Origin of the sequence: Mesorhizobium sp. LNHC232B00, from assembly GCF_000502435.1 — a bacterium.
Lineage (GTDB): Bacteria > Pseudomonadota > Alphaproteobacteria > Rhizobiales > Rhizobiaceae > Mesorhizobium > Mesorhizobium opportunistum.
The window spans coordinates 171897-227780 of record NZ_AYWP01000007.1; the positions used below are offsets into that span (position 1 = coordinate 171897).

The following is a 55884-nucleotide window of genomic DNA, read 5'->3' on the forward strand; positions in this document are numbered from 1 at the left end:
CGAAAGCTGGTACGGCATGGTCGTCGATCATGCCGTCACCCGCTCGGTGCGCGATTGCGCGCTGCTGCTCGACCTCACCCACGGTCCCGACTCGCTGTCGCCTTACGCCGCGCTGCCGCCGAAGGGCACATTCGCCGCTGCCGCCGCGCGCGATCCCGGCAAGCTCAGCCTGGCGGTCTACCGCAAGTCGCCGCTTGGCCTGCCGATTTCGGCCGAGACGGTGAAAGCGCTGGACATCGCGGTGGCGCTCGCCCGCGAGGGCGGCCACACCGTCGAGGACATCGATCTGCCCTTCATCGGGCGCGATTTCTTCGCCGACTTCTGCAGGACGGTTGCCTCCGCCGTTGCCGGCACGCTGCAGGCGGAAGCGCTGCGCGTCGGCCGTCCCGTTACCGGCGACGTGGAGCGCGCCACGCGGGTGCTTGGCCGGCTGGGCGAGATGGTTTCGGCCGGCGAGACCTATGCCGCCCTGCAGCGGCTCCACGCTGCCTCGCGACAGCTAATCACGGAGACCGCGCGCTACGATGCCGTGCTGCTGCCCATTATCGCCCACCCGCCGCTCGCCTGTGGCGCCATGGATCCGAAAGGCGCCGACGAGCTGATCGAGAACCTGCTCGACAAGCTTCACCTCACGCCCTTGCTGAAGGTCGAGTCCGTGTTCGGCCAGCTGATGGACAAGAGCCTGTGGTTCACCCACTGGCCGGCGATCCACAATGTCAGCGGCCAGCCGTCGATTGCGCTGCCCGTCCATGTCACCGATGCCGGCCTGCCGCTCGGCATCCAGGCGGCCGGCCGCCCTGGCGATGAAGAAACGCTTTTGTCCTTCGCCGCGCAGATGGAGAAGATTTCGGGCTGGCTGAAGCGGCGGGCGCCGCTGATGATACCGGCACAATGACGAGGCCGTGAACCCGGCGAATATGACAACAATGACATTTGCGGGCAGAGCCAATTCCCGCTAAGACGCCGCCGGTCTTAACGGTGCACGTGCCCAGCGGTTTGGGGCAACGACATGCATGAATCAAAGCCAGGGAAACCATGCCGATGACGGAGATAACCGCCACCGCCGAAATGCAGGCAGCCCTGCTGTCGCGGGCGCTGCCTTACATGCAGCGCTATGAGCACAAGACGGTCGTGGTGAAATATGGCGGCCACGCCATGGGCGATATCGAGCTCGGCAAGGCTTTCGCGCGCGACATCGCGCTGCTCAAGCAGTCCGGGGTCAACCCGATCGTCGTCCACGGCGGCGGGCCGCAGATCGGCGCCATGCTGGCCAAGATGGGCATCGAATCCAAGTTCGAGGGCGGCCTGCGGGTCACCGACCAGAAGACCGTCGAGATCGTCGAAATGGTGCTCGCCGGCTCGATCAACAAGGAGATCGTCGCCCTGATCAATGCCGAGGGCGAATGGGCGATCGGCCTGTGCGGCAAGGACGGCAACATGGTCTTCGCCGAAAAGGCGCGCAAGACCATGATCGACCCGGACTCCAACATCGAGCGCGTGCTCGATCTCGGCTTCGTCGGCGAGCCGGTCGAAGTCGACCGCACGCTGCTCGATCTTCTGGCGCGCTCGGAAATGATCCCGGTGCTGGCGCCGGTGGCGCCCGGCCGCGACGGCCACACCTACAACATCAACGCCGATACCTTCGCCGGCGCCATTGCCGGCGCCTGCAAGGCCACGCGCCTGCTGTTCCTGACCGACGTGCCCGGCGTGCTCGACAAGAACAAGAAGCTGATCGACGAATTGACGGTCGCCGAGGCAAAGTCGCTGATCAAGGACGGCACGGTCTCGGGCGGCATGATCCCCAAGGTCGAGACCTGCATCGAGGCGATCGAACGCGGCGTCGAGGGCGTCGTCATCCTTAACGGCAAGACGCCGCATTCGGTGCTGCTCGAGCTGTTCACGGAACACGGCGCCGGCACGCTGATCGTGCCCTGACGGTCCGCGGCTGTGCCGCCTGGGCGGCAGGCGGTTGGGCGGCACGCACTAGTCAGGCAGGGCCGCCACCGCCACGATCTCGATGACCAGATCGGGATGGGCAAGTGCGATCACTCCGATCACCTCCGATGGCGGCGGATTGTTGTAGCTGCAATGCTTTGGGCAATGCTCGGCAAAGAATTCATCCATCACGTCCAACCGGAAATTTGGCGAACTCAAGGCCCCTCCGTCCGGAAACGGTCCCTTGACGTACTGTGTGATCTTGACGAGATGCTCGAGCGAACTGCCGAGTTCCTCCAAATCCGATTTGATGTTCGTCAGGATGGAGCGCCACTGCGTCGCCGCGTCACCGACGGCGCCTCCCTTGCCGCTCGACGGATCGTAGTTTTCGGCTGTGCCGGTATTTCCGGCAAGGAAGACGAACCCCTTGGCTCCCGTCACGACAGTGCCTTTCCCCCAGGGCATCAGCCGGTCACCTTTCATCTTCTTATGCGTGACAAGGTTCATCGCTTCCTCCTGCCGGTAACCAACGGTTCGCAGAAAATTAGCGCACTGCCCGCCGGCCGCCAGTGCAAGCCTGGCGACGGACACGTGGAGGAAGTGCCGCTCAGGCGGTGCGCGATTGCGCGACGACGGACGCGGCCGGTTTTCGGGCTTGGCGCGCAAACACCATCGATTCCTCTTCGGCATCCTGCGGCGCGCCCCAGAATTCGGCGAGCGTCGGCCCGTCTTTCACCCTGATGTCGCGCGCCAGAAAACCCCAGACTTCGCGGAACCAGACGCGGCGGCCCATCCGCGTATACCAGCGCATCGAATGCCGCTGCTCGGGATCGGGGTGGAACAGGATGCGCGCCAGCGCCTTTGGCCGCGACTGCACGGCGAGTTCGATCAGTTTGACCGAGAAGAACAGCATCCACGGCTTCAGCCGGGTCATGTGCAGCACCTGGTGCTTGTAATCCCACAGCCGGGCGTCCTGCTGGATCACCTTGCGGTCGCGGGCAATCCTGAAGAACGGCGTCCAGCGATGCGGCGTCACATAGAGTGCCTGGATCTGGTCGGGATCGTAGGCGATGAGCTGGCGAAAGCCGCGCCAGAGGTCGCGAAACCCCTCATCCTCGAAACCGGCCACCCAGGTCGCCATCGACAAGATGCCATGTTTTCGCAGCAGCCGGATCGCCTCGCGGTCGGATGAGGTGCTGCCGCCCTTGCGGATCAATTGAAGCGTCTGCTCGTCGGTGTTCTCCATGCCGAGCAGCCAGCGGATGACACCGGCCTTGCGGTAGAGATGCAGGATATCGGCGTCGCGCACGATGTCGTCGGCCCGCGTCGAGCCGACGATCAGCACCGGCACGCTCTCGGCGATCAGAGCGTCGAGAAAGGCGCGCCAGGCCTTTTTCGAGACGGTCGGGTTCTCGTCGGCGAGATTGATCAGCTCGACACCGTGCTCGCGGTGCAGCCAGGCGATTTCCCGCGCGAACTTTTTGGGATCGCGGTGCCGCCAGCGGGTCCAGAAACCGCGCTGGCCGCAATAGTTGCACAGATGCGGGCAGCCGCGCGAAAACTGCATGACCACGGCGCGCTTGCCGCCCCAGTAGCTGTAGCGGCTGTGGTCGATCAGCTCCCAGCCGACGCGGTAGGCGTCGATCTCGGCGATGGTCATCGCCGGTTGCGTGGCGAAGGGACGGCGCAAATCGTCGCGAAAGGCGATACCGGCGACGCTTGCCGGCGGCTGGTGCATTTCCAGCGCCTCGACCAGCGCCACGACGGTCGCCTCGCCCTCGCCGCGCACGCGCTGGTCGATCAGGATCGCCAGCAGCAGCCCCNGCCGCCATAGATGACGATGGTCGCCGGTTCGCGCGCCTTGATCATCCCGGCGATCAAAAGGGCGGTCGGATGCGCCGAGGTCGAGCCGGAATGGCCGATCAGGACGAAGTCCGGCCGATCGTCGAGTGTGCGGCGCACCACAATGTCGAGCGGCATCGGCTCGAATTCGGCATCGACCAGCCGCACCTCATGGCCGGCGTCAATCAGCGGGCCGCCGATCGCCAGCAGGCCAAGCGGCGGCAGATGATCGTCCGGCACGCGGCTGCCGATAGCGGTGTGCGGCGGATTGATCAGGACGATTTTCACGGCGGATCTCCTGGAGGGATGATCCGTGCATGCTGGTCCGCGATGTGGACCCCGGCTTGGCCTGTTTCAGCAGTTTGCGTGCAGCTTCTCCGCAGGAATGCGGAGGGCGGGCGATGTCATCGCTTCAGGTGCGCAAGCGGCACGTGTCCGGGCCCCTTGATGTTCTGCAGCACCAGCTGGGTGTGCACGTCGCGCACGCCGTCGAGCCGCATCAGCCGATGCATGACGAAGGCGTTGAGCTCGTCGACCGACGGCACCATGACATGCAGCAGGAAATCGTGGTCGCCGGTCATCGTCCAGCACGATGACACTTCGTCCATGCGCTGCACCGCGGCAATGAAGCTTTCGGGCGAGCCGTCGCTGTGGCTGACCAGGCGCACCTGGATGAAAACCTCGACCATCAAGCCGACCGCGCGGCGGCTGATCACCGCGGCAAAGCCCTTGATGATGCCGGCATCCTGCAGCGCTTCGAAGCGCCGCGCGCACGGCGTCGTCGACAGGCCGATCTCCTGCGCCAGCTCCGACACCGGCTTGCGGCCGTCGCGCTGCAGAACGTCGAGCATCTTGATCTCGAAATCATCGAACTGAGGCATTTTCACTCCTATGGCACGGATTGTGAGTGAATGTTATCCGCGATATGGCATTCGAGCCATCATAAAAGCCGATTTGCCCCGGCAAATCCGGTTAGCCTTTCGGCAGGTCACCATCATGATTGCAGGGAGAAAAGCCATGACGACGATGAGCGTTGCCGAATATGCCCGCGACTGCGCGGCGCAAGGGTTGCGTGGCGACTATTCGGTCTGCCGTGCCGATTTCACCGTGGCGCAGGGCTATGACTACAGCGCCGAGGAACAGGCGGTGTGGCGCACATTGTGCAACCGCCAGACCAAGCTGACGCGCAAGCTCGCCCATCACTCCTATCTCGACGGTGTCGAGAAGCTCGGCCTGCTCGACCGCATCCCCGATTTCGAGGACGTCAGCGCCAAGCTGCGCAAGCTGACCGGCTGGGAGATCGTCGCCGTGCCTGGGCTCATACCGGCCGCCCCCTTCTTCGATCATCTCGCCAATCGCCGCTTCCCGGTCACCAACTGGCTGCGCAGCAGGCAGGAGCTCGACTACATCGTCGAGCCGGACATGTTTCACGATTTTTTCGGCCACGTGCCGGTGCTGTCTCAGCCGGTGTTCGCCGACTTCATGCAGATGTATGGCAAGAAGGCCGGCGACATCATAGCGCTCGGCGGCGACGAGATGATCACCCGGCTCTACTGGTATACGGCCGAATACGGCTTGATGCAGGAGGCAGGCCAGCCGCTGAAGGCCTTTGGCGCCGGCCTGATGTCGTCCTTTACCGAATTGCAGTTCGCCGTCGAGAGCAAGGACGCCCATCACGTGCCCTTCGACCTCGAAACGGTGATGCGCACCGGCTACGAGATCGACAAGTTCCAGCGCGCCTATTTCGTGCTGTCGTCCTTCGACGCCCTACGCGATGCCTTCCGGACCGCGGATTTCGAGGCGATCGTGGCCCGCCGCAAGGGCCAGCCGGCGCTCGACCCGGCGACGGTCTAGTGATCCGGCGCCGGTGTTTGAGGCGCGTTGCGTGAATCCGTTTCGACGCAACGCGCTTCGGGCGCTTTGATCTCGCCAGGCTATTGCATGGCAGACGGGTTCATCCACATGAACTCCCAGACGTTTCCGTCTGGGTCTTCGATGTGACGGTTGAACATGAAACCGAGATCCTGCGCTGGATTGGGATCGGCGCGGCCGCCTGCCGCCACGCCCTTCTCGATTATGGCATTGACCTCGTCCCTGCTGTCGGTGGTGAGCGCGATCAGCATCTGGCTGTCACGCTTGGGATCGCCGATCTGCCGCGCTGTGAACTGGCTGTAATGCTGGTGCGTGAGCAACATGACACCGATGGAGTCCGAGAACATGATCGAGCTGGCCTGGTCGTTCGAGAACTGCGGATTAAGCGTGCCCCCGATCGCGAGATAAAAGTTTGTCGCTGCCTGCAGGTCGCGCACCGGCAGATTAAGGAAGATCATCTTGGTCATCGGTCTAGGCTCGCCTTCGTTGACAGGGTACTAGTCAGTCCAGTACCGTTTCAGAGCTATCATACGGGAACGGTACCGTCTAGTACTGGTCGAGGGGCGCCAATGGAAATCGAAGGTGAGACCAGATCGGCACGCAAGGATCGTGAAATCATCCAAGCGGCCACGGCGGCGTTCATCGGCAAGGGCTATGATGGAACCAGCATGGAGGAAATCGCCACAAGGGCGGGAGCTTCCAAGCAGACCATCTACAAGCATTTCACGGACAAAGAGACGCTTTTCGGCGAAGTCGTCCTATCAACCGCTACCCAGGTCAACGATGTCATAGAGTCCGTGACGACACTGCTTTCCGAGGCGAAATTCATGGAGGGCGGCCTGCAGCAGCTTGCTCGACGTTTGGTAACGATGCTCCTGGATGAAGAGTTGTTGAAGCTGCGGCGCCTGATTATCGCCAACGCGGATCGAATGCCGCAGCTTGGCCGCAGCTGGTACGAAAAAGGTTTTGAGCGCATGCTTGCCTCGATGGCGTCCTGCTTTCAAAAGCTCACCGATCGAGGGCTGATGCAAACCAGTGATCCCCGTCTGGCAGCGAGCCATTTGTTTGGAATGCTTCTTTGGATTCCCATGAATGAAGCTATGTTCACGGGAAGCGATCCGCGCTCCAAGGCCGAACTTGAACGGCACGCGGATGCCTCGGTAGAGGCGTTTCTTGTCGCCTATGGGGCCCAGCCGAAATAGTCCGGCTCCCTGCCGGCGTTCGCGGTAACGCCGGCGAACACATAGCCCCTATCGCCCGGCTTGCAATGGAATGGTATGGCTGGGGCTCTCCATCGGCCTCGGCATCCTGCTCGTGGCGCTTGCCGCCGCCGCCGTGCTGGTGCGCATCGCCGTCCACGGCCTTTGAGCCGATATCAAGCGTCTGCCGGCGCCATTATCGGCGCCGGCCGAGGGCCGTAGGAGCTCAGACGCTGACCACCTTGGTCAGATGTTCACCCAGCCGGCAGGCCAGCGCGGTGATCGTCGTTGTCGGGTTGGCTTGCCCCGACGTGCAGAACACCGAAGAGCCGCCGACATAGAGATTGTCCATGCCATGCACCTTGCAGTTGGCATCGACCACGCTCTTGGTGACGTCGGTGCCCATGCGCGTGCCGCCCATATGGTGGTGGCCTGCCGTCTCGTCGTTGGTCGGGTAGTCCTGGCCGTTGGCGATCCAGTCGGCGATGCGCACCCGGCCGAGATTCTTCTCGATCAGCGTCGTGCCGAACAGCCTGAGTCCTTCGAGAAGGGTACGGCGTTCCAGGTCCGATTTCTTCCAGTTCAGTTCGATGCGCGGCACGCCGGCGTGGTCGACATCGGTCTTCGACAGTTCGATCTGGTTGGAGGCCCGCGGCGCCTGTTCCCAGGCGACATAGAGCTGGGCCGCGCAGCGCAGATTCTGGCTCAGCTTGGAGGACATCCACTCGGCCATGTTGGGCGCCGTGCAGGCGAGATCGGCGATCAGGCTCTTGACCCCCGGATACGGCGTCTCAATCAGCCGGATACCGAAATTCATGATCTGCAGGCGCTCCATCGCGGCGAGCGTCGGCGAGAAGAAGGCCTCGTTGACGGCATCGACCTCGAACGCGCCGTAGTCGGCCAGGATGGCATTGCCGCCCTCGAAGGTCGGGTGCTCCATCCAGTAGCGGCCAAGCGCCGCCGCATTCGGCACCACGCCGCCGTTCGAGCGCCGGTTCGACCACAAAAGCAGCCGTGAATTCTCCAGCCCGCCGGTGCAGACGATGAAATAGTCGGCATTGAACGTTCCGGCATCCTGGCCGTCGGACCACAGTCTGGCGCCAGTCACGCGTTTGCCGTCGCCGGTGAGCTCGGTGGCATAAGTGTTGAGCACGACGGCGATGTTCCCGCTCTTGTCGAGTTCGTCGCCGAATTTCTCGGCGAAACGCACCGCCGGGCTCTTGATCAGCTGCACCCAGCGAATGTCGTCCGATATCGGCACATCCGGCCGGAAATCGGGTAGGTCGAGGATGTCATGCACCTCATTCAGGTAGGGCTCGATGTCGGCGCGCCGGATTGGCCAGCCGGTGTCGGGTGCCCAGGCCTTCGGCTCGAAATCCTGCTTGTCGAGCACGCGGCACCATCCGGCCCAGTGGTTGGAGCTGCCGCCCATGAACCGCAGCCGGGTGATGTCGAGATCGAAATAGAAATCGCCGACCGTGGTGCCGCGGTAGAAATCCTGGGATTCGTCGCTGAAATCCCGCGCGCCGGCTTCCAGCACCACGACTGGAATGCCGGCGGCACCGAGCTTGCGGGCAATGGTGGTGCCAGCCGGGCCGGAACCGAGGATGCAGACCTTGGGTCTGAAATTGGCGGCGCGATACGCCTCGTAACTGTCGAAGATCATGCCAGATCGCTCCGCTTCAGGATCCAGCCATTGACCTCGACGATTTCGCTCGGGTCGGCCAGTGCATCGACCCGGGATGCGCCGGTATGGGCGGCGTCGGCAGGCGATTTGCGGAACAGGGACAGGGCTGGCATTGCGATCAGCGCCTGCATCATCGTGCGGCGCGACATTTCTTTGAAGAAACTCATGACTGGTCTCTCGATGGGAGCCTCGGCTGCGCATGGCGTTCCCGGAACGGGACATGCATCGGGGAAGAAGCTTGTTTCGTGCCAAACCTAACCGTGAAGCCGTTTCAAGCCGGATAATGGCGCGGGCGGCTGCAAACAAAGTTAGAAATCTCTTGACGGCGGCGCTGGCTTGAGTGGCCCCGGTCTCCCGGCCATTCGCCGGCGGCTTAAGCGGCGGCAGAGATATCCGTATCGAGGACCGACAGGTTACGGCCCGCGTGCTTGGCTTGATAGAGGCGCCGGTCGGCGGCGCGCATCAGCTCCGATACATTGGCTTCCTCGCCGCAGACGGTGCCGCCGATGCTGACGGTCAGCGGAATGGTCCGCTCGTCGACGGGCCGGAAGCGGATCAGCTCGACCTCGCGGCGAATGCGCTCGGCGACACGCTTGGCCTCCTGCTCGGTGGCTCCGACCAGGAACGCGCCGAACTCCTCGCCGCCGATGCGGCCGAGCACGTCGCCGTGGCGCACGCCCCGTTCGATCGCGCTGGCGATCAGCAGCAGCGCATCGTCACCGGTCAAGTGACCGAAACTGTCGTTGATCTTCTTGAAATGGTCGGCGTCGATGATCAGCAGCGCGCCGCGATCGGACTTGCGTCGGGAACCATCCAGCGCGGCGAAGAAGCTCTCCCGGTTGAGCATGCCGGTCATGTCGTCGCGGCTTGCCTTTTCCGCCAGGCGGCGATGCGCGGCGGCCAGCTGGGCGTGCGCCCGGGCAAGTTCGCGATGCGCATTCTTCAGCCTGTCGCTCTGCCAGAAGGTGCTGGCACAAGCAACCCAGGCGAGTACCAGCGGACAAACAGTCGAGGTCAGCCAGATCGTCCGGCTCATCGGAAACCCCATGGCCGGGACGATGATCAGGGTTAGCAGGAGAGAGATGGCGACGGAGGCGAAAGCGATGGCGGCGGACTTCAGAATTATGGTGTTCATCGCTGGCTCCCACAGGACTGTCTCTGTGCCAGCAAGCCCTGAATGCCACCTTTCCCGGATGCCTAAAATTTGAATCGTGAGCCTGTTTTTGCTACTCGGGTCGCGCGGAAGTTGTGGATAAAGTGCATTTCGGAATCCGCGTTTCATGCCATAAGGGGCACATGACTACGCTCCCCGATCCCGCTCGCTTCGCTCATGTCACCGACTGGGTGTTCGATCTCGACAACACGCTCTATCCGCACCATTCGAATCTGTTCTCGCAGATCGACGTCAAGATGACCGCCTATATCGGCGAGTTGCTGGCGCTGCCGCGCGACGAGGCACGCAAGCTGCAGAAGGAGCTTTATCTCGAATATGGCACGACGCTGAACGGGCTGATGACGCGCCACGGCATCGACCCCGACGATTTCCTCGAGAAGGTCCACGACATCGACTATTCGTGGCTGGTGCCCGACCCCGTTCTCGGCACCGCCATCCGGCAGCTTCCCGGCCGCAAGTTCATCTTCACCAATGGCGACCGCAGGCACGCCGAGCGCACCGCGCGCCAGCTCGGCATCCTCGACCATTTCGACGACATCTTCGATATCATCGCCGCCGACCTCAATCCCAAGCCGGCGCGCCAGACCTACGAGAAGTTCGCCGAACTGCACGCCGTCACCGGCCACAATGCGGTGATGTTCGAAGATCTCGCCCGCAACCTTTCCGTGCCGAAATCTCTGGGCATGACCACCGTTCTGGTGGTGCCGCGCAATTTCGAGCCGACCTTCTCCGAAATATGGGAGCGCGACCCCGCGCAAGAGGACGACGTCGACTTCGTCACCGACGATCTGGCGACGTTTCTCACGGCGATTGTGGCAGGGGTAGAGGAATTGAAGAACTGAAGAACTGGGGAATTGGGGAACTAGGAACAGAGGAACGGTCCGGCTCCCTTTTTCCTCAGTTCCTCAGTTCCTCAGTTCCTCAGTTCCTCAGTTCTTCAGTTCTTCAATTCCCCAGTTCCCCTACCTACTCCCCCAGCTTGTAGAACCGGCTGATAATCCCCCACGCTTCGTCGGCGGTGTCGACGAAATCGATGATGTCCTGGTCGCCGGGGCTGATCGTGCCCTGTTCGGCGAGGAAGTCGAGATCGATCGCCCTTTTCCAGAACGACTTGCCGAACAGGATCACCGGCACGCGTTCCATGCGTCCGGTCTGGATCAGGGTCAGCGTTTCGAAGAATTCGTCCATCGTGCCGAAGCCGCCGGGAAACACCGCCACCGCCTTGGCGCGCATGACGAAGTGCATCTTGCGGATGGCGAAATAGTGGAAGTTGAAGCACAGCTCCGGCGTCACATAGGCGTTCGGCGCCTGCTCGTGCGGCAAGACGATGTTGAGCCCGATCGACGGCGCGCCGACATCGTCGGCGCCGCGGTTGCCGGCTTCCATCACGCCGGGTCCGCCGCCGGTCACCACGACATATTCGCGGTAGTATGACGTCGCCGACTGCTGCGAGCAGAGACGGGCGAATTTGCGCGCCTCCTCGTAATATTTGCTGTTTTCCTCGAGGTTCTTTTTCTGCGTCTCGTTCTTGGCCGCCCAGGCTTCGCCGCCGGGCTCGGGCAAACGCGCGCCGCCGAACAGGATCACCGTGGAATGGATACCGCGCTCGGCCAGGATCATTTCCGGCTTCAGGAGTTCGAGCTGCAGCCGGACCGCGCGCAATTCGCGCCGCGTCATGAACTCGGGATCGTTCCAGGCCAGCCGGTAGGTCTCGGCCCGCGTCTGCGGCGTGTCCGGTACGCTTCTCGACCGCTCCAGATCCTCGTCCGAATGCGGCAGCGGCGTCCATCCCGCCTTTTCCATGGGAGTCATCGAATCCACCGTCCAATTCCCTTAACTGCGCCGTCCCGTGACGCACACGCGATTGACCCTCATACAGCCTTAACATAAGCAGGTTCCGCAAAAGTGTCCTGCGGTTTTGCGACAAGAACCTGCCACATGCAAAGACCGAGGCAGGCAAAGCCTGCCAGAGGTCCGCGACTTTTAAACAGGTTAAGGCTCAGGCCCTTAACAGCTTGGTAATGGAGCGAAATCATGTCGAAGCCCGATCTGGCAAGCCTCGAAAAGACCATCGAGAAGGCCTTCGAGGAGCGCGATACGATTTCGACCGCGACCCGCGGCGAGACGCGCGATGCCATCCAGTCGGCACTCGATCTGCTCGATCGCGGCACGGTGCGCGTCGCCGAGCGGCAGGACGACGGCAAGTGGCACGTCAACCAGTGGCTGAAGAAGGCGGTGCTGCTCTCCTTCCGGCTCAACCCGATGGAGATCATCAAGGGCGGCCCGGGCCAGGCTGTGTGGTGGGACAAGGTGGCGTCCAAGTTCGACGGCTGGAGCGCCGTCGACTTCGAGAAGGCGGGTTTCCGCGCCGTGCCGGGATCGATCGTGCGCCGCTCCGCCTATGTCGCCCCGGGCGCGGTGCTGATGCCGTCGTTCGTCAATGTCGGCGCCTATATCGATACCGGCACCATGGTCGACACCTGGGTCGGGGTCGGCTCCTGCGCCCAGATCGGCAAGAACGTGCATCTTTCCGGCGGCGTCGGCATCGGCGGCGTGCTGGAGCCGATGCAGGCCGGTCCTACCATCATCGAGGACAATTGCTTTATCGGCGCGCGCTCGGAAGTCGTCGAGGGCTGCATCGTGCGCGAAGGCTCGGTGCTCGGCATGGGCGTCTTCATCGGCCAGTCGACCAAGATCGTCGACCGCGCCACCGGCGAGGTCTTCTATGGCGAGGTGCCGCCGAATTCCGTCGTCGTCGCCGGCTCGATGCCTGGCAAGCCGTTGCCGAACAACGAGCCCGGCCCCAGCCTCTACTGCGCCGTCATCGTCAAGCGTGTCGACGCCAAGACCAGGTCCAAGACCTCGATCAACGAGTTGCTGCGCGATTGATCTTTCCGCCGGGTGGGCGCACCTTCCGCCGGCGCGGCAATCGGTCGCGCTGGTTCAACATGGAGGGGTGACATGGACTGGAAATATCTGCTGACCAGCTATGAGGGTCGCATCAACCGCGCGAAGTTCTGGGCCAGCGTCGGCGTCATTTTCGTCGGCGCGGTAATCGCGATGATCCTCGACAACATACTGGGCACGACGTTCAACCAGATGCCTTACGGCTTTATCTATTTGCTCTACTCGCTTGCCATGCTCTATTCGGTCTTCGCCTTCTACGCCAAACGCTGGCACGATCGGGGCAAGTCGGGTTGGTGGAGCCTGATCATCCTGGTGCCGTTCATCGGCGCGATCTGGTTCCTGGTAGAGTGCGGCATTCTCGAAGGCACCAAGGGTGCCAATCAATACGGACCGGACCCGCTTGCCTGACAGTTCAAATCTCACCTGGCTTTTCTTCAAGACATCGGGCCGCGTCAGCCGCGCGGCCTATTTTCTGGGCGGACTGCTCGTCGCCATCATTCAGGCGTTTCCGCTGTACCGCTTCACGCTGGTGCCGGAAGGCTCGGCCGAGAGCAACATGTGGTCGTTCATCTTCTTCGTCGCCTTCATCGCCTCGCTGTGGTCGAACATCGTGCTGGCCGTGAAGCGGCTGCACGACCTCGACAAGCCGGGCATTGCCGCGCTGATCCTGTTCGTACCGGTCGTCTCGATCGTCGCCTTCCTTGTATTGTGCCTGTTTCCAGGGCAGCCTGGACCCAACCGCTATGGCCGGCGCACCAACGAGCCGGAACAACCCTGAGGATCGATCGGGCATGCGCTACCGTACGCTTGATCCGAAACTGATCGTCGAGACCGCCGAGCGGCTGGAGGGCCGCATCGCCGACCGTTTCCCCGAAGCGGGACTGCGCGGCGTCGCCGCCGAACTGGTGTCGCTGTCGCGCGACCTGGCCAAGGCGGCCAAGGGGCTCGAGGCACCGATCTGGTGGCTGCGCGGCATCATCGTCGCCGCCGTCGTCGCCGGCGCGCTGGTCTTCCTGTTCGTCGGCACCATCCTGCCGCTCATTCACATTTCCCAGGCCGACGACGCAGTGCAGTCGGTGCAAGGCATCGAAGCCACGATCAACATGATGATCCTCGCCGTGCTCGGCTTCCTGGCCCTGATCCGCACCGAGGAACGCATCAAGCGCAAGCAGGTGTTTCGCCAGCTGCACGGTCTGCGCTCGCTGATCCACGTCATCGACATGCATCAGCTGACCAAGGATCCAGCGGCGCTGTCGGCCAATTTCAAGCCGACCCTGCACTCGCCAGCCCGCATCACCAATGCCGCGGATCTGGCGCGTTATCTCGACTATTGCTCGGAAATGCTGTCGATCACCGGCAAGATCGCCGCCTTGTTCGCCCAGTCGGTCAATGACGCCGTGGTCATCGACGGCGTAAACGACATCGAGAATCTGAGCTCCAACCTGTCACGCAAGATCTGGCAGAAGATCACGCTGATCGAGGGCCACCCGGCGGCAGAACCTGTTCCGGCGTCAGGCCCGGCGGCCCAAGCCGCGCCGCTTCGGCCGCGCGCACCAAAGCGGTAACGCTTTTCAAGAGCGGCGCCGGCGTGCCCGTTCTTTCGGCGAGGCTGAGCACCGCCCCTTGCAATTCGACGATCTCCGTCGGCCGGCCGCGCCGCAGATCGTCCCACATCGACGAGCGGGCCTCAGGGTCGATCGCCAGCATGCGTCGCGCCAAAAGCCTGAACACCCAGTCCGGCAGCCTGAGCACCTTCGGCAGCAGCGCCGGCCGCAAGCCGGCGACACGGGCCGGCTCGATGCCTGAGGCTTTCATCGCCCGCAGCGCTTCGTCGATCTGGCCGGCCAGGATCAGCCGCCAGCGGCGATCGGCGAGTTCGCGCGCCAGCGTCAGGTCCGAAAGCGCCACCAGTGCGTTGTTCAGGTTCATCAGAAGCTTACCCCACAGCACCGCCTTCATGTCGCCATGGGTTTCGACCGCCAGCCCTTCGACATTCAAAAACCTGGCGACATCGAGGAGGCCGGCAAGACCGTCCTCGATCATCACCTTGCCGTCGCTGGCGCGATGCACGCGCAACGGCAATTCGCCGTCCGGCGATTGCACCACATTGAACGGCACCATGCCGGCCAGCACCGTTTGATGGCCAAGTCCTGTTGGTTGATCAAGCCCGGCACGCAGCCTGTCGGCATTGTCGACGCCGTTCTGCAGGCTGATCACGACGGCATCGGGGCGGGCATGGGCCTTGATTAGGGTGGCCATCTTCTGCGTCGCGCCGCTCTTGACCGTCACCAGGATAACGTCGGCTTGCCGCAAGGCGGTGGCCGGATCCATGGTGATCCCGAGCGCATCCGGCTTGACCAGGCGATCACGGCCTTCGAGGTCGCTGACGCGCAATCCGCCCTGGCGCAGCGCCGCCTCTATGCGCGGCCGGGCCAGCAGGATCACTTGGCGTCGGGCAAGAGCCAGGCAGCCGCCGGCGTAGCAGCCGATGCTGCCGGCACCGGCAATGACGATCTTCTTCCCGCCGTTTGTCATTCTGTCGTTCCGACGCGGCCGCGACTATACGACATGAAAACCATAATGTCGGCGCTTTGTCAGGCCATTGGGCTGCCCCCTATGTCTGGCCGTGACAGGCCCTCAGCTTTCGACTATCGGTTTTGCCATGACGCTGCCGACCGACCCCGCCGCGAACCTCGCCACCCTTATCCGTTGCGCTTCGGTGACACCAGCCGAAGGCGGCGCGCTCGGCGCGCTGGAAACGATGCTGAAACCGCTCGGCTTCCTGGTTGACCGGCCGGTGTTCTCCGAGGATGGCACGCCCGACATCGAGAACCTTTATGCAAGGCGCTCCGGCAACGGCCCGCATCTGATGTTTGCCGGTCATACCGATGTCGTGCCGGTCGGCGACGAAGCCGCCTGGACGCATCCGCCTTTCGCCGCCGAAATCGCCAATGGCGAGATGTATGGACGTGGCGCCGTCGACATGAAGGGCGGCATTGCCTGTTTCATCGCCGCCGTGGCGCGCCATGTCGAGGCAAATGGCGGCCCGAAAGGCTCGGTCTCGCTGCTGATCACCGGTGACGAGGAAGGACCCGCCATCAACGGCACGATCAAGCTGCTTGAATGGGCGGCGTCCAGGGGCGAGAAGTGGGATGCCTCGCTCGTCGGCGAGCCGACCAACCCGGATGCGCTCGGCGACATGGTCAAGATCGGCCGGCGCGGTTCGATGTCGGGTGCCGTCACCGTCAATGGCCGCCAGGGCCATGCCGCCTATCCGCAGCTTGCCGACAATCCGGTGCGTGGGCTGATGAGCCTGGTCGACGCCTTGCTGCATCCCGTCTTCGACAAGGGGACCAAGGATTTCCAGCCGACCAATCTGGAGATCACCTCAATCGATGTCGGCAACCCGGCCACCAATGTCATCCCGGCGAAGGCGGTCGCTGTCTTCAACATCCGCTTCAACGACACCTGGACGGCCGAAACCCTTCAGGCCGAAATCCACAACCGCCTCGACCAGGCGGCCGGCCGCAAGAAATATCGGCCGGGCAAGAAGACGCCGGTCGATTACGATCTCGTCTGGCGCGACCGACCGAGCCATGTCTTCCTGACCCGTGACGACCGGCTGGTCGAAACGCTTGCCGGCTCGATCAAGTCGGCTGTTGGCAAGGAGCCGACGCTATCGACCTCGGGCGGCACGTCGGACGCGCGCTTCATCAAGGATTATTGTCCGGTGGTCGAGTTCGGCCTGGTCGGCAAGACCATGCACATGGTCGATGAGCGCGTCGCCATTGCCGATCTCGAAACACTGACGCGAATCTACCAGCGCTTCATCGAAGACTGGTTCGGGCAGGGCTGAACGGCATGCTTTCCGCGGACGAAACCCAAGCTTCGCTGATCGGCGCCTGGCGGTTGATGCTCGGCAAGGTCGACGGCCTGCGCCTGCTCGACCTGTCGGCCGACGGGTTCTGGAATTCCTTCTTCGCCATCATCGTTGCCGCGCCGGCGCTGATCGTCGGCTGGGTCGGCATCGCCAACGAGATCGGCGATCCCGACGCCTTTGCGGGTCGCTTCAGCATGCTGCTGCGGCTGGCGACCGTCGATATCGGCTCCTGGGTGCTGCCGCTGGTCGCGCTCGCCCTGGTGGCGCCGCGCGCTGGTATCGGTGGCCGTTTCGTCCACTATGTCGTTGCCAGCAACTGGGCCTCGGCGATCACCGCCTGGCTGATGCTGCCATCGGCGCTGACCAGGCTCTTCCTGTCGTCGGCAAGCCAGGTCTCGAGCCTCGTATCGCTGCTGTTGTTTGCCCTGTCGATGGTGCTGACCTGGCGCATGACGAACGCCACGATCGGCAAGGGAGCGGCGGTCGGCACCGCCGTCTTCGTCGGCATGTTCATCGCGTCGCTGCTGGTGCTGTTCGGGCTGCAGATGCTGCTCGGCATCGCCGTGCCGGACGATGTCGGGGCTCAGAGCCTTTCCGGGCTCTATCCGGGATAGTCTACGCCAATGAGGAAAAGCCCGTCGGGCGGCGCCACCTGGCCGCAGGCGGCGCGGTCGCGCGCTTCGAGCGCCGCCTTGAGGTCACCGGCGCTCCAGCTGCCGTCGCCGACGCGCTTGAGCGAACCGACCATCGAGCGCACCTGGTTGTGCAGGAAGGAGCGTGCCGAAGCCCGCACCTCGATCATGTCGCCCTGTCTGCTCACGTCGAGCCGCTCCAGCGTCCGGACCGGGCTGTTGGCCTGGCACTGCGTCGAGCGGAAGGTGGTGAAGTCGTGCCGCCCGAGCAAGATCTTCGCCGCTTCGTGCATGGCGCCGGCATCGAGCTGCTTCGGCACCCACCACACCTTTCCCTTCTCCAGAGCCGAGGGCGCGCGCCGGTTGAGGATGCGGTAGAGATAGTGGCGGCCGGTGGCCGAGAAGCGGGCGTCGAAATCGTCGGGGGCGACGTCCGCCTTGAGGATGACAACGCGTGCGCCCGCCGCCTGCAGATGGGCGTTGACGGCATCGCGCACCTTGTCGCCAGGCCACGCCTTGACGAGGTCGACATGCGCCACCTGGGCGGTCGCATGCACGCCTGCATCGGTGCGGCCGGCGGCGCGCAGTCGCACCGCCTCGCCGCAGAACTTTTCGATCGCCTCTTCGATCGCCTGCTGCACCGAAGGCTGATCGGCCTGGTGCTGCCAGCCGGCGAAAAGGCTGCCGTCATATTCGATGTCGAGGCGAAATCGCGGCATGCCGGGCGGCTATACGCTTTCGCCTAGGCGGCGAGAGCGGTGAAGGCGGAAGCGTAGATCAGCCTGCCGGCTTCCGGAGCGTCGCCCCAGGCCAGCGCCTGCAGCGCTTCGCCCTGGTATTCGCTCTCGAACTTTTCGGCCCGCGCATGGCTGTAGCCGAAACGGCCGTAATAGGGTGGATCGCCCAGCACCACGGCCAGCGTCTCGCCGGCATCCTTGAGGCGGATATGCGCCTCGCGGATCAGCGCGCCGCCAATGCCGCTGCCATGGAAGGAGGGCTCCACCGCCAGCGGCGCGAGCGCCACTGCCGCGAAGCTCTTGCCGCCATTTTGGACGAACAGCCGGGAAAACAGGATGTGGCCGACCACTTGCCCATCTTCCTCCGCCACCAGTTCGACGATGGCATCGCCGCCCGTCACCAGCGCATCGACCAGCCCGGCTTCCGCCTGCTGGCCGAAAGCGTGTTCCTCGACGTCGCGAATGGCCTCGCGATCCCGCGGCGTCGCCGCGCGTATCGACATCATGCTCATGAGAACTTCATTCCTTTTTCGATCTTGGCCCCGCGCAGGAATTCCGACGCGGCAGCGGGCCTTCCGCCCGCGCGTTGAACTTCGACCAGCCTGACCGCGCCTGTTCCGCAGGCCACCGTCAGCCGCTCATCGAGAATGCCTCCCGACTCGCCCAGATCATCCGAAAGCGGCAGGCCTTCGGACAGCGTCGAGCGAAGCAGTTTCAGCCGCTCCGGGCGGCCGCCAATGTCAATCTCGGACCAGGCGCCGGGAAAGGGCGACAGGCCGCGAATGGTGTTGTGGACCTCGGCCGCTGGCCGCGTCCAGTCCACGTGCGTCTCGGATTTATCGATTTTTCTGGCGTAAGTCACCCCGTCCACGGCCTGTGCGGTAAATCTCAGGGTGTTCTCTTCCAGCCGCGCCAGCGCTTCCACCATCAGGGCAGCACCGACGCTCATCAACCGATCATGCAGATCGCCGGCAGTCATATCGGGTTCGATGCCGCATTTTTCAACCAGTCCCACCGGCCCGGTGTCCAGGCCCTCATCCATGCGCATCACCATCATGCCGGTTTCCAGGTCGCCCGCCATGATGGCGCGCTGGATGGGAGCCGCGCCCCGCCAGCGCGGCAACAGTGACGCATGGCCGTTGATGCAGCCGAGCCGGGGCGCGTCGAGGACCGCTTTGGGCAGCAGCAACCCATAGGCGACGACCACGGCGATATCGGCCTCCAGGGCATGCAAAGCGGCCTGCTCGGCTTCGCCTTTCAGCGATACGGGCGTCCGCACCTCGACGCCCAGCCGCTCCGCCTCGCGCTGTACCGGCGACGGCGTCAGTTCCAGCCCGCGCCGTCCGGCGGCGCGCGGCGGCTGGGTATAGACGGCTGCAATCTGGTGTCCCGCTTCGGCAATGGCGCGCAACGTCGGCACCGAAAACTCAGGCGTGCCCATGAAGATGACGCGAAGGGGCATTCCCTATCCCACCAGTTTGCCCGGCGCCTTGTCCTTGGCGAGCTTCTTGAACTTCTTCACCACCATGTCTCGCTTCAGCTTCGAGATGTGGTCGATGAACAGCACGCCGTTGAGATGATCGATCTCGTGCTGCAGGCAGGTCGCCATCAGCCCCTCGGCCTCCATCTCCTGCAGCTTGCCGTCGCGATCGAGATATTTCACACGCACCGAAGCGGGGCGTTCGACCTCGGCGTAATAGTCGGGGATGGACAGGCAGCCTTCCTCGTAGACGGAGCGCTGGTCGGCGCTTTCCAGGATCTCGGGATTGATGAAGACATGCGGCGCCGGCGTCTCGTCTTCCTTGGCGAGATCGATCACCAGCATGCGCAGGGGTTCGCCGATCTGGATCGCGGCCAGCCCGATGCCTGGCGCGTCATACATGGTCGCAAGCATGTCGTCGGCTAATCCGCGCAACGGCGCGTCGACGCGTTCCACCGGCTTGGAAACCTGGCGCAGGATGGGGTCGGGAAGGATGATGAGCGGCTTGATCGGCATGGCGTTCCACCTAAGACGTCCAGCGAAAAGCGTCAACCGGGGCGTCTGAGCCTCGTTCACGTTTTGATCTGTGTCGTCGGGCCGAATCGGCTATGCTGTCCACATGAATGACCTGAGCACCATCCTTTCGGAGCCCGTCGCACGGCTTGGCGCCTCCACGATCACGCTTGGCCACGCGCTGGCTTTCGGCGCATTGCTGTTTCTTGGCCTGGTCGTGGCGCTTGTCGTCGCGCTGTGGCGGTCGGCCAAGGCGCGCGCCGTGGCGGCTGCCGAAGCCGCCGACCACGCCCGCGACGCCGAGGCGCGGATGGCCGGCATTCTGCAATCCCAGGCGGAGATGCAGGGCCGCATGGGCGCTATCGCCGAAGTGTTCGGCGCGCGCCAGGCAGAGCTGACGCAATCGATCGGCCAGCGTCTCGACGCCATGACCGGCCGCATCGGCCAGACCATGACCGAACAGACCAAATCCACCCATGAAAGCCTGGCCAAGCTGCAGGAGCGGCTGGCGGTCATCGATACCGCGCAGGGCAACATCCAGTCGCTCGCCGGCCAGGTCGTGCAGTTGCAGGCGATCCTATCCAACAAGCAGACGCGCGGCGCCTTCGGCCAGTCGCGCATGGAGGCGATCGTCGCCGACGGTCTGCCGCATGGCGCTTACGAGTTCCAGGCGACGCTGTCGAACGGCAGCCGGCCCGATTGTCTGGTGAAAATGCCGAATGGCGCGCCGTCGCTGGCCATCGATGCCAAGTTCCCGCTGGAGGCATGGAACGCCATCCGTGCCGCCGATGGCGCCGACCTGCAGAAGGTCGCGGCCCAGGCCTTCCGCCGCGACATCGAGATCCATGTCCGCGACATCTCGGAAAAATACCTGATCCAGGGCGAGACCCAGGACACCGCCTTCATGTTCGTGCCGTCGGAATCGGTGTTCGCCGAAATCCACGAGAATTTCGAGGCGATCGTCCACAAGGCACATCGGGCGCGCGTCGTCATCGTTTCGCCGTCGCTGCTGATGCTGTCGATCCAGGTCATCCAGGCCATCCTCAAGGACGCCCGCATGCGCGAACAGGCGCATCTGATCCAGGGCGAGGTGATCCGGCTGATGGAGGATGTCGCGCGGGTCGACGAGCGGGTGCGCAAATTGCAGGTCCATTTCGGCCAGTCGGCCAAGGACATCGACGATATCCTGGTCTCGACATCGAAGGTCACCAAGCGCGGCCAGAAGATCGAGGCGCTGGAATTCGGCGCGCAGCCAGACGGCGATGCCGGCCCGGACGGCGCCTCACGTGCACCGGCCGCGAAGGCCGACGCCGGCCCCCGCGTCGCCGATTCGAAGACCGGTCAGCTCAGGCTGAGGGTCGTCGAAGGCGACGATTGAGGCGCGGCACCTGACCCGGCGCTACTGCTCCTCCACCGTGGTCATGCCCTGAAATTCAGGCAGCCAGTGCAGCGCCGAGCGGTGCCATTTCTGCAGTGTCGGAACCAGATCCTGACGTTGCCTTGCGGTCCCCACCCGAATTCCATAGACCTTCGGACCATCGCCGACCGACGTGGCGTAAAGGTGCGAGCCGCAGTCTGGGCAAAAGGCCTGGACGCGCTTGGCGCCGCTCGCCACGGTCTTGATGTAGATTTTCGGGGTGCCGCGCGTGATCCGGTAGTTGTTTTCCGGCGCCGGAACCGTCACGCGAAAGGCGGTGCCGGTCAGCTGCTGGCAATCCGTGCAATGGCAGATCGACGTCTTTTCCGGGTCGACCTCCGCTTCGTAGGTGATGGCGCCACAGTGGCATCCGCCGTCTATCTTCATCGTCGCTCCTCCTGCAATTCGGACCAATCTTAGCGGGGCAAGCCCGCGAGGCAACTTCGCTTTGCTAGTCCAGGCCCGGGCCGGACATGGCACCGATCAGCTTGCGCCGCTGCTCCCAGGTACCAGTGGTCTGCGGCTTGACGAACAGCCGCGTGATCTCCGGCATTTCTGCCTTCAGGCGCGCCTCGATGCGCTCGACACAGGCCTCGATCTCCGGCGCCGCCAGATGATCCTCGAACTCGATGCTCAGGGCGGCGACGATCTCTGCCGGTCCCATATGGACGGTCAGAACGCCGTTCGCCCGCTGTACGGCCGGATCCTGCTGGACGATCGCCAGCACCCTTTTCTGCACCTCGGGTGAAGCCGGCTCGCCGATGCGGTCGATGATCTCGGGCGGGAAGCCGGNCCAGGATGCCGGCAAAGGCGACGATCAGGCCGAGCAGGGCGGCGCTGTCCTCGAACAGAACGGTGTAGACGCTCGGATCCTTGCTCGATTGCACCGCTTGCAGCCAGCCTTCCCCCTTGCTCTTCTGCCGGCGAAATTCCTTCAGCGCCACCAGCCAGGAGCTGCCTTCGAACAGGAAGGACAGGCCAAGGACGATGTAGTTCACCCTGACGTTGGCAACCGGTTCCGGCGCCATGATGTGGATGATGCCCTCGTAGAACGACACGCCGGCACCCAGCGCGAAGACCAGGAGAGCGACGATGAAGCTCCAGAAATAGAGTTCGCGGCCGTGGCCCAGCGGATGCGTGCGGTCGGCCGGACGCGCGGCACGATGCATGCCATAGAGCAGCAGGCTGCCATTGCCGGTGTCGACCAGCGAGTGCACGCCCTCCGACAGCATCGCCGAACTGCCGGTGAAGAAGGCGGCGGCGAATTTGGTCAGCGCGATGGCGAGATTGCCCGCCAGCGCCGCATAGATAACCGTTTTCGAGCCGCCATGCCCGGCCATGCAATGCTGTCTCCTTCGGGATACCCATCGTAGCTGCCCCGCCGCCGAAGCTCCACAGGCAGCACAACGCGCGAACCGGCCCGGTCGTTCAGGTCATTGAAGGCTTGAGGTTGGAAAACCTTCTATTCGACGATCTCGTCGGTCCACACCCTGAAGCCGGCAAGCAAGCCCGGTCCGAAAATATGGGTCAGTGGCACGTCCGCCGCGTCGCGGCCGGAGGCGATCAGGATGCGGCCGATGCGCGGCGCGTTGTTGCGTGGATCGAAAGCGTGCCAGCGGCCGCCGAGATAGACCTCCATCCAGGCGCAGAAATCCATGCTCGCCCAAGGCTTCGGCATGCCGATGTCGCTGATATAGCCGGTGCAATAGCGCGTCGGGATGTTGAGCGCCCGGCAGAAGGTGACGGCAAGGTGCGCGAAGTCGCGGCATACGCCGCTCTGCTCGCGATAGGCTTCGGCGGCTGTGCGCGTCGGCCGTGCATTGCCATAGTTGAAGACGATGTGATTGTGGACGAAATCGCACACCGCCTGCACGCGCGGGATGCCTGATGGCGTATGGCCGAACAGCCGCCAGGCGTCATCAGCCAAAAGGTCGCTCTCGCAAAACCGGCTGGGCAGCAGGAACAGCAGCGTCTCCGCCGGCAGGTCGCGCACCTCGTGCTGCCAGGCCATCAGCTCGCTCATCTCGAATGTACCGGGATCGCGGATCACCGCATCGGTACCGAAGGTAAAACGCCCGGGCGGCGCGACGAAGCGGTTGCACCAATTGCCGAAACTGTCGCGATAGCTCTCGATCGGCACTGGCGGGTTGGACGTCAGGAAATCCGGGCGTTCGAGATCGGAGGCACGGGAGTAGTGGACATTGAGCATCGCGATGAGCGGCGTTTCCTGCGGAAAGTCGAAGCTCATCTCGCAGCCGATGTGAATTCGCATCGTCGTCCTGACCGGCCTGCCTGGCAATCATCCAGCGAAAGCGCGGATCGATGCTGCAGTGCGAAGATGACCATGGCACGGACCGCCATGGTTTACGAGCAAATTAGAAAGCGGTTGAAAGCGGCCAGCCGGCGGTCGCGACCGACTCAAGGCCCTTGCGGCAAAGCGTTTCTCTTGTTTCACTTGGCTTCCCGCAATTGGAGGAACGAATCATGGCTAAAGGTGCGATGAAGGCAGGCAAGGAAGCCCGCAAACCGAAGAAGGATGCCAAGAAGCCCGCTCCCGCTCCCGCCCTGAAGGCGCCGCCGGTCAAGGCGATGCGCATCAAGGAAAAGTAGGCTTCGGCACATCCCGCTCGGCGGGATTTGACCGGCGGCATCGGACAATGCCGCCGGCGAGCGTTGATCGGACGTTTGGACGACCCTATATTGCCGGCGCGGGGACGACCCCGCGCCTCCCCAAAATCCGGTCGGGACGACCCGCCCATCATTTATCGAGCATCTCGGGATCGGGTCCCGTTCCGGCCCGATGCTGGATGGAGCGTTGCGATGTCGTGGATTTTTCTGTTTTTCGCCGGCCTGTTCGAAATCGGTTGGGCGATAGGCCTCAAATACACCGATGGATTCACCAGGCTCGTTCCGACGGTGCTCACGGTCGCGTCGATGGTCGTCAGCCTTACCCTGCTCGGCCTGGCGCTGAAGGCGCTGCCTGTCGGCACGGCCTATGCGGTGTGGACCGGCATCGGCACCGTCGGCACGGCGCTGCTCGGCATCTGGCTGCTCGGCGAGCCCGCCACGGCGATCAGGCTCGCCTGCATCGCCTTGATCGTCTGCGGCATCATGGGGCTGAAGTTCGCGGCCTGATCGAGTCCAAGTGCCTCCCATCGACTTGGCCCGAGGGTGCGGGCCCGCGAGGGAGGCAGCCTTTGGGATAACCTGCCCCTGACGGGCTCAAAAGCGTTGCTTTCACAACAACGCATTCAGGGCCGCTGCGAGGCGACCCTGATCCTGAATTCGAAGCTTGGTCGCTAAGGCGTTAGCGAGCCGAAAAGCCTGGCGGCGTTCTGCCGGTACGCTGCTTGCGCGCCGCATAGCGTGCGTCGCGTTTCGCCTTGCGTTCGGCTTCGTCGGCCAGCAAACGGGCGATGCGCTCGTTCTCTTCGGCTTCCTTGATCTTCGCTTCAGCCTGTGCCGCCTCTTCGGCTGCAATGCGCGCCGCTTCGGCCGCTGCCTCGCGCTCGGCCTTCTCGACCGCTTCGCGTGCCAGCTTTTCCTGCTTCAGCCTGGCCTTTTCAGCTTCGCGTATTTCGCGAGCCTCGAGGATTGCCTTGCGTTCGGCCTGTCGTGCCAGCACTGCAGGATCATCCGCCGCCGGCTTTGACTTGAAGCGCTCCAAAAGCGCCTTCTTTGCCTCGTTCGCGGCATTGCGCCGCTCGAAAATGTCTTTTTCCCTGTAGATAGCCAAGTCCACTTCCCTGAAGTCAATTCGCGAGGCTTACATACGCGCGAATAGCGAGAGTTCAAGCGCCAAAACGGTATGCCAGCCATGAAATTCTGTGCTGTTGCGCACGGGAGACGCCTTTTCCTTGCAAAACGACATGCACTGTTCACTGTCCGAGCCTCTGGCGGCGGGGCCAGGCACTCGCTAGGTCTAGCCGCAAAACCCAACACCAGGATGACATCAGATGGAACTCGGTCTCTACACCTTTGCCGACGTCAGCCCGCAGCCCGGCCCGGGCGCCATCGGCCCGCATGAGCGATTGCGCAACCTGATCGAGGAGGTCGAACTGGCCGACCAGGTCGGTCTCGACGTCTTTGGTCTCGGCGAGCATCACCGGCCCGACTATGCGGCCTCGGCACCGGTCGTGGCGCTGGCGGCCGCCGCCGAGCGCTCCAAGCGCATCAGGCTGACCAGTGCGGTCACCGTGCTCTCCTCCGACGATCCGGTTCGCGTCTTCCAGCAGTTCGCCACGCTCGACCTTCTCTCCGGCGGTCGTGCCGAGATCATGGCCGGACGCGGCTCGTTCATCGAGTCCTTCCCGCTGTTCGGCTACAATCTCGAGGACTATGACGAGCTGTTCGCCGAAAAGCTCGATCTGCTGCTTGCCATCCGCGACCAGGTGAAAGTCACCTGGTCCGGCAATCTGCGCCCGCCGATCAACGATCGCGGCGTCTATCCCCGGCCGTTCCAGGACAGGTTGCCGGTCTGGATCGCTATTGGCGGCACGCCGCAATCGGCGGCGCGCGCGGGCGCGCTCGGCCTGCCGCTGGCGCTCGCCATCATCGGCGGCGAGCCGGCACGCTTCGCGCCGCTGCTGGACCTCTACCGCGAGGCGGCCAAACGCGCCGGCAGCGACCCGGCGGGCCTCGCCACCAGCATCAACGTGCACGGCTTCATCGCCGAGACGACCGAGCAGGCCGCCGACGATTTCTACGGGCCGCAAGCCGAGGTGATGAACCGCATCGGCCGCGAGCGCGGCTGGGGCCCGACATCGCGGGCGCATTTCGACCAGTCGCGCGGCCCGAATGGCGCCCTGTTCGTCGGCAATCCCGAGCAGGTCGCCGAAAAGATCGTCGCCCAGCACAGGATCTTCAACAATGACCGCTTCCTGTTGCAGATGGCGATCGGCACCATGCCGCATGCCAAGATCATGAAGGCGATCGAACTCTACGGCACCAGGGTGGCGCCGATCGTGCGCAAGGAAACCGCGAAGTCCGCGCCGGTAGTGGCAACACCCGCCGCCTGAGCGGCGGGCGGGCTCGCCAGCCACGCCCGTTCGCAAAGCCGGCTCATGGAACCTACAGCCTGAACTTCGCGTTTCCTGCAGGCAATTGCCGGCCGCGGAGAGGTGGACGGCTCGAGGGTGACCATGAAAACCGAACCCGCTGCCTTGGGCGCAGGCGCCGCCGACGAGCCGGATCCGCGCGTCGAGGCGCGCGCCGACACGCATCTGATGCGATCGCTGCTGGTCGGCATTTTCCTGTTCATGGCCATCTACGCGCTCTACTTCGCTCGCGCCTTCTTCATGCCGGTCATCCTGGCTTTTCTGCTCGCCCTGACGCTCACCCCGATCGTGCGGATACTGCGCAAGCGCGGCATTCCCGAAGTGGCCTCGGCGACCCTTCTGGTGCTGCTGTCGATCTGCGTCTTCGCCAGCGCCGGCTACCTGCTCTCCAGCCCGGTCATCGACCTCATCAACAACTCCTCGTCGATCGGTCAGCAGCTTACCGAGCGGCTGGCGCAATTGCGGCGCCCGCTGGAAAAGATCATGCAGATTTCGCATCAGATCGAGCAGCTGACCGAGACCTCGCAGGAGTCCGGCATCCAAAAAGTCGCGGTGGCGCAGTCCGGTATCCTGTCGGCGGCCGCCAGCAACATCCTGTCGGCGGGAACCAGCCTCACCATCATCTTCGTGCTGTCGCTGTTCCTGCTCGCCTCGGGAACGATGTTCTACGAGAAGATCATCCAGTCTTTCGCCAGCCTCAGCGAGAAGAAGCGGGCGCTGCGCGTGGTCTATGACGTCGAGCGCGAAATCTCGCACTATCTGCTCACCGTCACCGTCATCAATGCCGGCCTCGGTACGGTCATCGGCCTTGGCCTGTGGGCGCTCGGCGTGCCCAACCCGCTGGTCTGGGGCGTGGCCGCCGCCCTGTTCAACTTCCTGCCCTATGTCGGGGCGCTCTTGACCATCGTGCTGGTCGCGGTGATTGCGCTGATCAGCTTCGACACCATTTCCTACGCGCTGTTGGCACCCGCCTTCGTGCTTTTGTGCGACGTCGTCGAAGGCCAGTTCGTGACGCCGATGGTGGTTGGCCGACGCCTCGAGATCAACGCCGTGGCGATCTTCATCGCCATCGCCTTCTGGTCGTGGCTGTGGGGTTTCGTCGGCGCCCTGATGGCGGTGCCGTTGCTGGTCGTCATCAAGGTGTTCTGCGACCATTTCGACGGGCTCAGCCATGTCGGCAATTTTCTCGCCGCGCAGCACACCGCCGTGGTGGAAGAGGAACCAGCCGAGGAGGACGGCAAGGCTTCGGCATGAACGGCTGGCCGTGTTTGCGGCGCCGGGATCGAATGCCTATATCCGGCCGATCAATGCCCGGTGCCCTTCCCGATGAGCGATGCTCCCCTCGACCTCGACGCCTATTTCGCCCGCATCGGCTATGCCGGTTCCAGGGATGCTTCGGTGGATACGCTGAAGGCGCTTCACTTCCTGCACCCGCAGGCAATCCCCTTCGAGAACATCGATCCGTTTCTCGGCCGCCCGGTCAGGCTCGACCTTGCCGCGCTGCAGGACAAGATCGTCGCTGGCGGGCGCGGCGGTTATTGTTTCGAGCACAACCTTCTCTTCATGCATGCGCTGAAAGCGCTTGGCTTCGAGGTTGGCGGCCTTGCCGCGCGCGTGCTTTGGGGGCAGGCGGAAGACGCCATCACGGCGCGCAGCCACATGCTGCTGCGCGTCGAACTCGATGGCCGGACCTATATCGCCGACGTCGGCTTCGGCGGCCTGACCCTGACCGCACCGCTGCTGCTGGACCCCGGCACGGAACAGAAAACCCCGCACGAGACCTTCCGCATCGTCGCGGCTGACGATCATTTCCGCCTGCAGGCCGCCATCGGCGGCGATTGGCGCTCGCTTTACCGCTTCGACCTGCAGCCGCAATACGAGGTCGACTATTCCGTCGCCAGCTACTTCCTGTCGACCAACCCGATATCGCATTTCCTCACCTCTGTCCTGGCGGCGCGCGCCGCGCCCGACCGACGCTACGCGTTGCGCGGCAATCGGCTGTCGATCCACCACATCGGCGGCCGCACCGAGCAGAAGGACATAGCCACTGCCGCCGAACTCGCCGACACGCTGGAAGGCCAGCTCGGCACCATCATTCCAGACCGTGCCGGCTTCGAGGCCAGGGTGCGCGAGAAGAAGATATTGGAGACCAACGCATGACCGAACTGTCCGTTCTCGACCTGTCGCCGATCGTCGAAGGCAGCGATGCCTCGCAGTCGCTGGCCAATTCGCTCGATCTCGCCCGCCATGCCGAGCGGTTGGGCTACAAGCGCTACTGGCTGGCCGAGCATCACAACATGCCGGGCATCGCCAGTGCCGCGACGGCCGTGGTTATCGCCCATGTCGCCGGCGGCACCAGGACCATTCGTGTCGGCGCGGGCGGCATCATGCTGCCCAACCATGCGCCGCTGGTGATTGCCGAGCAGTTCGGCACGCTGGCCGCCCTGTTTCCCGGCCGCATCGATCTCGGCCTCGGCCGCGCGCCCGGCACCGACATGAACACCGCGCGCGCCTTGCGCCGCAACCTCGAAGCCGGCGTCGACAATTTCCCGCAGGATGTCGTCGAACTGATGGGCTATTTCCTGCCGGCCGAGGAAGGCCAGCGTCTCAGGGCCGTGCCCGGCGAGGGCCAGACCGTGCCGGTGTGGATCCTCGGCTCCAGCCTCTATGGCGCGCAGCTCGCCGCTATGCTCGGCCTGCCTTATGCCTTCGCCTCGCATTTCGCGCCGGCCGAGCTCGACCACGCGCTCGACATCTACCGCTCGCGCTTCCAGCCGTCGGAACAGCTCGACAAGCCGCATGTCATGCTCGGCCTCAATGTCTTTGCGGCACCCACCGATGCCGAGGCGCGATTGCTGTTCACCTCGCTGCAGCAGGCTTTCGTCAACCTGCGCACCGGCCGGCCCGGCAGATTGCCGCCGCCGGTCGAGAATTACGATCGCGACCTCGACCCGATGGCCAAGACGATGCTTGGCCAGGCGCTGTCCTGCGCCGTCGTCGGCTCTCCCGAAACGGTCCGCCAGGGCATCGATGCGTTCGTGCGCCGCACCGGCGCCGACGAGCTGATGGTCACCGCGCAGATATCGGATCATGCCGCCCGGGTGCGGTCGTTCGAGATTTTGGCGGAGGCCCACAAATCGCTGTCGCGGGCCGCCTGAGGCGGCATGGCACGGGATCGTCCGAAAGAAACGGGGCAGCGCAGCCTTACGCCAGCTTGACCAGCAGCCTCATGAAGGTAGCGGCCTCCTTGGCCGACAGTGGCGCCAGGGTTTCCGCGGTGATTTCGCGCGCCAGCGGAATCAGCCGTTCGATCGCTTCGCGCCCTTCGGCGGTCAGGTTGACCAGCAGCCGCCTTTTGTCGACCTCATGCTTGGAAAGCTCGACCAGGCCGCGCGCCTTCAGCCGGTCGATGACGCCCTTCACCGTCGCCGCATCCATGGCGATCAGCGTGCCGAGCTGGTTCTGCGAGGTTTCGCCGACGTCGCGCAGCTTGGCGAGCGCGGCGAATTGCGGCGGCGTCAGGTCGCCGATATGCGCGGCGAAGATCGAGACATGGCGCTGATGCGCCTTGCGCAGGATGAAGCCGACCTGCTCCTGCAGGAGGTAATCCTCCGGCGTCTCGACCTCGACCAGCTTGAGCAGATTGTCCTCGCCGCTCACCGCAAGCCGTCCCATGCCTTGATGTCGTCGGCCGCCAGCCCACCCATGCGATTATGGATGCGCGGGCCGCAAGTCATGGCCAGGCAGAACAGGATCTCATCGGGGCGCGGGCCGTCGCTGATGCCGACCTCCATGGCGTCGAAATGGCTGCGCACATAGGCTGCGTTGATGTGGCCGAGCGGCACGTCGAGCTTCGAGCCGAAAGCGCCGACCTTCTTGGCCGACGGCACGATCGCCTTGGCGTCGCCCAACCGTTCGCGCATCGCATAGCCGCCAGGCACATGCCAGAGCGCGCCGTGCTCGAGCTCGCCCGCTATGCCGACAATGGCGCCCTTGCCGTAGCCGTCGATCTGCTTGACGTCGCCACCGAGCGCTGCGATCAGCCGGTCGGCGAGCAGCAGGCCGAGCGGTTTCAGATCGTCCATGGCGCTCTGCAGCTCCTCGGCATAGCGCCCGGCGAACGGATTTTTCACCAGCGCCATGGCGGCTGCGCGCCGGCGCGGCACCTTGGCCGCCGGTCCGCCCTCGTGAAAGATCTCTTCGGTCAGGACAGCGATCTTGCGGATCGGAAACTCAGGCATGCGCAACTTCCTCCCTCGAATTCTTGTTGGGCGCCGCAAGCGCAACGGAGCCACTGACGCGGGCCTCACCGCCAAGAAACAGCGCCGATCCGGCGATCAGGCCGCGCCGGCGAAAATCTTCGGCGACAGCAAGGCCGTTGTCCAGCGCCCGCGCCACTTCGCCAGGCGCAAGCGTGCCGACGCTTTGTGTCACCAGCCGCGCGCCGAGATCGCTGTCGGGGGACAGTTCGCTTGCGGGAATGCGCTTGATGGCGGGGTTGCCGGGCAGGTCCACCGCGTTGGCGATGAGCGTCGCCGCCGCGTCGGCCTCGGCGCCTGTCCGCGCCAGCACGGTCACGGCGTCGGCAATGCCAAGCGAGAAGGAGCGGCCACGCCAGCCGCTGGTTGCAACGCCGCGCACACCATCCTGCGCACGGATCATGATCCGGTCGGCCATGTCGTGGCCCGTGCCGGCGATCGCCAGGTTCATCGAAAGGCCGTTGCCGATATGGAGTGCGCTGTCGCCGCCATTATTGACATAGGCGCGATCGAGCTTGCGACCCGCAAGCAGCGCGGCGAGCATTTCGTCGGCTACCGACCCGGCAACGGCGGCCATCGGCGTGATGAAGCATTCCGCCAACGGGATGACGGCCGCCTCCATGCGACGCGCCGTCTGGCCGTCAAAGGCGCGCGGCGCCAGGAAGAATGCCGGCAGCCGCAATTCGGGAAGCTCCTTGACCAACTCGATCAGGATCGTCTGGAAGCGCGCCACGGCTTGCTCATAGGCGGCACGGCACTCATGCGCCTCGCCAAAGGCCTCGACGATCAGGTCGATCGGCCCATGGTTGAGGTGCAGCCGCTTGCCGTCCTGCAGCCACCGGACCTGCGGGCCTTGCATCACCCGGCCCCGTTCGCGGGCACACGGTGCAATTGCGCCAGCGGCGGCCACGGATTGCCGCCCGGCGCGCTGGTACCGCGGCGCGCATTGAGGTATTCGCCGCCCTTGGCAACGATGTCGTGGACACTGCGGATTTCGGCCTCGTAGCCGCCCAGCTTGATGTAGTCGTCGCGGCGCAAGGTGAATTCGATCGGCGCCACCAGCGCCGGTGTCGGCACATAGCCGAAGGCGCCTTCCGGAACCCGCGTGACATCGACCATCAGCGTGATGCCGCCTCCCGGCCAGACATAGACCGGCGCGCCGCCGACCGTGACATAGGTCTTCAGCCCTTGCACCGAACGGGTAAGATTGACCGGGTTTTCGGTGACGCCGGCGCGCAGCGAGCCGCCGGCGCCGCCGATGAACAGCACGGTGCACAAAGCCGGCTCGCAATTGTCCTCGATCAGACCGACCGACTTCTGCAACCGTTCCGGAAACGGCTTTTCGACCGGCTTCAATTCGTCATCGAGCTCGTAATAGGCGAACTGCTCGCCGGTGGTCGAAACCATCAGCAGCGACAGGCCGGGCCGCGCGCCCTTCCTGGCGTTCCATTCGCCAAGGATCGACAGCGGGTCGGAAATCGAGGTGCCGCCCCAGCCGAGGCCGGGTTCGGAGACCTTGAAATAGCGCCCCGGCGTCGAACGGCGGCCGATGATCTTGATGCCCGTATCCTGCCAGCCCAGCACCTTGCCGGCCTGATGCTCGGAGACCACGCCGGTGATGTGGTCGTCGACCACCACCACCTCGTCGACCAGCCCGCGCCATTGCGTGGCGAACATGCCGATGGTGGCCGAGCCGCAGCCGACGCGCATGCGGTGTTCCTGCTTGCCGTCGATGACAGGTGGTTTGCCGGCTTCGACGACAATGGTGGCGCCGCCGTCGATGCCGAGTTCCACCGGCTTGCGGTTGCACAAATCGAGCAGTGCGTCGCAGGTGGCGCGGCCCTCCGCCTTGGAGCCGCCGGTCAAATGATGCACGCCGCCCAACGACAGCATCTGCGAGCCGTACTCGCCCGTGGTGACATGGCCGATCGCCTCGCCTTGCGAGCGCACGACAGCCGTTTCGGGTCCGAGATGACGGTCGGTGTCGATCTTCACCTTGACGCCGCAATAGGAGAAGATGCCTTCGGTGACGACGGTCACCAGATCGACGCCCTCGACCTCCTGGCTGACGATGAACGGGGCCGGCTTGTAGTCGGGATAGGTGGTGCCGGCGCCTATTGCCGTGACGAAGCGGCGGCCGGTGTTGACCAACTCGCCATCCCACGCTTTGCCCTCGGCGACGAAAGGCACCATCGTGGCGCCGGTCTCCGCCGCATGGTCGAGGATGGTCAGCGGGTCCATGCGCACGATGCGGCCGCCGACATTGCCGTAGCGGTCGCAGGCGCCGGTGCGGCCGTCGGCGATATAGCACATCACCGGGCAGGCATCGCAGCGGATCTTCTCCGCCACCAGCTTCTCGCCGGGATCATGGGTCTCGAAGCGCTCGGCAAGCTCGCTCATCGGCGTGCCTCCTGTTCGCGGATGCCATCTTTTTCGCGGATGCCGGCGCGGATACGCGTCGGCGTCGCCGGGACCTTGGTGACCAGGACGCCGGTGGCGTGGCGGATGGCGTTGAGGATCGCCGGCGCCGTCGGGATCAGCACGTGCTCGCCCAGGCCCTTGGCGCCGAATGGCCCCTCGGGATCGGGAACCTCGACCAGGATGGTCTCGATCGGCGGCACGTCGCCAATGGTCGGGATCAGATAGTCGTGCAGGTTTTCGGTGCGCCCCGGGATATATTCTTCCATCAGCGCCATGCCGATGCCTTGCGCGATACCGCCTTCGATCTGGCCCTCGACCAGCAGCGGGTTGATCGCCTTGCCGACATCGTGCGCGGCGGTGATCTTGATCAGCTTCACGGTGCCGAGCTTGAGATCGACTTCCAACTCGGCGATCTGCGCGCCATAGCCGTAGACGGCGTAGGGTTTGCCCTGGCCCTTGGCGTCCAGCGGCAGCGTCGGCGGATCGTAGGTCTCCTCGGCGCGGAAGACGAAGCCATCGGCGTCCACATCGAGCGAGGCGAGATCGATACGGCGCGTGGCCTCGCCCTCGCGGATGACGATTGCCACGCCATCGAGCTGCATGGAGGCTTTTTCGGAAACATTGGCAAAACGCAGGATCTTTTCGCGCAAGGCCCGCCCTGCCTTCTCGACCGCCTTTCCGGTGACGAAAGTCTGGCGCGACGCGGACGTCTTGCCAGCGTCCGGGCTGATGCCCGTATCGGCGCCCTTCAGCCGGAATTTGTCCAGCGGCAGGCCAAGCGCGTCGGCGCAGATCTGGGCGATGACGGTGTTGGAACCCTGGCCGATATCGACGGCGCCCTGGTGCAGGATGACGTCGCCCGATGGCGAGATGCCTACCTTGATGGTCGAGGGATTGGGCAGCGAGGTGTTACCGCAGCCATACCAGCACGAAGCCACGCCAACACCGCGTTTTCTGTCCACGCTGGCGCTGTTGAAGGCATCCGCATCCGCCGTCGCACGTGCCCAATGCGGACGGAGCGACTCCAGGCACTCGGCAATGCCGACGCCGGACTCCAGCCTCTGCCCCGTAACCGTTTCGGAGCCGTTCCGAAGGCAGTTCTTCAAGCGAAAATCGAGCCGGTCGATACCGAGCCTGCCAGCCAGTTCGTCATAGAGCGTCTCCTGCATGATCGTCGCCTGCGGCACGCCGAAGCCGCGGAAGGCACCCGAGATCGGCCCATGCGTATGGATGGCTCTGCCTTCCGCGCGGTAGTTCGGCGTCGCATAGGGGCCGGAGGCATGCACCGGCACGCGGTTGGCGACGGTCGGGCCCCAACTTGCATAGGCGCCGGTGTTGAAATCGCCTGAAAAAATCATGCCGGTGACATAGCCGTCGGCATTGGCGCCGATGGTCGCCTTCATCTCAGCGGGATGACGCTTGGTGGTCGAAATCATCGATTCGTTGCGTGTGTAGGCCAGCGCCGCCGGCCGGCCGGTTTTCAACGCCACCAGGCCGATCAGCGGCTGCAGCGAGACATCGAGTTTCGAGCCGAAACCGCCGCCGGTCGCCGTCGGCACGATGCGCACCTTGTCGACGGCAAGGCCGAGCACCCTCGCCGTCTCGTCGCGGTCCATGTAGGGCGCCTGGGTGCAGGCGACGACGACCAGCGTGTCGCCATCCATATGGGCATGGCCGGCTTCGGGCTCGATATAGGCGTGCTCGACATAGGAGGTTTCGATCGCGCCGGAAACAGTGACGGCGGCACTGGCAAGCGCTGCCTCGGGGTCGCCGCGTTCGACGAAGCCCTTGGTCAAAAGGTTGGCCGGGCGGTGTTCATGAATTAACGCAGCACCTCCGGCCTGCGCTTCGCCAGGCTGCAGAAAATGCGGCAGTTCGGTCCAGCGGACCGGAAAATCCGCCAAATCGAGATCGAGCATCGCCTCACGTTCGCCGGCGACCAGCGCCACCGCCTCGCCGCGAAGCCGCGCAAATCCGTCGGCCAGCGCCGGCTGGTCGGCAAATGGGCCGATAACGCCGAAACAGTTTTTTCCCGGAATATCGGCCGCCGTGAACACGCCGGCGATGCCGGGATGCTTCTTCACCCAGCCATCAAGATCGCCGAAAGCAAAGCTGGCGTGATAATGTGGCGAGCGGACCACCAGCACGGCAAGCGCATCGGCGGGGAAGGCATCGCCGCCGAATTTCTCAGCCCCGGTGACTTTCGGCACGCCATCGAGCCGGATCGGGGAGGAGCCAATGGCGTGGCCGGACTGAGGCAGGCGGAAATCCAGGCTTGCCGGCTGCAAGGAGGCATCCATCACCGCCGCGATGATCTTCCGATAACCGGTGCAACGACACAGAATGCCGCCGAGCGCGTCCTGCACTTCGATCTCGGTTGGGCTCGCCTTTTTGTCCAGGAGCGCCGTCGCCGCGATCAGCAGCGCCGGAGTGCAGATGCCGCATTGCGCCGCGCCATGGGCGAGGAATGAGGCCTGCAACGCCGACAGCCGGCCATTGGCGAGGCCTTCGACCGTTGTCACCGATGCCCCGGCGGCGGAGGCCGCCGACATCAGGCAGGCGCAGACGGGATCGCCGTCGACCAGCACCGTGCAGGCGCCGCAGTCGCCGGCGTCGCAGCCGACCTTGGTGCCGGTCAGCTGCAATTCGTCACGCAAAACCTGCGACAGCCGGCGCAGCGGCGGCACGTTGACCGAGACGGCGGCACCGTTGACCGCGAAGGCGATGTCGGCGCGTTCAAGGCCAAGCGGAACGCCACCCAGATCGGGCGGAGCTCCGTTCATTTCAGGCAGAACCTGGCTCATGCCGCCACCATGTGGTCGTTCATCGGTCCGGCGGCGGCCAGCACGGCGCGGACAACGATTTCGCGCACCGCGTCGAGCCGGTACTCGGCACTGCCGCGCACATCGGCGATCGGCGACAGCTCGGCCATTGGCGCGGCTTGGACCGCATCGGCGAGCCCGCCATCCGCTGCCAGCCCACGCAACGCCGCCTCGATACCGGTAAGGCGCTTGGCGACGGCTGAGCACGAGCCGACGGCTATCCCCGCGTCCGTGACAATGCCGGCCTCCATGACCAGGCGCGCCGCCACCATGGCGATGGAAATGACGAGGTAGCGCCGCGCACCGAGCTTGACGAAGGCGGACGTACCCGCAGGCTTCGGCACGCGGATGGCCATGACCATTTCGCCCGGCTGCAGGGCCGTGCGGCGGTTGCCGAGAATGAAATCCGGCAAGGGCAGATGGCGCGTCACCGCCGCCGAGCGCAGCTCGACCTCGGCATCGAGGACAAGCAGGCCCGGCACGCCGTCGGCCGCCGGCGAGGCATTGCAGAGATTGCCGGCGACCGAAGCGACGTTCTGGATCTGCAGCGAGCCGACCTCGCGCGCTGCCTGTTTCAGTGCATCGAAGGCTGGCGGCAAGGGATGGCGGATGATGTCGGTCCATGTCGTGCGCGCGCCGATGACAAAGTGGCCATCCGTCTCGGCAATACCGCGCAGCGCCGTCAGGCCGTTTATGTCGAGGACATTGTCGCGGAACGGCTTGTTGCCCTGTGCCGGATAGAAATCCGTGCCGCCGGCAAGAATGCGCCAGGCGCCCTCGCCAAGCAAAGCGAGCGCCTCGTCGACCGTGGTGGGTTTCGCGTAACGGATCACGCTTTGCCTTCCCGAAAAGAGGCCTTCCAGAGCTGGTACTTCGAAGATCCTTCCAGCGCAGGGGCCGGGAAATTCATTCGTATGCAAATGATATCAAGCCGGCAGGAATTGTCAAAGCCGGAGTTTGGGGCGGCTCCGCCTCCACGCATTTGTTACGCTTCCAGAGGTTGACGCAGGCGGCCATCTGGTCAAGTTTCTGCCTCCGGTCGCGTCAGCGGCATTTTCCACTGGAGCCTGCATACGGAAGAGGAAAGCCCCATGGCCGACGAAGCGCTTGTTGTCATCGACCTGCAGAACGACTTTTGCCCCGGCGGCGCGCTGGCGGTTGCCGGCGGCGACGAGATCGTGCCGCTGGTCAACGATATGATACGGCATGCCGACCATGTCGTGCTGACGCAGGACTGGCATCCCGCCGGCCATTCGAGCTTTGCCTCCAGCCATCCGGGCGCGCAGCCTTTCACCGTGATCGAGATGCCGTACGGCCAGCAGACTTTGTGGCCGGACCATTGCATCCAGGGCAGCCTCGGCTCGGACTTTCACTCCGGCCTCGCCTGGACCAAGGCCGAGCTTGTCATCCGCAAGGGATTTCGCCCCGCCATCGACAGTTACTCGGCCTTCTTCGAGAACGACCACAAGACGCCGACCGGCCTCGCCGGCTATCTCAGGGAACGCGGCATCGACACGCTGACCCTGGTCGGGCTGGCGACCGATTTCTGCGTCGGCTTTTCGGCGCTCGACGCCGTCAGCCATGGCTTCAAGACCACGGTCCGGCTCGACGCCTGCCGCGGCATCGATCTCAACGGATCGCTTGATGCCATGCTGCAGCGCATGCGCGACGCCGGCGTGACGCTTGAAGACCAGTTGTCGGACTGAAAGGCCTTTGGGAAAGAACCCCCTCACCCGGATTGCCAACCGAATTGCGAAGGGCAATTCGGGGCAATCCGACCTCTCCCCGAGGGGAGAGGAGGCCGCTGGCGTTGGCGCTTCTCTCTTCTCCCCAGCGGGGAGAAGGTGGCCGCGAAGCGGCCGGATGAGGGGGCCTTTCTTATATCCAATCTCCCTATGGGCCACATATGCCATAGTCGCTTTCGCGATGCTGCTTCCCACACAGGCTTTCGCGGCGGAAGAACACGGCCTGCCCGGCGCCGCGATGTCGCTGTGGTGGGCGCTGCCATTCGCCGGGCTGCTGCTGTCGATCGCCACCGGTCCACTGCTGTTCCACCACGTCTGGGAGCATCACTACGGCAAGATCACAGCCTTATGGGCGGCGCTGGTGATCGTGCCGTTGGCGCTGGCCTTCGGCATCCCCTCGGCGACCGAAGCGGTGCTGCATGCGCTGCTCACCGAATACATGTCGTTCATCATTCTTCTGTTCGCGCTCTACACGATCTCGGGCGGCATCCTGCTTGCCGGCAACATCCATGGCACGCCGCTGGTCAATGCCGGGCTGCTGCTTGCCGGCGCGATCCTCGCCTCGGTGATCGGCACCACCGGCGCCTCGATGATCCTGATCCGGCCGATCCTGCGCGCCAACGACAACAGGCCGTTCAACGCCCATGTCGTCATCTTCTTCATTTTCCTGGTTTCCAACATCGGAGGCTCGCTGACGCCGCTCGGCGACCCGCCGCTGTTCGTCGGCTTCCTGCGCGGTGTCGATTTCTTCTGGACAACGACCAATCTCTACCGGGAGACGCTTTTCGTCGGCCTCGTCGTGCTGGCGATGTTCCTGGTCATCGACATCATCCTGCACCGGCGCGAGGCCGGCGCGCCAAAGATCAAGGATCCGACGCCGGATACGAAGGTGCGCCTGCGCGGCTTGGCCAACCTTCCGCTGCTGGCCGGCGTCATCGCTGCGATCCTTTTGTCGGCGGCCTGGAAGCCAGGCGTCAGCTTCTCCGTGTTCGGCGTCGGTCTCGAGCTGCAGAACCTGGTGCGCGACGCCATCATCCTGGCGCTGGCCCTGCTGTCGCTCCCCCTCTCCTACAAAAGCCACCGCGAAGCGAACGGCTTCAACTGGGGGCCTATCGCGGAGGTGGCGAAATTGTTTGCCGGCATCTTCATCTGCATCGTGCCGGTCATCGCCATCCTCAGGGCAAGCCATGAGGGGGCGCTGGCGCCGCTGGTGTCGCTGGTCAGCACTCCTTCGGGCCAGCCCAACGACCTCGCCTATTTCTGGCTGACCGGGGCGCTGTCGTCCTTCCTCGACAATGCGCCGACCTATCTGGTGTTCTTCGAACTCGCCGGCGGCGATCCTCAGCATCTGATGACCGAGTTCGCCTCGACGCTCGCCGCGATCTCGGCGGGCGCCGTGTTCATGGGCGCCAACACCTATATCGGTAACGCGCCCAACTTCATGGTCTATGCCATCGCCCGGCATCGTGGCGTCAGGATGCCGGGCTTCTTCGGCTACATGCTGTGGTCCGGCCTGGTGCTGATCCCGACGTTTCTGGTTGCGGGCTTTCTGTTCTTCGGCTGATCAACCGACGCCCACGTAGCGCCTGACCGCCGACGGGTCGGCGCGTAGGTCCTCGACATCCACGGTTTCGCGGTTGCGTCCGTTCTCGATGAACGAGACCCGGTCGGCGACCGACAGCACCGCGTCGACCCGTTGTTCGACCAGTATGGTCGAGACGCCCATGTCGCGCAGCTTGGCCACCGTCTCGCGGATTTTGGCGATCATCGACGGCATCAGCCCTTCGGTCGGCTCGTCGAGCAGCAGCACCTGCGGTTCGAGGCAAAGCGCGCGCGCCATGGCCAGCATCTGCTGTTCGCCGCCCGACAGAGTGCCGGAACGCTGCCGCAGCCGCTGGCGAAGCAGCGGAAAAAGGTCGAGGACATTTTCCCGCACGTCCTTGCCCTTGCCGCGCGCCATCAGCCCGATCTCGATGTTTTCGGCCACCGTCATCTCGGCGAACAGCCGCCGTCCCTGAGGCACATAGGCGACGCCGGCCTTCGGCACCTCATGCGCCGGGAGGCCGGTCAGTTCCTGGCCGCCGAGCTTGATCGAGCCGGCGCCGGCTGGCACAAGGCCCATGATCGCCTTCAGCGTCGTCGTCTTGCCGGCGCCGTTGCGGCCGAACAGGCACAACACCTCGCCCTTGTTCAGCACGAGGTCGAGGCCATAGAGCACCTGGACCTCGCCGTAGAAACAGTCCAGTCCCGAAATTGCCAAGGCTTCCGTCTTGCCCGTCTGCGTCTTCGTTTCCATCATGGGGCCGTCCCCAGATAGGCGTCCTGCACCGCGGCGTTTTCGCGGATCGCCTCGGGCGTGCCCTCGGCCAGGATCTTGCCGGCATTGAAGACGGTTATGCGGTCCGCCAACTGCATGACGACCGGCATGTTGTGCTCGATCAGGAGCACCGTGGCGCCGTTGGCTATGTCGCGCACAAGCGCGATAAAATTGTCGATCTCGCTGTCGGCCAGCCCCTGCGTCGGCTCGTCGAGGATCAGCAGGCGTGGTTTCAGCGCCAGACCCATCGCCACTTCCAGCAGGCGCTGGTGGCCATAGGACAATTGCCCGGCCGGCATATGGGCGCGGTCGGCCAGTCCCGTGCGTTCGAGCGCCGACATCACCCCGGCACGCACGGCGCCCTTCGAGCGGCCGTCGCTCAGCGTGCGCTGCACCGGCAGCGCGACATTGTCGTAGGCGCTGAGATTGGCGAAGACGCTGGTGATCTGGAACGTGTAGGCGATGCCCTGGCGGACCCGGACATAGGCCGGCAGACCGGTGATGTCGGTGCCATCGAAGACGATCGCTCCGGAAGTCGGTTGGATGCGGCCGCTGACCAGGCTGACGAAGGTGGTTTTCCCAGCTCCGTTGGGGCCGATCAGGGCGCGGATCTCGCCCGGCATCAGGGTGAAATCGACACTGTCGACCGCACGCAGACCGCCAAAACTGCGCGACAGGCCTTTCGTCGTTAGAAGCGGCGTCATGGCAGCCATCCGAGCCAGCGCTGGCGGATGCTGCCCAGAATGCCCTTCGGGAAGAACAGCACCAGCAGGATAAGCGCGATGCCGACGATCAGCAGATAGGCCGAGGTGTAGCGGCTGGTGATGTCGATGACGTAGTACATGAACAGCGTGCCGATCAGTGGTCCAAGCGTCGTGGCGGCGCCGCCGAGCAGCACCCACAGCAGCGGCAGGATCGAATACTGCACCGAGGCGAAGCTCGAGCCGATATAGCCGAACAGCAGCGCATAGGCGGCGCCCGACGCCGCACAGATCGCGCCGGAGACGACGACGGCGGCGAGCTTGTTGGAGAAAGTGTCGTAGCCCAGCATCTTCGCCCGCTCCTCGTTCTCGCGGATGGCGACGAGCACGCGGCCATGGCGGGATCGGACGATGGCCAGCGTGATCATGAGCACGAGCGAGAACAGCGCCAGCGCACTCATGTAGCGCACCGTCGGATTGGTGAGGTCGAGCGAGGTCGCACCGAGATTGAGGATGCGTGCCGGCTGCGGCACGACCTGGCCCTGGTCGCCGCCGGTCCACACGGCGAAATAGAGGATGAGCAGATAAAACACCTGCGCGAACATCATGGTGACGATCATGAAGGCGACGCCGGTGGTGCGCAGCGCCAGAAGGCCGATCGCCAGCGCCAGTACGGCGCCGCAGGCAATTCCGGCGGCGAAGGCCAGCGGCACGTTCCAGCCGAGCTGGATGACGGCGAGGCCAGCGCCATAGAGACCGGCAGCGAAGAACATCGCATGGCCGAGGCTGAGCAGGCCGACATAGCCGAACAGCAAATTGTAGCCCATGGCGAACACCGCCAGCACCAGGATGCGGGCGAGCAGGCCGTGATAGTAGTCGGGCAGCACGAAGCTAAGCACGAACAGCAGCGCGATCACGCCGAGGTGGATCGCGTAGGCCTTAGCCGGCGATGCTTCACTCATCGCGAGGCCGTCCCGAACAAGCCCTGCGGCCGGAATACCAGCACCATGGCGACCAGCAGCGTGGCGATGATCTTGGCCAGCGTCGGCGAGAAGAACATCGAGATGATGCCGTCCGACATGCCGATCAGCACGGCGGCGACGACGGTGCCGCGCAACGAGCCGAGGCCGCCGATGATGACGACGATGAAGGACAGCAGCAGCGGATCCTGTCCCATCAGGTAATGCGCCTGGCTGATCGGCACGATCAGCACCGCTGCGATGGCCGCCAGCATGGCGCCGAGCGCGAAGACGCCGCCATAGACGCGGCCGACAGAAATGCCGAAAGCCTGCGCCGTCTCGCTGTCATACTGCGTGGCGCGCATGACGAGGCCGGCCTTGGTGCGCGTCAGCACCAGCCAGGTCGCGATCAGCAAGAGCGCGGAAGCAGCGACGACAGACAGCTTGTAGCCGGAATAGCCGAACCACGGCATAAGGATGCGGTAGTTGAAGGGCGGCTCCACCGGCCGCGCCTCCGGACCGTAGAAGGTCAGTGCCAGCTGCTGGATGATGTAGAGCATGCCGATGGTGGCAACGATCGTGGCTTCCGGATTGTAGTTCAGCCGGCGCAGCACCAGCCGCTCGGCGATGAGCGCAATGGCGCCGACGATCAGCGGCGCGATCACCAGTGCCGCCAGGAAACCGAGCGCCGGATGGCCGCCGATCGCCGTCGAGATCGCCCAGGCGAGCACCGCGCCGAGCATGAAGAACTCGCCATGCGCGACATTGACGACACGCATGACGCCGAACACCAGCGACAGCCCAAGCGCGGTCAGCGCCAGCACTGCGGAGGTGACGAGGCCTTCGAGGGCGGCGAGGAGGAGGTGGGGTCCGAAGTGCATCGGCTAGACACCAGCGGATGCGCGAGGCACCCCCCTCTGCCCTGCCGGGCATCTCCCCCACAGGGGGGGAGATTGGCAGTTTCCGCGAAGGCGGCCACCTACTGACCTTGGCGATTGGCGAATCCGGTGGACACAGCCAATCTCCCTCCTTGCGGGGGAGATGGCCGGCAGGCCAGAGGGGGGTGCCTTGGCGCTCACGCTTACAGGCAAAGCTGGGTCTACAGCGCCTGCGTCGTATAATCCCCCTCGGCCTCGTAAAGCCCGTCCTCGATCTTGGTCTTGTGCACGACCTTGAGCTTGCCGCCCTCGACCTTGGAGATGTTCTGGATGCCGAAACACTGGTGGATCTTGCCGTTGAAGGTTTTCGGCCCCTGCGGGTGCTCCGGGCCTTCGGCGAAGGCGGTCAGCGCCTCGGTTGCCTCGACCAGCTTGGCGCGGTCCTCCGGTCCCTTGTAGCCGGCGTCTTCCATCGCCTTCTTGACGACATAGAGCGTTTCCCAGCAGCCGAACATGTGCGCGGCGGTGGAGACGTCCTTGGGGTCGCCGACGGCTGCCCCATTGTCGTCGATGCCGACAGCGGCGCGATAGGCCTTCTGCGCTTCGCTGTCATCGGGCTGGGCGTAGCGCGGCGAGCCTTCCCAGAAATGGCTGCCGTCGAGGAATTCCAGGCCGGGGCTGTTGATGTCGGTGGCCTCGAGCGAATCGATGAAGCCGAACAGCTGCGGCCGGTTGGAACCGTAGAATTCGCCGAGTTCCTTGACGAAGGTGAGCACTGCCGGGCCGACCATGACGTGGTAGATCACTTCGGTCTCGGCCGGGATCTGCGGGAAATATTTGGTGAAGGACGATTCCGTCGGCGGGATGGCGATCTGCGCGATGACCTCGGCGCCTTGCGCCTTCAGCGCCGGCGGCAGGTAGTCGCGATGGTCGTAGCCGAACGCGAAATCGGGGAATATCTGCGTCACCTTCTTGCCGGCATTGGCCGCGATCCACGGCGCCATCGACTGGATCTGGCTCTTCACATCGGTGATGCCGGGCTGGAAGACATAGCGGTTGAGCTTCGTCGATGCGACGTGGTGGCCTTCGCTGACGACGAAATAGGGCATCTTGTTTTCGCCGGCGGCGGGCGCCGAGCCGATGACGACGTGCGAGAACAGCGTGCCGAAGACGATGTCGGTCTTGTGCTGGGTGGCGAACTTACCGACCACCTCGGCGCCACGGCCGGGGTCGGTGCCGTCATCCTCGATGATGACCTCGACCTGGCGGCCGTTGATGCCGCCGGCGGCGTTGATCGCCTTGACCGCGGCGGCGGTGGTCTTCTCGTACCAGCGGCCATAGGCGGCACCGATGCCGGTGCGGTGCGATTGGAAGCCGATCTTGATCGGCGCCGAACTCTGCGCCTGGCTGTAGCGCACGAAGCCGGGAGCGAGCGTCAAGCCGGCGCCGGCGGCGAGGCCCTTCAGCGCCGTGCGGCGAGAGAGCGTGGTTTTGGAGAGATCGAAAAACCCATTCTTGTCAGTCACGGCAGTTCCCCTGTTTTTTGAGTTTTGACCTATGGCTGTAGCGCGGCAGGCCGCCCTTGTCGGAGGGCCGAAATTGCATGTGTACAAACTAAATCACCAAAGCCCTGATGTAGCAAGCGAGCTTTCCCCAACGACATCGGGGCCGCTCTTTTCTCATCCAACTGTCGGCGTGGCAAGCAGCCAGAGGCCGAAGACGGTGTAGGCGATCATCAGCAGCGTGAGCGGAAACTGGCTGAGCGCGGCGCGGGCAGGCCGCGGATGCAGACGCCAGGCAAGCCGGTGGGCGACGAGGACGGCGAGCACATGGCCAAGGATGACGGCGCCGGCCTGGACGTTCCACAGCCACCAGGCCGAGCCGGCGCCGGCGACGATGCCGGCCCCGACCTGCATTTCGGCGGTGCCGAACAGGTTCCAGCCCAGCGCGAACGGATCGGACAGGGCGGCCAACGCATACTGGCCGTCGACCAGCAGCGCCGTCAGGTAGTGCGCGACATGATAGGCAAGCGCGATCGGCACGATCGACCAGACCAACAGGCCCGCCGCCTGGCCAAATGGCCGATCGCGACCGGCAAGTCGCTGGCCGAGCCAGGCGGCAAGCAGGAAAACCGCCGCCAGCAGCAGGAACGTCAGGACGAGCCCTAAAGTGCCGCTGCCGATCACGGCGGTGCGGCCGGGGAATTCGAGCGGGTTGACGCCGAACAGGCTAAGCCAGAAGAAGGTTTTGGACAGGCCGTCGAAGGACACCGACGACAGCGCAAGCAGCAGGAAGGCGATGCCGCTGGGCGGCAACGGCTCGGCGGCGATCAGCTTGGCGCCCGGCCAGCAGAGCACGAGCCGGCCAGCGTCGTTGCGCTCGATGGGCGCGAAATGCGCCACCATCGAAAAGAAGACCGTCAGGAATTCGCCGCCGCGGCTCCACCCTCGATAGCCGAATGCCAGCATGGCCAGGAAGGTGAGCAGCCAATAGACACCGGCGGCAACGGCAAGCCGCGCGGGATCGTCGGGTGCAGGATCGATGAGCTCGAACCAGGCAAAGGCGAAAAACAGGATGACGGCCGGCCAGCAGCCGAGCCATCGGGGAAGCCGCAGTATCCCTTCATCGCCCGCACGCAAGAGACGTGAGGTCGGACGCCAGGGCCCGTACCAGGGATTGAGCCATGACCAACGGTCGCCGAACACGCCCTGCAGCAGCGTGAGGCCGGCCCACATCAGCGTCCAGACCAGCAGCGGCAGCGGATTGGAGAGCGGGTCGCGGCTGCCGCACAGGCCGGCGGCAATGAGAATTGCAAAGCCGGCAAAAGATATCAGGCTGACGGCGGTGCGCGCCCCGTCGCTGACGGTGAAGAGTTGCAAGCGCCGGCGCCAGAATTTGTCGAGAGCCGCGGGCGGCAGCAGGGCCAGCACGAGGAAGCTGACGGCCACGGCGAAAGCGCCGCCGGCCAGATAGTAGCCGGTCGGCAAGAGCAGAACGTGGCCACGGTCGGAGGCGTGGGCGAAGGCTGGGGTGGGGAGGAGGGCCAACAGCGCCGCAGATAATAACGCCAACAGCAGATGGTAGCGCTCTACGGCGCCCCCCTCTGTCCTGCCGGACATCTCCCCCACAGGTGGGGAGATTGGCAGACCGCCCGATCGGCGCTCTTCTTGCGACGTTGAAAATTGGCGAAAGCGGAGATGAGATCCGATCTCCCCCCTCGTGGGGGAGATGTCCGGCAGGACAGAGGGGGGCGCGAAGGAACCCGGCATATCCAAGATTGCGATCTTGGCTGGCGTAGCCACCCCTCACACCTTGACCAACTGCTCCACGCGATCCTTCTCGCCAAAAATCCTGAGATACCGCTCGATCTCCCTAGGGTTCCCGGTCGCCTTGGCCGGGTTGTCGGAAAGCTTCACCGCGGGCCTGCCATTGGCCTCGGTGACCTTGCAGACCAGCGATATGGCGTCCAGCCTGTTGGTTTCGATCGGTGCGCAGTCCTCGAAATCATTGGTCAGATTGGTGCCCCAGCCGAAGGACATGCGCACCTTGCCTTTGAAGTGGCGGTAGGTCTCCTCGATGGTCTCGACCTCGAGCCCGTCGGAGAAGATCAAAAGCTTCTGCTTGGGATCCTTGCCCTTCTCGCGCCACCAGGACAGGATCTTCTCGCCGCCCTCGATCGGCGGCGCGCTGTCGGGGCGGAAGCCGGTCCAGTCGGCGACCCAGTCCGGCGCGTCGCGCAGGAACGAGGCGGTGCCGAAGGCATCGGGCAGCACGATCAGCAAATTGCCGCCATAGTAGCGCTGCCAGTCCTGCAGCACCTTGTAGGGCGACTGCTTCAGCTCCTTCTCCGATTTGGCCAGCGCCGCGAACACCATCGGCAGCTCATGCGCGTTGGTGCCGAGCGCCTCGAGGTCGTTGTCCATGGCGAGCAGCACGTTGGAGGTGCCGGTGAAGGCTTCGCCGATGCCTTCCTTCAACGCTTCGACGCACCAGCGCTGCCACAGGAAGGAATGCCGCCGGCGCGTGCCGAAGTCGGAAATGCGGATGCCGGGCAGCGCCTTCAGCCGCTCGGTCTTGGCCCACATCTTGGCCTTGGCGCGGGCATAGAGCACATCGAGCGCGAAGGGTCCGAAGGCCCGCATGGCGGCGCGAGACCGAAGCTCGTTGATGATGGCGAGCGCCGGGATCTCCCACAGCGTGGTGTACATCCATGGCCCGCTGAAGGTCAGCTCATACTGGCCATCACGCTTCGACAGCTCGTAGTCGGGCAGCCGGAAGCCTTCCAGCCAGGCAAGGAACTCCGGCTCGAAGATCTGCTTGCGGCCGTAGAAAGTGTTGCCGCCGAGCCAGATCATCTCCTTCTTGGAGAAGCGCAAGGTACGGGCATGGTCGAGCTGTTCGCGCAGCTCGCCTTCGTCGATCTCGTCGGCAAGCTTTACCGAGGTCGTGCGGTTGATCAACGAGAAGGTAGTGTCGACCTTGGGATACATGCCCCAGATCATCTGCAGCATCAAAAGCTTGTAGAAATCCGTGTCGAGCAGGCTGCGCACGATCGGATCGAGCTTCCAGGTGTGGTTGTAGACGCGCCGCGCTATATCGGTTTTTGCCATGCTCGCTGCCGCCTTCGCTGCCTGCCATCCACAATCGCGACAGGCCTCATAGCATCGAATTGGCCAAAACGCTGCCCGCTTTCAGGCTGGCCCGACAAAAAGAACGGCCTGCGTGGGGCTATCCGCGGCCGGCTCAACCCGCAGTTTTCGCGCCGATGACCTTGAGCGCCGGACGCTTGCGGCGGCTGATGATACGGCCGGCGACCGGAGCGCCGGCGCGGCCGTCATCCCCGGCCTTTTCGGCGAACAGCCAGTCGATGAACACCTGCACGATCGGCGTCGCCCGCATTTCATTGCGGCAGACGACGTAGAACTCATCGACCGCCGGTACGGACAGGCTGAACGGCGCGACCAGCATGCCCCTGGCCAGCAGCGCGCTTGCCGTGACGGAGTCGCCCAGCGCCACGCCATGGCCGTGCACCGCGGCCTCGGTCGCCATGCGGGCATCGCCGAGGTGATGGCGGCGGCCACGTTCGAGGTCCAATGCGTCGGCGGCGGCCAGCCAGGTGTGCCACTCGCGGCCGTCGTCGCCATGCAGGAAGACATGGTCGGCAAGGTCCCTGACGCTGCGGATCGGACGGTTGTTGATCAAGGTCGGGCTGACCACCGGGAACAGTTCGAGGCCCGACCATTTGCGCATCCAGCAATCGGTCCAGGTTCCGTTGCCATAGTGCACGCAGACATCGATATGCGGCGCCCGGATATCCCTGGCATCGTTGGAGGGGATGAGCGTCAGCTGGATGTCGGGATATTGCGCGGTGAAGCTGCCCAGCCTCGGCGTCATCCACAAAAGCAGCAGCGCCGGCACGCAGGATACCGACAGCGCGCCGCTGCTTGCCGGCCGCGTCAGCCGCTGCGTGGCGGCGGCGATGCCGTCGAAGGCGGTCGATACCGCCGGCAGGAGTTCGGCGCCATGCGGCGTCAGCTTGACCCGCTGGCCGACCCGCTCGAACAACTTGACACCGAGCGACTGCTCCAGCGCCTTGATCTGGTGGCTGACGGCGCCATGCGTGACGTTGAGCTCACTCGCCGCCTTGGTCAGCGAGCCATGGCGCGCCGTTGCCTCGAAGGCGCGCAGCGGGTTCAGGGGTGGCAGGCGCTTGGCCATCATGGACTCGTTGTTTGTGAGTTTTTCTCACAGAGAAGACCCTAACAATATCAATTGCTTTTTCAAGTCGGCTGCCGGACACTTTGGCACGGAATAGCACCAAGACGTCAAATCTGCAGGCAGCCAGCGGGACAGCCGACCCGGCCGGATGACGGCCAGTTCGCATCGGATCGTCCACGGGCCGCACTGCATCAGCCCAGGAGGAGCGGATATGGGTTACGATCGCGGCAAGCTCGACGCGTTGCGTCGTAAATATGGCGAGAGCCATGGCGGCGAGATGTTCGACCCGAAGTTCCGCAAGGTCGCCGACAAGATCTTTTCCAAGAGCGGCACGCGGCTTGCGCCCTATGCCGGCATCCCGACCTTCCTTGCCGCGCCCTACCGCGAGATAGCGGCGGAAAATCCGGATTTCGGCGATTTGCAGGTGGCGATGATCGGCGTGCCGATGGACCTCGGCGTCACCAACCGGCCAGGCTCGCGCTTCGGGCCGAGGGCGCTGCGCGCCATCGAACGCATCGGCCCCTACAATCACGTGCTGGAATGCGCGCCGACGCATGAACTCAGGGTCGCCGACATCGGCGATACGCCCTTTCGCAGCCGTTATCGGCTCGAGACCAGCCATGAGGACATCGAACGCCGTACCAACCAGATCGTCGATGCCGGCGTCATTCCCTTGTCGGTCGGCGGCGACCATTCGATCAGCCATCCGATCCTGAAGGCCGTCGGCAAGAAAGAGCCGGTGGGCCTCATCCACATCGATGCCCATTGCGACACCAGCGGCCTGTTCGACATGACCAAGTTCCACCACGGCGGGCCGTTCCGCAACGCGGTGCTCGACGGCGTGCTCGACCCGACCCGCACCATCCAGATCGGCATCCGCGGCTCGGCCGAGTATCTGTGGGAGTTCACCTACGAGTCCGGCATGACGGTCGTTCATGCCGAGGAGGTGACCGGGCTCGGCATCCCGGCCATCATCGAGAAAGCGCGCAAGATCGTCGGCGACGGTCCAACCTATGTGTCCTTCGACATCGACAGCGTCGATCCGGCCTTCGCGCCGGGCACCGGCACGCCTGAAGTCGGCGGCCTGACCACGCGCGAAGTGCTGGAACTGCTGCGCGGCCTCAAAGGCCTCAACATTGTCGGCGGCGACGTCGTCGAGGTGGCGCCGCAATATGACGCCACCACCAACACCGCCCATGCCGCCGCCCAGGTGCTGTTCGAGATATTGAGCCTGATGGTGTTCAGCCCGGCAATTACTGGCAAGGGCGCCTGACGTTCGACAACGCAAAGGCGGCCGCCGCGCTGGAGCCGGCGGCCGACCCAACAATCAAAAGCTTCCAGACAGGGGAATGACAATGACAATCCGCACGACACTCAAATCATCCATCGCCGCCGTCCTGGTGCTCGGCGCCGCCGGTATGGGCTTCGCCACGCAGGCGGCCAACGCCGACGCGCTGGCTGATATCACCAAGGCCGGCAGCATCAATGTCGGCGTCTTCGCCGACTTCCCGCCCTTCTCCTCGGCCAGTGCCGACATGAGCCTCAAGGGCTACGACATGGACGTCGCGCAGTACATCGCAGATACGCTCAAGGTGAAGCTCAATCCGGTCGCCGTCACCGGCCAGAACCGCATCCCCTATCTGAACGACCATCGCGTCGACATCCTGATGAGCGTCGGCTATTCGAAGGAGCGCGAGCAGGTCATCGACTTCGCCGCCGCCTACGCCCCCTATTACATTGCGGTGATCGGGCCGGCCGCGATGGCGGTCAAAGGCAAGGAAGATCTTGCCGACAAGTCGATCGCCGTCAATCGCGGCACGCTCGAAGACACCTCGCTGACCGAGGCCGCACCAGCCTCGGCCGACATCAAGCGTTTCGACAATTACAATTCGGTGATCCAGGCCTTCATCTCCGGCCAGACCCAGCTGATGGTCGTCGGCAACGATGTCGGCGCGCAGGTGCTGGCCAAGCAGGACGCGCTGAAACCGGAGCAGAAATTCCAGCTTCTCACCTCGCCCTCGCATATCGGCCTCAACAAGAATGAGGACGCCCTCAAGAAGGCGGTCAACGATGCCATCGCCAAGATGCTGGCCGACGGCAAACTGGACGAAAGCTCGAAAGCCTGGCTGAAGACCCCGCTCAACCCCGACAACCTCAAGGATTGAGTTTCCGTGGCCTTCGGCTGGCTCCCAGGTGCTGTGGGCGACATTGCCCACGGCGCCGCCACGACGATCCTATTGATCGCCGTCACAACGCTGGCCGGAACGCTGCTCAGCATCCTTGGCGCCGCGGGACGGCGGAACGGTCCCGTGCCGCTCAAACGGGCGATCGCCTGCTATGTCGAGGTGATGCGCAACACACCGTTCCTGGTGCAGCTGTTCTTCATCTTCTTTGGCCTGCCGAGCCTCGGCATCAGGCTCGATCCGATCCTGGCCGCCATGCTGGCGATGACGCTCAATATGGCGGCTTACACCATCGAGATCGTCGGCGCCGGGCTCGACGCGGTGCCGGGCGGGCAGACGGAAGCAGCCCTTGCGCTCGGGCTGCGGCCCCGCCAGGTGTTCATCAAGATCGTGCTGCCGCAGGCGCTCAAGATCATCTATCCGGCACTCACCAGTCAGATCGTCATCATGATGCTGGAGTCGGCCGTGGTGTCGCAGATTGCGGTGCGCGAGCTGACCTATGAGGCCGACATGCTGCAGGCGCGCACCTTCCGGTCGTTCGAGACCTATTTCGTCGTGACGCTGGTCTATCTCCTCCTGTCGATGGCCTTGCGGCGGCTCCTGGTCACAGGCGGGCGCCAGGTTCTGGGGGCTGGCGTGTCATGATCGAGTTCACGCTTTGGGACATCATTCGCAACCTTCTCCTGGCCGCCCGGTGGACGGTGTTGTTGTCGCTGGCCGCCTTCATCGGCGGCGCGATTGTCGGCATGATTGTGCTGTTCTTCAGGATCTCCAAGAACACGTGGAGCCGGCGCATCGCCTCGGGCTACATCGCACTCTTCCAGGGAACGCCGCTGCTGATGCAGCTCTTCCTGATGTTCTTCGGCCTGCCGATGCTCGGCCTGCGTATCGAGCCATGGACGGCGGCCGTGCTCGGCCTGACCTTCTTCGCCAGCGCCTATCTCGCCGAGATATGGCGCTCCGGTGTCGACGCGCTGCCATTGGGTCAGTGGGACGCCGGCGCCAGCCTCGGCCTGCACTATCTGCAGGAGCTCAGGCTGATCATCCTGCCGCAGGCGTTCTCGATCACCCGCGCGCCGACGGTCGGCTTCCTGGTGCAGCTGATCAAATCGACGGCGCTGACCTCGATCATCGGCTTCGAGGAACTGGTCAGGACATCCAACGCCATCAACAACGCGACCTTCGAACCGTTCAAGGTCTACGGCCTGGTCGCGCTGATCTTCTTCGTCATGTGCTTTCCACTGACGCAGTACGCGCGGCGGCTGGAGAAGCGGGTGCAAGCTCGCTGAGCTGAGAGCATGAGGGCGCAGATGACTGTTGCGCTTCATGTCGGCCGTATAGATCAGCTTCACCATTCCCGAAAGCTGACGTCGCAGGCGGCCGCCTTGGGATCGTGGTGTCGCCACAAGCCGATTCGAGTCTCCGGCGGCAGAAGGCAATCACGGCTTCTCACCATGAGACCGATCGCAACGCGTTGGCAAAATCCTGTCCAATTCACCTGCGGTCAGTCAGTTTTCAATAACGTTTACGGGCTAGGCTCAATCTGGGTTTGTTGCTTTCGGAGGAGTAGCTAACCGGAGGAGCCCAGCTTGGCATCAAAATCAGCGAAGAAGGCGGTAGAAGATTCGGAGTCGGTAGGGCTTGCCGCATTGGCCAAACTGGTCAGGACTTCCTACGGAGGCCGCCAGTCCGATTTGGAAGCTAAACTTCAAAATCTCGAAGCTCAGGCCCTTCGGCTAGCGACTGTCATTGATAACATCTCCCAAGGTATCTGTTTATTCGATCCCGAGGAGCGGTTAATATTATCAAATCCTCGGTATTCTGAAATTTACCGGGTGCCGCCCGAGCGTCTTGTCCCGGGCATTACACTGCGGGAGATCGTGGTGCACCGCGTCGCCGCAGGGACATCCGCAATGTCGGTCGACGAATATCTTGCTTTGGCCAGGTCAGTTAATTCAGCTGCGATATCGCGAACGTGGGCTGCCGATCTTGCCGACGGACGAACGGTGCAAGTCTATCATCACCCTATGCCGGACGGAGGTTGGGTTTCGACCCACGAGGATGTCACCGAGCTAATCGCTACACGCCAGATAGTCGACGAGCGGATATCGCTACAGACCTTGATCGACTGGGTACCCGATTATCTTTGGGTCAAAGATTCGGAAAGCCGCTTCATTGTGGCCAATAGGTCGCTCGCAGCTGACAGCGGACGCGAAACGACCCGCGACATGATTGGATTGACAGACTTCGATCTTCACGCCCCCGAACTTGCGAGCAAATTTCGAGCTGACGAATTGAGTGTTCTGCAGACAGGGCAGCCGATGATCGATGAGGAAGAATTCGTTGTCGATCGTTCAGGGGCGGGCAAATGGCTTTCCTCAACCAAGGTACCGTTGCGTAACGACCGAAATGACGTCTTTGGCTTGGTCGGCATTGCTCACGACATAACAGGCCGCAAGCGGGAAGACATGCTCCGCACCGGGCAGGCGCAAATCCTTGAGATGATTGCGACCGGCGCGCCGCTGGACGACGTGCTGGAGCGCCTGATGCATCTCATGGAATCGCAACTCACGGGGATTCTGGGTTCGGTGTTGCTCCTCGACAAGGAGGGCAGGCATCTGCGGCACGGCGCGGCGCCGAGCTTGGCGGAAGGGTACATAAATGCCATCGATGGAGTCGCCATCGGACCCAAGGTCGGATCTTGCGGGACCGCTGTGTTTCGACGCGAACCGGTTGTAGTTGCGGACATCATGCGAGATCCTCTCTGGGAGGATTATCGCGACCTGGCGGAGAGGTACGGTTACCGCTCTTGCTGGTCCACCCCGATAGTTTCCCACCAAGGCGCTGTTCTGGGTGTCTTTGCAATGTACTCTATGACGGTTCGTGAGCCCGCGGAGGCCGAGACCCGTCTGATCAACTTTACCACTCGCATCGCCGGCATCGCCATTGAGCGCAAGAAGGCGGAAGACCAGATCCACTTCATGGCTAACCATGATGTGCTTACCGGACTACCCAATCGAGCCCTGCTTCAGGACCGACTTTCGCAAGCGATTTTACACGCCGAAAAATATGATCTCTGGGTTTCGGTCGTCTTCATCGATCTGGACAATTTTAAGCTCATCAATGACACACTCGGCCACAACGCAGGCGACAGGCTGCTCAAAACGGCCGCCGAACGGATGGTGGGGTGCATCAGTTCGACCGATACTATTGTTCGACTTGGCGGTGACGAGTTCGTCCTTGTGCTTTCGGATCAACCGAAGAACGTCGACCTCATCGCAGAAACGCTGCAGAAACTCCGCACAGCAATAGCGGAGCCGCTTCAATTGGGCGACCATTGCGTAAGGGCGACAGCAAGCTTCGGTATCGCAAATTACCCAAAAGATGGAAAAGCCCCGGAAAGCCTCGTGGCCAATGCCGATGCTGCAATGTATCGGGCGAAAGAGGTCGGGCGCGACAACTTCCAGTTCTATGCTCCTGAGTTCAACACCAGAGCCCATGAACGCTTCTTATTGCAGGAAGAGCTTCGAAATGCGCTGGAACGATCAGAGTTCGAACTCTTATATCAGCCGCAGATAGATCTCCGATCCGGGCAGATCATGGCCGTAGAAGCGCTGATACGCTGGACCCATCCAACACACGGGACGATGGCTCCAGTTGGCTTCATCCCCACGGCCGAGGAGACAGGCCTGATCGTGCCCATAGGCGATTGGGTCCTGCACGAGGCTTGTCGACAGAACAAGGCATGGCAAGATATCGGATTGGAGCCGATCACCGTTTCCGTGAATGTCTCGGCTCGCCAGTTCAGTGAAAAAAACCTGGTTGAACGTGTCGTTCACGCGCTCAGTGAGAGCGACCTGGAGGGCTGCTATCTCGAACTTGAGCTCACAGAGAGCCTGATCATGCAGGATGTCGGTCTGGCAGTCACAACGATGAACAAACTCCAAAGCTTAGGGGTTCAGATTTCGATCGACGACTTCGGCACAGGGTATTCAAGCTTGACTGCTCTCAAGACATTTCCAATCGCACGGCTAAAAATCGACAAGTCCTTCATCGACGACGTCGCTACGAACGAAGACGATCAGGCGGTTGCGAGTGCCGTCATATCGCTCGGTCAAAAACTGAATATGAAAGTCATTGCGGAAGGAGTCGAGACTGACGAGCAGGTGGCGTTTCTCCGCAAAAACAATTGCGATGAGATGCAGGGTTATCACTTCAGCAAACCGGTGTCCTCCCGACAGATCGAAAGGTTGCTGGAGAGCCGCAGCAGATAGCTCAGATTGCATTGATCACCGGCGCCGACCGAAAAGGCTTCAGCCCTCACGCGATGGCGATCCATACAAAGTGTGAATGAGTAGAGGCGGTCGCAGCCGACCGTCGATTCCCCTGCGCCGTCGAGGGGTTTGCGGAAATCTGGACTGGGCCGACTGAGGGGGGCATGACCGCCTACGCGATCTTCGAACCGTTCAAGGTCTACGGCCTGGTTGCGCTGATCTTCTTCGTCATGTGCTTTCCACTGACGCAGTATGCCCGCCGCCTGGAGAAGCGCGCGTCGGCGCACTGAGCCGCGAGGACGTTGTATTGACCCGGCATCGACGGCGACTACGGCGACTACATCGAGCGATTTTCGGTGGTGAAGGCGGCACACGGGGAAGCCGGTTGGCAGCTCCAGCGCTTTACATCTGCGGCCGGGCACCTAGTTTTAGAGTTTCGCGCCGTGCACCTCAGTGCGTGGATGATCGAAAACGGGACCGCGACCTCTGGCCGGTCCCTTCAAAAGCTCCCAAAAAGGATGACTGCCATGACACAGGCCAAGAATGGCGACACCGTGCGCATCAATTATACTGGACGTCTGGCCGACGGCACTCAATTCGACGCTTCCGGCGGCGAACCGTTGCAATTCACCCTGGGTGAAGGGCAGGTGATCGCCGGTCTTGAAACCCATGTCGAGGGCATGGAGGTCGGCGCGAAAAGCACCGTCACCGTTCCCGCCGAAGCCGCCTATGGCCCCCACCGCCCCGAAGCGGTCATGACCATCGACCGCGCCCGCGTGCCGGATAACATCAACGTCGATATCGGTACTCGATTGCAGGTCAGAACCAGCGAGGGGCGCCCCATGCCGGTGACGGTCGTCGGGGTGAACGACGCCAGCGTCAAGCTCGATGGCAATCATCCGTTGGCCGGAAAGGACCTGGTGTTCGACGTTGAATTGGTCGAGATCGTCCAGGCGGCGTAGTTCTTACGTCAACGGGATGAATCCCGGCTGAAAGGTGGTGGCGGGCAACCGGCGATGGTCTGTTTCAATGCCCGAACGCCAGCGGCGGTGCGATCTGATCCCGCCGCAGCCAGCGCCCCAGAAGCAGGGCCGCCACCACGGCCAGTCCCGACGACAGCCCGATCCAGATGCCGACCCCGTCGAAGCCGAAATGGAAGGCGAGCAGCACGCCGAGCGGCAGGCCGACGCCCCAATAGCCGATCGCTGCATAGATCATCGGCACCTTGGTGTCGTGCAGGCCGCGCAGCATGCCGGCGGCCACCGCTTGCGCGCC

Annotated in this window: 57 protein-coding genes and 2 pseudogenes (2 of these 59 running past the window's edge); 27 read left to right on the plus strand and 32 right to left on the minus strand. The window is 63.8% G+C overall.

Features of this window, described 5'->3' with window-relative positions; all coding sequences use genetic code 11:
- Together X743_RS157135 and argB are read left to right on the plus strand one after the other, a co-directional pair.
- Window positions 1-895, plus strand: partial view of an amidase gene (locus X743_RS157135; RefSeq protein ID WP_023765452.1) — the 3' portion only. 605 nt of this gene lie to the left of the window's left edge; only the last 895 of its 1500 coding nucleotides appear in the window; the start codon falls outside the window, past its left edge; it ends in the stop codon at window positions 893-895.
- A gap of 146 nt (window positions 896-1041) precedes the next feature.
- Window positions 1042-1935 carry an acetylglutamate kinase gene (argB, locus tag X743_RS157130; RefSeq protein ID WP_023765453.1) on the plus strand — a complete coding sequence of 298 codons (894 nt, stop codon included), beginning with the start codon at window positions 1042-1044 and terminating at the stop codon, window positions 1933-1935.
- 48 nt (window positions 1936-1983) lie between these two features.
- Here argB and X743_RS157125 read toward each other — a convergent pair whose 3' ends face one another.
- From X743_RS157125 to X743_RS157120, 3 genes and pseudogenes are all read right to left on the minus strand, one after another.
- Window positions 1984-2442: a RidA family protein gene (locus X743_RS157125; RefSeq protein WP_023765454.1), complete on the minus strand. Its 459-nt coding sequence runs from the start codon at window positions 2440-2442 to the stop codon at window positions 1984-1986.
- Window positions 2443-2542: 100 nt separating this feature from the next.
- Window positions 2543-4065, minus strand: a pseudogene (gene bchE, locus X743_RS01000000168890) (magnesium-protoporphyrin IX monomethyl ester anaerobic oxidative cyclase).
- Between the two features lie 116 nt (window positions 4066-4181).
- Window positions 4182-4658, minus strand: coding sequence for an Lrp/AsnC family transcriptional regulator (locus X743_RS157120; protein WP_013891868.1), 477 nt, complete (start codon window positions 4656-4658; stop codon window positions 4182-4184).
- A gap of 136 nt (window positions 4659-4794) precedes the next feature.
- Between X743_RS157120 and phhA the strand changes: the two genes are divergently transcribed.
- Window positions 4795-5631, plus strand: a complete 837-nt coding sequence (gene phhA / locus X743_RS157115; RefSeq protein ID WP_023765455.1) for a phenylalanine 4-monooxygenase — start codon at window positions 4795-4797, stop codon at window positions 5629-5631.
- 80 nt (window positions 5632-5711) lie between these two features.
- Here the strand turns inward: phhA and X743_RS157110 are convergent, their stop codons facing one another.
- Window positions 5712-6116, minus strand: a complete 405-nt coding sequence (locus X743_RS157110) for a VOC family protein (RefSeq protein WP_023765456.1) — start codon at window positions 6114-6116, stop codon at window positions 5712-5714.
- Window positions 6117-6218: 102 nt separating this feature from the next.
- Between X743_RS157110 and X743_RS157105 the strand changes: the two genes are divergently transcribed.
- Complete coding sequence (locus X743_RS157105; protein ID WP_023765457.1) at window positions 6219-6851, plus strand: TetR/AcrR family transcriptional regulator; 633 nt, start codon at window positions 6219-6221, stop codon at window positions 6849-6851.
- Window positions 6852-7074: 223 nt separating this feature from the next.
- On the opposite strand, the gene X743_RS157100 is transcribed toward X743_RS157105, so the two are convergent.
- The 3 genes from X743_RS157100 to X743_RS157090 form a co-directional block, all read right to left on the minus strand.
- A complete protein-coding gene (locus X743_RS157100) occupies window positions 7075-8514 on the minus strand; it encodes a GMC family oxidoreductase (protein WP_023765458.1) in 1440 nt (479 codons plus the stop codon).
- A complete protein-coding gene (locus tag X743_RS157095; RefSeq protein WP_023765459.1) occupies window positions 8511-8702 on the minus strand; it encodes a hypothetical protein in 192 nt (63 codons plus the stop codon). Before X743_RS157095 ends, X743_RS157100 begins: the two co-directional genes overlap by 4 nt.
- 206 nt (window positions 8703-8908) lie before the next feature.
- Entirely contained in the window at window positions 8909-9670 is a 762-nt protein-coding gene (locus X743_RS157090) for a GGDEF domain-containing protein (RefSeq protein ID WP_023765460.1), read from the minus strand.
- A 161-nt stretch (window positions 9671-9831) separates the two neighbouring features.
- Between X743_RS157090 and X743_RS157085 the strand changes: the two genes are divergently transcribed.
- The gene (locus X743_RS157085; RefSeq protein ID WP_023765461.1) at window positions 9832-10551 is read left to right on the plus strand and encodes a pyrimidine 5'-nucleotidase; all 720 of its coding nucleotides are present in this window, start codon (window positions 9832-9834) and stop codon (window positions 10549-10551) included.
- A gap of 124 nt (window positions 10552-10675) precedes the next feature.
- Here X743_RS157085 and X743_RS157080 read toward each other — a convergent pair whose 3' ends face one another.
- A complete protein-coding gene (locus X743_RS157080; protein WP_013891858.1) occupies window positions 10676-11521 on the minus strand; it encodes an LOG family protein in 846 nt (281 codons plus the stop codon).
- A 222-nt stretch (window positions 11522-11743) separates the two neighbouring features.
- On the opposite strand from X743_RS157080, the gene dapD reads away from it, so the two are divergent.
- The 4 genes from dapD (at window position 11744) to X743_RS157060 (ending at window position 14181) form a co-directional block, all read left to right on the plus strand.
- Window positions 11744-12598, plus strand: coding sequence for a 2,3,4,5-tetrahydropyridine-2,6-dicarboxylate N-succinyltransferase (gene dapD, locus X743_RS157075; RefSeq protein WP_013891857.1), 855 nt, complete (start codon window positions 11744-11746; stop codon window positions 12596-12598).
- A 72-nt stretch (window positions 12599-12670) separates the two neighbouring features.
- Window positions 12671-13024, plus strand: a complete 354-nt coding sequence (locus X743_RS157070) for a DUF805 domain-containing protein (protein ID WP_023765462.1) — start codon at window positions 12671-12673, stop codon at window positions 13022-13024.
- Entirely contained in the window at window positions 13017-13394 is a 378-nt protein-coding gene (locus X743_RS157065; protein WP_023765463.1) for a DUF805 domain-containing protein, read from the plus strand. The genes X743_RS157070 and X743_RS157065 overlap by 8 nt, the downstream gene beginning before the upstream one ends.
- Window positions 13395-13407: 13 nt before the next feature.
- On the plus strand, window positions 13408-14181 hold the full coding sequence (locus X743_RS157060) for a hypothetical protein (RefSeq protein WP_023765464.1): 774 nt from the start codon (window positions 13408-13410) through the stop codon (window positions 14179-14181).
- Here the strand turns inward: X743_RS157060 and X743_RS1000000170540 are convergent.
- Complete coding sequence (locus X743_RS1000000170540; RefSeq protein ID WP_084555484.1) at window positions 14084-15151, minus strand: 2-dehydropantoate 2-reductase; 1068 nt, start codon at window positions 15149-15151, stop codon at window positions 14084-14086. The genes X743_RS157060 and X743_RS1000000170540 overlap by 98 nt on opposite strands.
- Window positions 15152-15278: 127 nt before the next feature.
- On the opposite strand from X743_RS1000000170540, the gene dapE reads away from it, so the two are divergent.
- On the plus strand, window positions 15279-16472 hold the full coding sequence (dapE, locus tag X743_RS157050) for a succinyl-diaminopimelate desuccinylase (RefSeq protein ID WP_023765467.1): 1194 nt from the start codon (window positions 15279-15281) through the stop codon (window positions 16470-16472).
- A gap of 5 nt (window positions 16473-16477) precedes the next feature.
- Complete coding sequence (locus X743_RS157045; protein ID WP_023765468.1) at window positions 16478-17110, plus strand: hypothetical protein; 633 nt, start codon at window positions 16478-16480, stop codon at window positions 17108-17110.
- On the opposite strand, the gene truA is transcribed toward X743_RS157045, so the two are convergent.
- From truA to def, 4 genes are read right to left on the minus strand one after another with little or no spacing between them, the layout of a single operon-like run.
- On the minus strand, window positions 17098-17847 hold the full coding sequence (gene truA / locus X743_RS157040) for a tRNA pseudouridine(38-40) synthase TruA (RefSeq protein WP_023765469.1): 750 nt from the start codon (window positions 17845-17847) through the stop codon (window positions 17098-17100). The genes X743_RS157045 and truA overlap by 13 nt on opposite strands.
- 23 nt (window positions 17848-17870) lie before the next feature.
- Complete coding sequence (locus X743_RS157035) at window positions 17871-18377, minus strand: N-acetyltransferase (RefSeq protein ID WP_023765470.1); 507 nt, start codon at window positions 18375-18377, stop codon at window positions 17871-17873.
- The gene (gene fmt, locus X743_RS157030; protein ID WP_023765471.1) at window positions 18374-19327 is read right to left on the minus strand and encodes a methionyl-tRNA formyltransferase; all 954 of its coding nucleotides are present in this window, start codon (window positions 19325-19327) and stop codon (window positions 18374-18376) included. The genes X743_RS157035 and fmt overlap by 4 nt, the downstream gene beginning before the upstream one ends.
- Before the next feature lie 3 nt (window positions 19328-19330).
- Window positions 19331-19861, minus strand: coding sequence for a peptide deformylase (gene def, locus X743_RS157025; protein ID WP_023765472.1), 531 nt, complete (start codon window positions 19859-19861; stop codon window positions 19331-19333).
- Window positions 19862-19964: 103 nt separating this feature from the next.
- Here def and X743_RS157020 point away from each other — a divergent pair, with 103 nt between their 5' ends.
- Window positions 19965-21236, plus strand: a complete 1272-nt coding sequence (locus X743_RS157020; protein WP_023765473.1) for a DNA recombination protein RmuC — start codon at window positions 19965-19967, stop codon at window positions 21234-21236.
- A gap of 21 nt (window positions 21237-21257) precedes the next feature.
- Here the strand turns inward: X743_RS157020 and X743_RS157015 are convergent, their stop codons facing one another.
- The 3 genes and pseudogenes from X743_RS157015 to X743_RS157010 all read right to left on the minus strand — a co-directional run bounded on the left by X743_RS157015 (window position 21258) and on the right by X743_RS157010 (window position 23547).
- The gene (locus X743_RS157015) at window positions 21258-21662 is read right to left on the minus strand and encodes a GFA family protein (protein WP_023765474.1); all 405 of its coding nucleotides are present in this window, start codon (window positions 21660-21662) and stop codon (window positions 21258-21260) included.
- A 64-nt stretch (window positions 21663-21726) separates the two neighbouring features.
- Window positions 21727-22615, minus strand: a pseudogene (locus X743_RS01000000168895) (cation diffusion facilitator family transporter).
- Between the two features lie 122 nt (window positions 22616-22737).
- Window positions 22738-23547 carry a transglutaminase family protein gene (locus tag X743_RS157010; RefSeq protein WP_023765477.1) on the minus strand — a complete coding sequence of 270 codons (810 nt, stop codon included), beginning with the start codon at window positions 23545-23547 and terminating at the stop codon, window positions 22738-22740.
- Window positions 23548-23759: 212 nt separating this feature from the next.
- Between X743_RS157010 and X743_RS1000000173935 the strand changes: the two genes are divergently transcribed.
- Window positions 23760-23885, plus strand: coding sequence for a hypothetical protein (locus tag X743_RS1000000173935; protein ID WP_013891842.1), 126 nt, complete (start codon window positions 23760-23762; stop codon window positions 23883-23885).
- Window positions 23886-24095: 210 nt separating this feature from the next.
- On the plus strand, window positions 24096-24410 hold the full coding sequence (gene sugE / locus X743_RS157005) for a quaternary ammonium compound efflux SMR transporter SugE (RefSeq protein WP_023765478.1): 315 nt from the start codon (window positions 24096-24098) through the stop codon (window positions 24408-24410).
- Between the two features lie 172 nt (window positions 24411-24582).
- Here sugE and X743_RS157000 read toward each other — a convergent pair whose 3' ends face one another.
- Complete coding sequence (locus X743_RS157000; RefSeq protein ID WP_023765479.1) at window positions 24583-25011, minus strand: DUF6481 family protein; 429 nt, start codon at window positions 25009-25011, stop codon at window positions 24583-24585.
- A gap of 220 nt (window positions 25012-25231) precedes the next feature.
- Between X743_RS157000 and X743_RS156995 the strand changes: the two genes are divergently transcribed.
- The 4 genes from X743_RS156995 (at window position 25232) to X743_RS156980 (ending at window position 29490) form a co-directional block, all read left to right on the plus strand.
- Window positions 25232-26293 (plus strand): LLM class flavin-dependent oxidoreductase, encoded by a 1062-nt coding sequence (locus X743_RS156995; RefSeq protein WP_023765480.1) that lies wholly within the window; start codon window positions 25232-25234, stop codon window positions 26291-26293.
- 123 nt (window positions 26294-26416) lie between these two features.
- On the plus strand, window positions 26417-27586 hold the full coding sequence (locus tag X743_RS156990; RefSeq protein WP_023765481.1) for an AI-2E family transporter: 1170 nt from the start codon (window positions 26417-26419) through the stop codon (window positions 27584-27586).
- A gap of 72 nt (window positions 27587-27658) precedes the next feature.
- Complete coding sequence (locus X743_RS156985) at window positions 27659-28492, plus strand: arylamine N-acetyltransferase (protein ID WP_023765482.1); 834 nt, start codon at window positions 27659-27661, stop codon at window positions 28490-28492.
- A complete protein-coding gene (locus X743_RS156980; protein WP_023765483.1) occupies window positions 28489-29490 on the plus strand; it encodes an LLM class flavin-dependent oxidoreductase in 1002 nt (333 codons plus the stop codon). The genes X743_RS156985 and X743_RS156980 overlap by 4 nt, the downstream gene beginning before the upstream one ends.
- A gap of 46 nt (window positions 29491-29536) precedes the next feature.
- Here X743_RS156980 and X743_RS156975 read toward each other — a convergent pair whose 3' ends face one another.
- From X743_RS156975 to X743_RS156950, 6 genes are read right to left on the minus strand one after another with little or no spacing between them, the layout of a single operon-like run.
- Window positions 29537-29992: a MarR family transcriptional regulator gene (locus X743_RS156975; RefSeq protein ID WP_023765484.1), complete on the minus strand. Its 456-nt coding sequence runs from the start codon at window positions 29990-29992 to the stop codon at window positions 29537-29539.
- Window positions 29989-30573, minus strand: a complete 585-nt coding sequence (locus tag X743_RS156970; protein WP_023765485.1) for an amino acid synthesis family protein — start codon at window positions 30571-30573, stop codon at window positions 29989-29991. Before X743_RS156970 ends, X743_RS156975 begins: the two co-directional genes overlap by 4 nt.
- Complete coding sequence (locus X743_RS156965; protein ID WP_023765486.1) at window positions 30566-31450, minus strand: thiamine biosynthesis protein ApbE; 885 nt, start codon at window positions 31448-31450, stop codon at window positions 30566-30568. Before X743_RS156965 ends, X743_RS156970 begins: the two co-directional genes overlap by 8 nt.
- A complete protein-coding gene (locus X743_RS156960; protein ID WP_023765487.1) occupies window positions 31450-32991 on the minus strand; it encodes a hypothetical protein in 1542 nt (513 codons plus the stop codon). The genes X743_RS156965 and X743_RS156960 overlap by 1 nt, the downstream gene beginning before the upstream one ends.
- Window positions 32988-35816 (minus strand): molybdopterin-dependent oxidoreductase, encoded by a 2829-nt coding sequence (locus X743_RS156955; RefSeq protein ID WP_023765488.1) that lies wholly within the window; start codon window positions 35814-35816, stop codon window positions 32988-32990. The genes X743_RS156960 and X743_RS156955 overlap by 4 nt, the downstream gene beginning before the upstream one ends.
- Window positions 35813-36667, minus strand: coding sequence for a xanthine dehydrogenase family protein subunit M (locus X743_RS156950; RefSeq protein ID WP_023765489.1), 855 nt, complete (start codon window positions 36665-36667; stop codon window positions 35813-35815). Before X743_RS156950 ends, X743_RS156955 begins: the two co-directional genes overlap by 4 nt.
- A 258-nt stretch (window positions 36668-36925) precedes the next feature.
- On the opposite strand from X743_RS156950, the gene pncA reads away from it, so the two are divergent.
- On the plus strand, window positions 36926-37540 hold the full coding sequence (pncA, locus tag X743_RS156945; RefSeq protein ID WP_023765490.1) for a bifunctional nicotinamidase/pyrazinamidase: 615 nt from the start codon (window positions 36926-36928) through the stop codon (window positions 37538-37540).
- Between the two features lie 220 nt (window positions 37541-37760).
- On the plus strand, window positions 37761-39143 hold the full coding sequence (locus X743_RS156940; RefSeq protein ID WP_023765491.1) for a sodium:proton antiporter: 1383 nt from the start codon (window positions 37761-37763) through the stop codon (window positions 39141-39143).
- Here the strand turns inward: X743_RS156940 and X743_RS156935 are convergent, their stop codons facing one another.
- The 8 genes from X743_RS156935 to gcvA form a co-directional block, all read right to left on the minus strand.
- Complete coding sequence (locus X743_RS156935) at window positions 39144-39878, minus strand: ABC transporter ATP-binding protein (protein ID WP_023765492.1); 735 nt, start codon at window positions 39876-39878, stop codon at window positions 39144-39146.
- A complete protein-coding gene (locus tag X743_RS156930) occupies window positions 39875-40600 on the minus strand; it encodes an ABC transporter ATP-binding protein (RefSeq protein ID WP_023765493.1) in 726 nt (241 codons plus the stop codon). Before X743_RS156930 ends, X743_RS156935 begins: the two co-directional genes overlap by 4 nt.
- Window positions 40597-41559: a branched-chain amino acid ABC transporter permease gene (locus X743_RS156925; protein WP_023765494.1), complete on the minus strand. Its 963-nt coding sequence runs from the start codon at window positions 41557-41559 to the stop codon at window positions 40597-40599. The genes X743_RS156930 and X743_RS156925 overlap by 4 nt, the downstream gene beginning before the upstream one ends.
- On the minus strand, window positions 41556-42437 hold the full coding sequence (locus X743_RS156920) for a branched-chain amino acid ABC transporter permease (protein WP_023765495.1): 882 nt from the start codon (window positions 42435-42437) through the stop codon (window positions 41556-41558). The genes X743_RS156925 and X743_RS156920 overlap by 4 nt, the downstream gene beginning before the upstream one ends.
- A 218-nt stretch (window positions 42438-42655) precedes the next feature.
- A complete protein-coding gene (locus X743_RS156915; protein WP_023765496.1) occupies window positions 42656-43960 on the minus strand; it encodes an ABC transporter substrate-binding protein in 1305 nt (434 codons plus the stop codon).
- A 153-nt stretch (window positions 43961-44113) separates the two neighbouring features.
- The gene (locus X743_RS156910) at window positions 44114-45553 is read right to left on the minus strand and encodes a hypothetical protein (protein WP_023765497.1); all 1440 of its coding nucleotides are present in this window, start codon (window positions 45551-45553) and stop codon (window positions 44114-44116) included.
- A gap of 186 nt (window positions 45554-45739) precedes the next feature.
- Window positions 45740-47044: a nicotinate phosphoribosyltransferase gene (pncB, locus tag X743_RS156905; protein ID WP_023765498.1), complete on the minus strand. Its 1305-nt coding sequence runs from the start codon at window positions 47042-47044 to the stop codon at window positions 45740-45742.
- A 133-nt stretch (window positions 47045-47177) separates the two neighbouring features.
- Window positions 47178-48152: a transcriptional regulator GcvA gene (gcvA, locus tag X743_RS156900; RefSeq protein WP_023765499.1), complete on the minus strand. Its 975-nt coding sequence runs from the start codon at window positions 48150-48152 to the stop codon at window positions 47178-47180.
- A 211-nt stretch (window positions 48153-48363) separates the two neighbouring features.
- Between gcvA and speB the strand changes: the two genes are divergently transcribed.
- The 7 genes from speB to X743_RS156870 all read left to right on the plus strand — a co-directional run bounded on the left by speB (window position 48364) and on the right by X743_RS156870 (window position 55571).
- On the plus strand, window positions 48364-49425 hold the full coding sequence (speB, locus tag X743_RS156895; RefSeq protein ID WP_023765500.1) for an agmatinase: 1062 nt from the start codon (window positions 48364-48366) through the stop codon (window positions 49423-49425).
- Between the two features lie 82 nt (window positions 49426-49507).
- Entirely contained in the window at window positions 49508-50317 is an 810-nt protein-coding gene (locus X743_RS156890) for a transporter substrate-binding domain-containing protein (RefSeq protein WP_023765501.1), read from the plus strand.
- 6 nt (window positions 50318-50323) lie between these two features.
- Window positions 50324-50980, plus strand: a complete 657-nt coding sequence (locus X743_RS156885) for an amino acid ABC transporter permease (RefSeq protein ID WP_023765502.1) — start codon at window positions 50324-50326, stop codon at window positions 50978-50980.
- Entirely contained in the window at window positions 50977-51624 is a 648-nt protein-coding gene (locus tag X743_RS156880) for an amino acid ABC transporter permease (protein ID WP_023765503.1), read from the plus strand. The genes X743_RS156885 and X743_RS156880 overlap by 4 nt, the downstream gene beginning before the upstream one ends.
- Window positions 51625-51924: 300 nt before the next feature.
- Window positions 51925-54609: an EAL domain-containing protein gene (locus X743_RS156875; RefSeq protein ID WP_023765504.1), complete on the plus strand. Its 2685-nt coding sequence runs from the start codon at window positions 51925-51927 to the stop codon at window positions 54607-54609.
- Between the two features lie 164 nt (window positions 54610-54773).
- Window positions 54774-54899 carry a hypothetical protein gene (locus X743_RS1000000172025; RefSeq protein WP_023765505.1) on the plus strand — a complete coding sequence of 42 codons (126 nt, stop codon included), beginning with the start codon at window positions 54774-54776 and terminating at the stop codon, window positions 54897-54899.
- A 237-nt stretch (window positions 54900-55136) separates the two neighbouring features.
- Window positions 55137-55571: a peptidylprolyl isomerase gene (locus X743_RS156870; protein ID WP_013891815.1), complete on the plus strand. Its 435-nt coding sequence runs from the start codon at window positions 55137-55139 to the stop codon at window positions 55569-55571.
- A gap of 64 nt (window positions 55572-55635) precedes the next feature.
- On the opposite strand, the gene X743_RS156865 is transcribed toward X743_RS156870, so the two are convergent.
- Window positions 55636-55884: the end of an MATE family efflux transporter gene (locus tag X743_RS156865; RefSeq protein ID WP_023765506.1), read on the minus strand. Its footprint extends 1155 nt past the window's final position; the window shows 249 of its 1404 coding nt (coding positions 1156-1404); its start codon lies off the right edge, out of view — the gene reads right to left on this strand; its stop codon occupies window positions 55636-55638.

Excerpts from the sequence above, each read along its gene's own strand:
- argB (WP_023765453.1), top strand. The coding sequence starts at position 1,042 with ATGACGGAGATAACCGCCACCGCCGAAATGCAGGCAGCCCTGCTGTCG.
- X743_RS157125 (WP_023765454.1), bottom strand. The coding sequence starts at position 2,442 with ATGAACCTTGTCACGCATAAGAAGATGAAAGGTGACCGGCTGATGCCC.
- X743_RS157120 (WP_013891868.1), bottom strand. The coding sequence starts at position 4,658 with ATGCCTCAGTTCGATGATTTCGAGATCAAGATGCTCGACGTTCTGCAG.
- phhA (WP_023765455.1), top strand. The coding sequence starts at position 4,795 with ATGACGACGATGAGCGTTGCCGAATATGCCCGCGACTGCGCGGCGCAA.
- X743_RS157110 (WP_023765456.1), bottom strand. The coding sequence starts at position 6,116 with ATGACCAAGATGATCTTCCTTAATCTGCCGGTGCGCGACCTGCAGGCA.
- X743_RS157105 (WP_023765457.1), top strand. The coding sequence starts at position 6,219 with ATGGAAATCGAAGGTGAGACCAGATCGGCACGCAAGGATCGTGAAATC.
- X743_RS157100 (WP_023765458.1), bottom strand. The coding sequence starts at position 8,514 with ATGATCTTCGACAGTTACGAGGCGTATCGCGCCGCCAATTTCAGACCC.
- X743_RS157095 (WP_023765459.1), bottom strand. The coding sequence starts at position 8,702 with ATGAGTTTCTTCAAAGAAATGTCGCGCCGCACGATGATGCAGGCGCTG.
- X743_RS157090 (WP_023765460.1), bottom strand. The coding sequence starts at position 9,670 with ATGAACACCATAATTCTGAAGTCCGCCGCCATCGCTTTCGCCTCCGTC.
- X743_RS157085 (WP_023765461.1), top strand. The coding sequence starts at position 9,832 with ATGACTACGCTCCCCGATCCCGCTCGCTTCGCTCATGTCACCGACTGG.
- X743_RS157080 (WP_013891858.1), bottom strand. The coding sequence starts at position 11,521 with ATGACTCCCATGGAAAAGGCGGGATGGACGCCGCTGCCGCATTCGGAC.
- dapD (WP_013891857.1), top strand. The coding sequence starts at position 11,744 with ATGTCGAAGCCCGATCTGGCAAGCCTCGAAAAGACCATCGAGAAGGCC.
- X743_RS157070 (WP_023765462.1), top strand. The coding sequence starts at position 12,671 with ATGGACTGGAAATATCTGCTGACCAGCTATGAGGGTCGCATCAACCGC.
- X743_RS157060 (WP_023765464.1), top strand. The coding sequence starts at position 13,408 with ATGCGCTACCGTACGCTTGATCCGAAACTGATCGTCGAGACCGCCGAG.
- X743_RS1000000170540 (WP_084555484.1), bottom strand. The coding sequence starts at position 15,151 with ATGACAAACGGCGGGAAGAAGATCGTCATTGCCGGTGCCGGCAGCATC.
- dapE (WP_023765467.1), top strand. The coding sequence starts at position 15,279 with ATGACGCTGCCGACCGACCCCGCCGCGAACCTCGCCACCCTTATCCGT.
- X743_RS157045 (WP_023765468.1), top strand. The coding sequence starts at position 16,478 with ATGCTTTCCGCGGACGAAACCCAAGCTTCGCTGATCGGCGCCTGGCGG.
- truA (WP_023765469.1), bottom strand. The coding sequence starts at position 17,847 with ATGCCGCGATTTCGCCTCGACATCGAATATGACGGCAGCCTTTTCGCC.
- X743_RS157035 (WP_023765470.1), bottom strand. The coding sequence starts at position 18,377 with ATGAGCATGATGTCGATACGCGCGGCGACGCCGCGGGATCGCGAGGCC.
- fmt (WP_023765471.1), bottom strand. The coding sequence starts at position 19,327 with ATGCCCCTTCGCGTCATCTTCATGGGCACGCCTGAGTTTTCGGTGCCG.
- def (WP_023765472.1), bottom strand. The coding sequence starts at position 19,861 with ATGCCGATCAAGCCGCTCATCATCCTTCCCGACCCCATCCTGCGCCAG.
- X743_RS157020 (WP_023765473.1), top strand. The coding sequence starts at position 19,965 with ATGAATGACCTGAGCACCATCCTTTCGGAGCCCGTCGCACGGCTTGGC.
- X743_RS157015 (WP_023765474.1), bottom strand. The coding sequence starts at position 21,662 with ATGAAGATAGACGGCGGATGCCACTGTGGCGCCATCACCTACGAAGCG.
- X743_RS157010 (WP_023765477.1), bottom strand. The coding sequence starts at position 23,547 with ATGCGAATTCACATCGGCTGCGAGATGAGCTTCGACTTTCCGCAGGAA.
- X743_RS1000000173935 (WP_013891842.1), top strand. The coding sequence starts at position 23,760 with ATGGCTAAAGGTGCGATGAAGGCAGGCAAGGAAGCCCGCAAACCGAAG.
- sugE (WP_023765478.1), top strand. The coding sequence starts at position 24,096 with ATGTCGTGGATTTTTCTGTTTTTCGCCGGCCTGTTCGAAATCGGTTGG.
- X743_RS156995 (WP_023765480.1), top strand. The coding sequence starts at position 25,232 with ATGGAACTCGGTCTCTACACCTTTGCCGACGTCAGCCCGCAGCCCGGC.
- X743_RS156990 (WP_023765481.1), top strand. The coding sequence starts at position 26,417 with ATGAAAACCGAACCCGCTGCCTTGGGCGCAGGCGCCGCCGACGAGCCG.
- X743_RS156985 (WP_023765482.1), top strand. The coding sequence starts at position 27,659 with ATGAGCGATGCTCCCCTCGACCTCGACGCCTATTTCGCCCGCATCGGC.
- X743_RS156980 (WP_023765483.1), top strand. The coding sequence starts at position 28,489 with ATGACCGAACTGTCCGTTCTCGACCTGTCGCCGATCGTCGAAGGCAGC.
- X743_RS156970 (WP_023765485.1), bottom strand. The coding sequence starts at position 30,573 with ATGCCTGAGTTTCCGATCCGCAAGATCGCTGTCCTGACCGAAGAGATC.
- X743_RS156965 (WP_023765486.1), bottom strand. The coding sequence starts at position 31,450 with ATGCAAGGCCCGCAGGTCCGGTGGCTGCAGGACGGCAAGCGGCTGCAC.
- X743_RS156960 (WP_023765487.1), bottom strand. The coding sequence starts at position 32,991 with ATGAGCGAGCTTGCCGAGCGCTTCGAGACCCATGATCCCGGCGAGAAG.
- X743_RS156955 (WP_023765488.1), bottom strand. The coding sequence starts at position 35,816 with ATGAGCCAGGTTCTGCCTGAAATGAACGGAGCTCCGCCCGATCTGGGT.
- pncA (WP_023765490.1), top strand. The coding sequence starts at position 36,926 with ATGGCCGACGAAGCGCTTGTTGTCATCGACCTGCAGAACGACTTTTGC.
- X743_RS156940 (WP_023765491.1), top strand. The coding sequence starts at position 37,761 with ATGCTGCTTCCCACACAGGCTTTCGCGGCGGAAGAACACGGCCTGCCC.
- X743_RS156935 (WP_023765492.1), bottom strand. The coding sequence starts at position 39,878 with ATGATGGAAACGAAGACGCAGACGGGCAAGACGGAAGCCTTGGCAATT.
- X743_RS156930 (WP_023765493.1), bottom strand. The coding sequence starts at position 40,600 with ATGACGCCGCTTCTAACGACGAAAGGCCTGTCGCGCAGTTTTGGCGGT.
- X743_RS156925 (WP_023765494.1), bottom strand. The coding sequence starts at position 41,559 with ATGAGTGAAGCATCGCCGGCTAAGGCCTACGCGATCCACCTCGGCGTG.
- X743_RS156920 (WP_023765495.1), bottom strand. The coding sequence starts at position 42,437 with ATGCACTTCGGACCCCACCTCCTCCTCGCCGCCCTCGAAGGCCTCGTC.
- X743_RS156910 (WP_023765497.1), bottom strand. The coding sequence starts at position 45,553 with ATGTCCGGCAGGACAGAGGGGGGCGCCGTAGAGCGCTACCATCTGCTG.
- pncB (WP_023765498.1), bottom strand. The coding sequence starts at position 47,044 with ATGGCAAAAACCGATATAGCGCGGCGCGTCTACAACCACACCTGGAAG.
- gcvA (WP_023765499.1), bottom strand. The coding sequence starts at position 48,152 with ATGGCCAAGCGCCTGCCACCCCTGAACCCGCTGCGCGCCTTCGAGGCA.
- speB (WP_023765500.1), top strand. The coding sequence starts at position 48,364 with ATGGGTTACGATCGCGGCAAGCTCGACGCGTTGCGTCGTAAATATGGC.
- X743_RS156890 (WP_023765501.1), top strand. The coding sequence starts at position 49,508 with ATGACAATCCGCACGACACTCAAATCATCCATCGCCGCCGTCCTGGTG.
- X743_RS156880 (WP_023765503.1), top strand. The coding sequence starts at position 50,977 with ATGATCGAGTTCACGCTTTGGGACATCATTCGCAACCTTCTCCTGGCC.
- X743_RS1000000172025 (WP_023765505.1), top strand. The coding sequence starts at position 54,774 with ATGACCGCCTACGCGATCTTCGAACCGTTCAAGGTCTACGGCCTGGTT.
- X743_RS156870 (WP_013891815.1), top strand. The coding sequence starts at position 55,137 with ATGACACAGGCCAAGAATGGCGACACCGTGCGCATCAATTATACTGGA.